Source organism: Rhodococcus sp. IEGM 1381, from assembly GCF_030056795.1.
Classification (GTDB): Bacteria; Actinomycetota; Actinomycetes; order Mycobacteriales; family Mycobacteriaceae; genus Rhodococcoides.
The window spans coordinates 57672-115342 of record NZ_JASHKQ010000011.1 but is presented as its reverse complement, the minus strand read 5'-3'; the positions used below and the strand labels follow the sequence as shown (position 1 = coordinate 115342).

Genomic DNA, 57671 nt, shown 5'->3' with positions numbered 1-57671 from the left:
CTCGACTCCGGCTCCGATGGGCGAGGTGACCGAGTTGTGCAACTGCTGCGCCAGGTCCACCGATCCGGAAGTATCGAATTCGTTCGAGCCCGTCAGCAGCTGCCCGTCCTCCAGCCGCGGGGTTGTGTTCGCGGCGAGACGTACCAACAGGTCACCGGTACGAACGTCCCGCTCGATGTTGGCCGACTGCGTGATCAGGTGGGTACGGACGCTGCGCTGCGGATCGGCGTTGCTCGACGTCAGCAACCCCGACGCCACCACCAGTTCGATCGACTCGGGCCGGGACGCGAGCTCTTGCATCATCAGCTGCAGGGCCTGGTAGATCGCAGCCTGGGGACGCCGCTCCCGGTCCTCCTGCGCCCATTCCTTCCACGACTGCGAGTACTCCTCGAAAGCCTTCTTGATCTCGTACGCCTTGCGGATATCGAAGTCGGCATCGGATTCCTGCGCCTCCGCACGACGGCGGGACGTCACCGAGGACGCGTCGGCCAGCTCCAGCTCGCGGTAGCGGCTGTCGGCGACGATCTGAGGATCGAGCCACCCCGACAGCAGCTCGGGAGGCGCGGGCGGCTCGTCGACCGCGATGCGCGGCGCACGGAGCACCACGCCACCCTGCTTGGCCAGCAGATCGAGCTGCATGGGCACGTCACCGGAATGCACCCACTCGACCTGTACGTGGTCGTCGAATCGAAGCACAGGGTTCGATCTCGCTTCGACGATCTCGCGAAGGAAGCGCAGCAGGCGTTGCACCCTGCTTTTGAGCTCGTCGTCGTGTTCACGACCGGTAGCCGCTGCAGCCGTCACAGTTTCCCCATAAATACTCGAATGGTCGTCCCATCGCGGGGACAGTGCTTGCGCACCTCGGCCACACTAGCCGCTCGAAAGCAGTTGTTCACCGCGTGCTGAGCACACAGAATGCGTTCTAGTGCCGGGTCACAAAGACCGCGTTTCGGTGGCCGTGTGCACCACAGCGGAGCGCCCCGATCCACTCCCTCGGTACCCGCTCGAACACGCGACTTCCTCAGCGGGGTGAGATTCGCAGGTTCATCCGCACGGAACCGTGCACACAATGACGTATAAAGACTGAATGCCTGCTGCGTCGGAGTCCGGTGGCGAGCTTCCTGGTCGGGAGCTGCCGATCACCCCACGCGGGCTACGAACTCGATCCTCGCTCGTCGCGGCCGCACGACGCGTCTTCGAGGAGAGCGGATACCTCGACTCCCGGCTGATCGACATCACCCGCGCTGCTCGGTGCTCCGCCGGAACCTTCTACACGTACTTCACCAGCAAAGAAGAAATCCTGGCCGCGGTGCTCGAACAGGCCAGGGACGACATGCTGCACCCCGGTACGGAACGTGTGGATCCCCACGAAAATCCGGTGGCCGTGATCGCCGCGAGTAACCGCGCCTACTTCGAGGCGTACCAGCGCAACGCGAAGCTGATGGCCCTGCTCGAGCAGGTCTCGAACATAGATCCCGAATTTCGACGGCTACGCCGCGAGCGCGCCGACGCCTTCGTCAGACGCAATGCCCGCAGTATCCAAAGTCTGCAGAACCGAGGCCTGGCCGACACCGAACTCGATCCCCTTCTCGCCTCCCGAGCCCTCTCGTCGATGATCAGCCGGCTCGCGTTCAATCACTTCGTCGTCGACGCCGCCGGCGGTCGGGCCGCAGCGGACTACGAGAGTCTGCTCGAGACTGCGACGAGGCTGTGGGTCAACGCGCTGCGGCTGCCCTGTACCGACGACGGGGACGCCCTGTGAGAGCTCGACGCGCGACGAATCGGAACGCGAAAGAGGGCTCGACGGAGCCGTACCCACCGGTAATGTACTCGCCGGTAGGTACGTGTGTGCCCGAACAGTGAATTAGCCCTTACGCCAACGCTACTCACGGGTACGAAATCGAAATTGCCCGGCAGGCTCGACCGGTCCGATACGAAATACGCTGTCATAGAATATGATTCAGCTTTTCGTGATCAATCACACTCACGCCGAACGTCGTTGGCGATGCATGGGGGCACATTGCCGTTAGAATAGGTCGATCGGAGTGCTGCATGGGCGCATGAGTAACGGACATGCCTGGCACCGATCCACGTTCCATCGAGAGTGCGCCGACGAAGTGCGCCCATACCGAGCGAAGAGAGATACGTTGTTCAAGCGGATTGCAGTAGTCAACCGAGGCGAGGCAGCAGTACGGCTGATCCGAGCCGTCCGAGAGCTCAACGCCGAACACGATTACGGCATCCGCACCGTAGCGCTGCACACCGAGGCGGAGAAGCGGGCCATGTTCGTCCGCCTGGCCGATGAGGCCGTCACGCTGCGTAAGCCCGCCAGCGGCTCGGCGTACCTCGACTACGGCGTCCTCGAGGCGGCGCTGGTGGAGTCCGGTGCCGACGCGGTGTGGGTCGGGTGGGGCTTCGTCGCCGAGGACCCGACGTTCGCGGACCTCGTCGCCCGGTTGAACATCACCTTCATCGGCCCGTCCGCCGACGCCATGCGTCTGCTCGGCGACAAAGTCCAGGCCAAGCTCCTCGCCGAGAAGGTCGGCGTCCCGGTCGCACCGTGGTCCGGTGGACCGGTCGAGACCCGCGCGGACGCCCGCCGTCATGCAGCAGCGATCGGCTACCCGCTGATCATCAAGGCCCGCTCGGGCGGCGGTGGCCGCGGTATCCGCAAGGTCTTCCACGAGGACGAACTGGAACTGTCCCTCGAGCGCACCCAGGGTGAGGCCGAGCGCTCGTTCGGTGACCCCGTGGTCTTCCTCGAACGGCTCGTCACCGACGCCCGCCACGTCGAGGTTCAGGTCATCGCCGACAGCCACGGCAACGTCTGGGCCCCGGGTGTGCGCGACTGCTCGATCCAGCGCCGCAACCAGAAGGTCATCGAAGAATCCTCCTCACCGCTGCTGACCAAGGAGCAGGCCGACCAGCTCCGCACCGCCTCGGCCGAGCTCGTCAAGGCTGCCGGCTACCAGGGCGCAGGCACCGTCGAGTACCTGTACCAGCCCGAGCAGAAGATCTTCACCTTCCTCGAGGTCAACACCCGCCTGCAGGTCGAGCACCCCATCACCGAGTACACCACCGGCATCGACCTGGTGAAGCTGCAGATCCTCGTCGCCGACGGTCAAGCACTGCCCGGCGAGTGCCCCACCGAGTTCGGCCACGCCGTCGAGGCCCGTCTCAACGCCGAGGACGCCGACAACGGCTTCGCGCCCGCACCCGGCACCGTCGAACTGCTCAAGTTTCCGCTCGGCACCGGCATCCGCGTCGACACCGGTATCGCTCAGGGCGACGTGATCCCGCCCGACTACGACTCGATGGTCGCCAAGGTCATCGCCTGGGGCCGCGACCGCAGCGAAGCTCTGGCGAGACTGCGTAACGCACTACGGGAAACCACCGTCGTCATCGACGGCGGCACCACCACCAAGTCGTTCCTGCTGAGCCTGCTCGACCGCGAGGAAGTCATCTCCGCCTCCGCCGACACCGGCTGGCTCGACCGCACCGAGGCCGGCTCGCAGGTGGGCCCGACGGCCGTCGCGGACATCGCCATCATCGCCGCGGCCATCGATGCCTACGACGCCGAGGAAGGCCGCGAGCGCACCGCGTTCCTCAACTCCGCTCGCGGCGGTCGTCCGCGCGCTACCCATGCCATCGGCCGCACCGTCGAACTGAACTACCAGGGCCAGGCCTACAAGCTCGAAGTAGGCCAGACCGGCACGCACCGCTACAGCATCGACGGAGATGCCATCGGGGAGTTGCAGGTCGACGTCGAACGCCTCGGCACCTACGAGAGTCGACTGGTCATCGGCGATCACCGCTACCAGGTGGTCACTGTCGCCGGAGCCGCCCACTTCCTCGTCGAGGTCGACGGCATCAGCCACCAGATCTCCCAGGACGAGGCCGGGCTGGTCCGCGCGCCTGCCCCCGCCGTCGTCGTCGCCGTCCCGGTCGCCGTCGGCGACGAGGTCGAAGCAGGACAGACCCTCGTCGTCCTCGAATCGATGAAGATGGAAACCGCCGTCCGGTCCCCGTACGCGGGCACCGTGCGTGAGGTGTTGGCCTCGGTCAACGGACAGGTCGACGCCGGAGCAGCACTGCTGCGCGTCGATCAGGCCGGTGAGCAGAAGGTCTCCGAGCAGGCACCGCGCGTGCAGTTCCGCGGTATCGACGACGCCGCGCAGCGATCGCCGCAGCGCCGCGCACTGGACCGACTCGACGAACTCGCCGCCCTCATCACCGGCTTCGACGTCAGCGGAGCCCGCGCGCGAAACCTGTTGTCCACCTACGAGACTCTGCGGGCCGATGTGCCGCGCAACGATTCGGGACTGGTATCCGCCGAGCTGGATCTGCTCAACACATTCGCCGACATCTGCGAGCTCTCCCGCAACAGGCCGACGATGGACGAGGAGAGCAACGACGAGCGCGTCCACTCCCCTCGCGAGCACTTCCACTCGTTCCTGCACTCGCTCGACGCAGACGTTCAAGGGCTCCCGGATTCGTTCCGCGCCAAGCTCACTCGCGCACTCGCACACTACGACGCCGCCATCGACGAGGGCCGTACACCCGAGCTCGAAGAAGCCGTCTACCGCGTCTTCCTCGCCCTCCAGCGCATGGAGAACCAGGTTCCGGTCATCGCCGCTCTGCTCGGACACTGGCTCAGCGATTGCTCGGAACAACCCGACGCCACCCCGGCCATGGCCGGGGTACTCGAACGGCTCATCGGTGCCACCCAGGCCCGCTACCCCGTCATCGGCGACGTCGCCCGCAACCTGCGCTTCCGACTGTTCGACGAGCCGCAGATCCGCACCGCACGGGAGAAGATCTACGACGGTGTCCGCGGCAGCCTGCAGTACCTCGCCGAGAACCCCGACGCCACCGACTACTCGGCACGCGTCGCCGCTCTCGTCGCCACCCCGGAGCCGTTGATCGAGCTGCTGGCACAACGGATCACCGATCCCGGAGCCCTGCTCGAGGTGATCACCCGCCAGTACTACGAGATCCGCACCCTCGAAGACGTCAAAGCCTTCGACCGCGACGGAAAGCACTTCGTCACCGGCACTTTCGAGCTCTCGGGCGAGCAGCTGCACCTGATCTCCACGGCAACCGACTTCGATTCTCTCGCAAACACTCTCGACACTGTCGACGATATCGCCGGCCCGTCGCCGGAGAACCTGGCCGTGGACCTCTACCTGTCCTGGCCGGAGGCTCCGACCGACGGCGATGCGCTCTCGGACCAGCTTCAGGCCGTTCTGGCCGCGCATCCCGGCACCGGCCGCTGGCGTCGCGTCACCGTGACCGCCTTCGGATCCGCCACCCGAAAGATGACTTACCGCCGCACCACGGTCGAGGGATCCGAGCCCCTCGCCGAGGACACGATCATTCGGGACATGCACCCGCTGACCGGTCAACGACTCGACCTGTGGCGACTGAAGAACTTCGACGGAGTTCGCCTGCCCGCCAGCGCAGGTACATACCTGTTCCACCTGACGTCGAAGGCCAACCCCTCCGACGAGCGACTGGTTGCTCTGGCCGAGATCCGCGGTGTCACAACACAGTTGGACGACGCCGGCAACATCGTCGCGGTTCCGGAGATCGAACGGACCGTCGCGGCCTGCCTCGACGGAATCCGCCGGGCCCAGGCCGGACGCGGCAAGAAGCGGCTCGACGCCAACCGCGTCGTGCTCTACGTCTGGCCGGTACTCAACGTGCCCGCCGACCGCATCGCCACCATCGCCCGGCACATCGCGCCGCTGACGATCGGTGCAGGCCTCGAAGAGATCACTCTCATCGCTCGCCTGGCCGAAACACCCGGTGCGACACCGCGCGAGGTCGCGTTGCGCCTGTCGTACCGATCCGGTGCAGGCATCGTCGCCAAGGTGACCCCGCCGCCGACCGAACCGATGCGTCCGCTCGACGAGTACACCCAGAAGGTTCAGCGATCGCAGGCGCGCGGCACCGTGTACCCGTACGAGCTGATTCCGTTGCTGAGCAGCAACGGTGGCACGTTCACCGAGTACGACTTCGACGCCGACGGCGTCCTCGCACCGGTCGATCGTCCGTACGGCCGCAACACCGCAGGCGTCATCGTCGGTGTCGCGACCACACCGACCGCCACGTACCCCGAGGGCATCACCCGCGTCGCACTGTTCGGCGATCCGACCAAGGCGCTCGGCACCGTCGCCGAGGCCGAGTGCTCGCGGATCGTCGCGGCCATCGACCTAGCCGAACAACTCGGTGCACCCGTCGAATGGTTCGCATTGTCCTCCGGCGCAACGATTTCCATGGAGTCGGGCACCGAGAACATGGACTGGGTTTCGCGCGGCCTGCGCCGCATCATCACATTCACCCAGGCCGGCGGCGAGATCAACATCGTCGTCGCAGGCATCAACGTCGGCGCGCAGCCGTACTGGAACGCCGAAGCCACCATGCTCACCCACACCAAGGGCATCCTGGTGATGACCCCCGACAGCGCGATGGTGCTCACCGGAAAGCAGTCGCTGGACTACTCCGGTGGCGTCTCGGCCGAGGACAACTTCGGTATCGGCGGCTACGACCGCGTCATGGGCCCCAACGGCCAGGCACAGTACTGGGCACCGAACCTGCGCGCAGCGTGCGACATCCTGTTCGCGCACTACGACCACGCGTATGCCGCACCGGGAGAACGCTTCCCACGCCGCGCAGGCACCGCAGACCCGACCGAGCGCGACGTGCGCACCTACCCGCACGTGCACCCATCGAGCGACTTCACCACCGTCGGCGACATCTTCTCCTCGGTCACCAACCCGGACCGCAAGAAGCCGTTCGACATTCGCACCGTGATGCGCGCCGTGGTGGACCAGGACCACTCGGTGCTCGAACGCTGGGCCGACATGGCCGACGCCGACACCTCCGTGGTGTTCGACGCCCACCTCGCCGGAATCCCGGTGTCCGTCATCGGTATCGAATCGCGAGCCATCCCGCGCAAGGGCTGGTTCCCGTCCGACGGCCCCGATCAGTGGACCTCGGGCACCCTGTTCCCGAACTCGTCGAAGAAGACAGCTCGCGCTATCAACGCCGCCAGCGGAAGCCGGCCGATCGTGGTGCTGGCCAACCTCTCCGGCTTCGACGGATCACCGGAATCGCTGCGCAACATTCAGCTCGAATACGGAGCCGAGATCGGCCGCGCCATCGTCAACTTCGACGGGCCGGTCGTGTTCTGTGTTGTCTCGCGCTACCACGGCGGCGCGTTCGTGGTGTTCTCCGGAGCGCTCAACGACAACATGGAAGTCCTCGCCGTCGAGGGATCCTTCGCCTCCGTACTCGGCGGTGCCCCGGCAGCAGCAGTGGTGTTCACCCGCGACGTCAACGCCCGCACCGCAGCGGATCCGACCGTCAAGGAACTCGAGACTGCGCTGAACACCGCCGAGGACGACGCCACCCGCTCGGCCCTGCGCGTAGAGCTCGCCACGGTGCGAGCCAACGCCCGCAACGCCAAACTGGGTGAAGTGGCAGCCGAATTCGAGGCAATCCACAACATCCAGCGTGCTCAGGACATGGGATCGGTGCACCACATCGTCCCCGCCGCCGAACTGCGCCCGCAGCTGGTTGCCGCCATCGAACGCGGAATGGCGCGGTCGCTGGCTACGTAGGGCTTGGGTTCTCGCAGACGCGCGCGCGTTTGCTGGGTGCCCGCGGAATGGTTATCTATTCCGCGAGCGTCTGGCGAACGCGCGCGCGTTTGTCGGTTCAGGGGGCGTCGGTCCGCAGATGCCGGGCGCTGACGAAGCACCTGGCCTCACCGGTCAGCGGGTCCGTGAACTCGAGTGCCCGTGCGAGGAGCTGCAAGGGTCTGGTGAAGTCATCGGCCGGAACCGAGGTGAACACCGGATAGTACGGATCGTTCTCGATCGGAATCCCCAACGAGGACAGGTGAATCCGCAGCTGGTGAGTCTTGCCCGTCTTGGGAAACAGTCGATAGCGGGCGGCTGTGCCGAACGTCTCGACCAGTTCGATCAGGGTCTCACTGTTCGGCTCCCCGGGCTCCTCGTATGCCGTCATCACCCCGTGCTCCTTGAGGATTCTGCTGCGCACGACGCGGGGAAAGTGCAGCGCCGCATCGAATCCCGCAACTGCTTCGTATTCCTTGGTGACGTTGCGGGAGGAGAAGAGTTCCTGATACGGCCGTCGGGCATGCTTGGTCTTGGTGAAGAGCAGCACCCCAGCGGTGGCGCGATCGAGTCGGTGCGCGGGCGTGAGGTCGGGGCAGTCGAACTGCCTGCGTAGTCGCACCGTCGCCGTTTCGGTCACATGCCGACCACGCGGGATGGTGGCGAGGAAGTGCGGCTTGTCGACCACCAGCAAATTTTCGTCCTCGTGCAGGATTCCGATCTCGAACGGCACCGGAACCTCCTGCGCTGGAACGCGATAGAAGTACACCTGAATGCCGGCACGGTACCGCGTCGCGTCGGAGATAGGCCTGCTCTTCTCGTCGACCACTTCGGCGTCGCGCATGGCCCGCTGCCAGTTGTCGTCGGGCATCTCACGTTCGAGGTATTCGACGATGGTGGTGGCCGGATCACCATGCGGTAGAAGCAGTCTCATAGGCGCGAGACCGTCTCGAAAAGGCAGCATCTCTCTACGCGCAATCGAGACAGATCAACCGCAAACCACGGCCGGCATCACCGTCGAAGTCCTGGTAGCGCGATGTCGGATTGCCACAGGCACTGCAGCGACCGATGACGGCGGTGTGGTCGGAGAAGTTCTGCGCCATCCGCTTGTCGAAGACGAACAGCGAGCCTTCCCAGAGCGCCTCGTCACCGAAAGTCTCTGCGTACCGGACGATTCCGCCGTCGAGCTGATAGACCTCCTCGAACCCACGGGCCACCATCAGCGACGAGAGCACCTCGCACCGAACTCCCCCGGTGCAGTACGTGACCACCGGGGACTTCTTCAGATGGTCGTAGGCACCGGAATCGAGTTGGGAGACAAAGTCCCTCGTTGTCTCGACGTCGGGGACCACCGCGTTCTTGAACTTGCCGATCTGTGCCTCGAACGCATTGCGGCCGTCGAAGAAGACGACGTCGTCGCCGCGGGAATCTACGAGCTGATGCACCTGCTCCGGGCTCAGATGAGTCCCGCCGCCGACCACCCCTTCGGTGTCGACTCTCAGCTCCCCGGGGGCTCCGAACGTGACGATCTCGTCGCGGACGCGCACGCTCAGGCGTGGGAAATCGTTGCCGAGCCCATCGGACCACTTGATGTCGGCCGTCTTGAAGGCCGGATAGCTGCGGGTGCCGCGGACGTACAGTTTGACGTCGTCGACGTCGCCACCCACCGTCGCGTTGATGCCGTGTTCCGAGATGAGGATGCGTCCGGTCAGATTGTTCGACGCGGCCAGCGTCTGTTGCCACAGCCGGATCGCCTCGGGATCGGGTAGCGGAGTGAACACATAGAACAGGACGATTTTCGGTACAGCCACGCCGACCAGTATGGCGCGCTATCCGGCAGGCGGTGCCGCCGCCCGGACGCGCTGGGTGCCGGAGTCGACGGTGAAGCCGGCTCCCCAGTACACACCGGTCCGCGGATCCTCCTTCGCAGTGAGGAACCAGTGGTCCATCCGAGCCGCCGTCTTGGTGACCTCGAAGACGCCGAACCCGTGGCTGTCGAGGTCGACGAACTTCACGTGGTGGTTGAGCGCCTTGAATGCTTCCTCGGCGACTCGGCCCAACGTATGCGGCGGAGTGTGCGTCAGGTCGTCGATGTTGGCCGAACTGACCGACGTGACGACCAACTCGGTAGCAGCGGGCTGCGTGGTTGCATAGCGCGCCGCGTCGAGGGGCACCTCGCAGGCCCACGCCGAGTGGATGTCGCCGGTGATGAACACCGTGTTGTCGACGCCCGCGTCCACGATGGCACCGAGGAGCTTCCTGCGGTCGGCGGTGTACCCGTCCCAAGGATCGGCGTTGTAAGGCAAGCCGCCCTCCGGGATGCCGAGCAGGGAGGTGACGGCCTTGGCCGCATCGCGGTCGAGCGGCGGGATCAGAGTGGGCGTGATCATCACCGGATTGCCGACGATCTTCCACTGCGTCGGCGACGAGACGATGCCGTCCGTGAGCCACTGCATCTGCTCGGCACCGGTGATGGTTCGGTTCGGCGAATCGACTTCGGGACCGTTGAACGGCAACACCTGCTGCGAACGGTAGGTACGCAGGTCCAGCATCGACAATTCCAGAAGGTTGCCGAACCGCAGCCTGCGGTAGAGGTGGCGGTTGGTCGCGGTGCCCGCCGCGCGGACCGGCATCCACTCGTAGTAGGCCTGCACCGAATTGGCCTTGCGCGTGTACCAATCGCCCTCGGTGGCCGGAGTGTGGTTCTCGGCACCACCGTCGTAGGCGTCGTTGGCCGATTCGTGGTCGTCCCACGTGCAGATCCACGGCACGTCGACGTGGGCGGCCTGCAGATCCGGGTCGGACTTGTACTGACCGTGCCGCTGACGGTAATCGGCGAGTGTGACGATCTCGTGCGTGGGCGAATGCTGCCGAACGACGCCGTCGCGCCCCGGGAAGCCGCCCGTCTCGTACTCGTAGATGTAGTCGCCGAGGTGCACGATGGCGTCCAAATCCGTCCTGGCCGCCAAATGCCGGTAGGCACCGAAGTACCCCGACTCCCAGTTGGAGCACGAGACAACACCGAAGCGCATTGCATCGATATCGGCATCGTTGGCCGGAGCGGTGTGTGTGGTCCCGACGGCCGAGGCCGCGTCGCTCGTCCGGAAGTCGTAGAAGTACGTGGTGTCTGCGCTGAGGCCGTTGACGTCGACCTTGACGGTGTGGTCGGTATCGGGGCCGGTGGAGACCGTTCCGGAGGAGACGACGTCACCCATATCCGCGCTGCGGGAAATCCGCCACGTCACCGACACCTGCGGGCCGACTCCGGAGCCCGGGGTGGCGTCGGGCGTGGGGGTGATGCGGGTCCAGAGAACGATCGCGTCGGGTAACGGATCTCCCGACGCAACCCCGTGTAGAAAGCCTCGATCGCTGGCCTGCGCGTGTGCGGTCGCGGGCAGTGTTGTGGCCACTCCCGCCACAGCGACGGCCACCGACGACGAGCGAAGAAATGTCCTTCTGGAAAGCGCAGACTCAGCGTGCATCGGGTCAGTCCATGCGATGGACGGTCGGTGGTCAAGTAAGGCGCGCCTGGGTCGACCTCAGTGTTCACCGGCCGGCCATGTTTCGGACGCTGGTTTGCCTTCGTCGCTGCGGGAGAACACTCCGAGAATGGACGCACTGTGGTTGTTCGGTGATCAGCTCGGCCCGCACTTCCACTCAGCGGACGAGCACGCCGAGCGAGACGTGCTGATCATCGAGTCCCGGCGCGTGTTCCGGCGGCGGAGATACCACCGGCAGAAGCTTCATCTCGTGCTCTCGGGCATGCGTCATCTGGCCGACGAGTTGGGTGATCGCGTCACCTACGTTCAGACCGAAACGTATCGCGAAGGGTTGGCCCAGTACGGCAAACCCGTGGTGGTGTTCGAGCCCACCTCACACGCAGCGGAGAAGTTCGTTGCCGCGTTGCACGAAGAGGGCCTGGTCTCGGAGATTCTGCCGACACCGATGTTCGCGCTACCCCGGGCAGAGTTCGCCGACTGGGCGGCCGAGCGTGGGACCTTCCGGATGGAGACGTTCTACCGCGAGCAGCGCAAGAAGTTCGGTGTACTGATGGACGGGTCCGACCCGGTCTCTGGAAAGTGGAACCTCGACGCCGAGAACCAGTCGCCGCCCCCGAAGGGACGCCTGACCCTGGGTGTGGAGGAACCGTGGTGGCCGACCGAGGATGCCATCGACGACCAGGTGCGCGCCGACCTCGACGACTGGGCCCTCGACACCGTCGGAGTCGACGGGCCCCGAGTGTTCGCGGTGACCGCGGCCGAGGCGTCGGAGGCGTTGGCGCACTTCGTGAACTATCGCTTGGACGATTTCGGCAAGTACGAGGACGCGGTGATGGCCGACGACTGGACGATGTCGCACTCACTGCTCTCGGTCCCGTTGAACCTCGGACTGCTGCAACCGCTGGACGTGGCGCACGCCGCCGAGGACGCCCACCGAGACGGCACCTCGCTGGCGAGCGTCGAGGGCTTCATCCGGCAGATTCTCGGCTGGCGCGAATACGTGTGGCACCTGTATTGGCATCTGGGGCCGGAGTATCTCGAGCGCAACAAGCTCGATGCCCATGAGCCACTGCCGGATTGGCTGACCGAGCTGGACGGCGACGCGGTGGTGGCGAAGTGTCTGTCCAGCACCGTCGACGGTGTGCGAGATCGCGGTTGGGTGCACCATATCCCCCGGCTGATGATTCTGGGAAACTTTGCGCTGCAACATGCTTGGGATCCGCGCGCCTTGACCGACTGGTTCGCAACGGCTTTCGTCGACGGGTTCGCCTGGGTGATGCCGGTGAACGTGATCGGGATGAGTCAACACGCGGACGGCGGAGTGATCGCCACCAAGCCCTACGCCTCGGGCGGGGCGTACCTGAACCGCATGACCGACTACTGCAAGCAGTGCGAGTTCAACCCGAAAAAACGACTCGGCGACGACGCCTGCCCCTTCACCGCCGGCTACTGGGCCTTCGTGCACCGACACCGAGAGATGTTGGCACTCAATCACCGCACCGCTCGTCAGGTGTCGTCGATGAACCGATTGAGCGACCTCGAGCAGGTGTTGGAACAGGAGCGTCAGCGCGAGGCGTACTGACGCGCCGGATGCCTGAACCGAGGATTTCCGAACTTCGAGAGCGTCGCGCTCTGTGACGAATCGCCGCCGCGGTCGCCACCACTTTCGCTCTTCGCTATTGCGATGCAACTGGAACGACGCGCCAACTGGGGTGCGGCGAAACGCCGCATCGGTCCGATGGCCGTAAGTTGGGCGAATCTGCATGCGCGACGCTCCCCTCATGGTCGCGGACCGCCCGCGCGGCAGATAAACCGCCACGAAGACACCCAAATAACGCCAGCGGCGGATGGGAAAGAGTTGGTGCTGGTCGTATTAAGCGTAAGAAATCGAAATAGTCACCGCGCTGCTCGGACTGAAATCGCTGCAGCGATCACCATCTGGAAACGGGCTCCGCGCTTCTACCACAGACTACCGACAGGTTCTGATTCGCGAATCTTTATGCACACCAATAGTTTTCGATTACACTATCATTGCGCATCGAACACCAGTTCGATACACTTGGTCCATGACGACGGGGATCTGGCAACTGAGCGAAAGTGAACTCCTCGCCGACGCCACCGCGGTCTCCCATCAGATCCAATTGCTCGAAGCCCGGCGCATCGCTCTCGTCGCAGAGATCGACACCCGCATCTCCCGCGAGAAACTCGGCTTCCCCGGACCCGCCGGTTGGCTGACCTCCACCACCCTGCTCTCACCCAGCAAAGCGAACAAGATCGTCGCCCTCGCCCGCGGCATGGCTGCGTTTCCAGACATCGCCGACGCCGTGAACACCGGCGTCATGACCGTCGATCACGCCGCGCTGATTCTCACCTTCGCCGAAACACCCCCGAAAAACCTGCCGGATGAGGGGCGCGATGTCGCGCGTAAAGCTCTGATCGCCGCCGCCACCGGGCCCGAAGCGCGCACCGGCCGGATTCGTGCAGCGATCACCAGACTCGAAGACAGCTTCGGCAACAAGAAACCACCCGCCGACGACACCGACCGCAACGAACTCTTCGCCTCCAAGACCTTGAACGGGCGGCTGGTGTTGAAAGGTGATTTCGATGCGATCACCGCAGAGAAGCTGCTCACCGCCCTCTCGCCGTTGACCGAACCCCGACCCGCCGCCGACGGCACCCAAGACGACCGCAGCCCCGCCAAGCGCAGAGCCGACGCCTTCGGACACATCCTCGACCAATACCTCGCCTCCAGTAACCGCCCCATCGAAGGCGGTGAACGGCCGCACCTGAACCTGCACATCCGGTTGCAGGACCTCACCGACCTCCAGAGCCGCGGCGACAAAGACGACATCACCGACGACGAAAACTCACGCGCAGCAACAGAATCCGACACAGACACAGTCGATCCGGTGGATATCAACACCGGCAACCCCGTCGACACTGACTTAGCAACCGAACCGGACCACGAAAACGGCAGTGGCGGTCGCGGTGAAGGCGGTGCTGCCGCTGATCGTGGCGCGTATCGCGACTTGTTCGGCGACGGCACTTCGGTCGGGTGGCTGCCGTGGATGGGACCGCTCTCCCGCAACACCTCCCGCCAATTGGCGTGTGATTGTGTCCTCACCGCCATCGTCATGGACGAGAACGGTTCACCGATCAACCTCGCCCGCACCGCCCGCACCGTCACCGCGAAACAGAAACGCGCCCTCACCGCCCGCGATCACGGCTGCGCGTTCCCCGGCTGCGGCAAACCCGCCGCCTGGACCGAAGGACACCACATCTGGCACTGGGGTGACGGCGGCCCCACCGACATGAACAACCTCGTTCTACTCTGCGGATTCCACCACAAACTCATCCACCACTCCGACTGGGAAGTGTTCATCGGCACCGACAACCACCCCTGGTTCGTCCCACCGGCCACCGTCGACCCCTACCGCGAACCCCGACAATCCCACGCCCGAGCCGGCCCCCACATCGCATAACCCCTCAAACAACACCAGCCCCGCACCGAGAACACGGTGCGGGGCTGGAAGAGGTTGTTCGACAGAATGATTCGAGTTGACCACCGTGGGCCCCTGCGGCGTATGCGTCTCGCTGGGGTCGAGCCACCCTTCTCTCCGACGCTCCGCTCAATTAACCGACGACGTGCGCGCGTCGACCTTCGCGACAGCCTCGTCGATCATCGGCACATATCGCTCGAGTGCCCACGGCACAGTCAGCGGATTGATGATGGACGATCCGGTGACGAACGACTGATCCGTCGGCGCAACGACCGAACCGCGGGACACCGCCGGAATCTGCTTGTACGCAGGCTGATTCTCGGTGTCGGTACGGTTCTGGGGGTCCGAGTAGAACGTGAAGATCAAGTCGGAATCGTTCAGCAGATTGGCATTCTCCAACCCGATGACCGACGAGTCGGTGCCCTCGGTCTCGTCGAGCGAGTTCACCACCGGATCGACCTGCAATCCAAGTGCGCGGACCATAGCGACGCGCTGCTCGTCGGCGAGAAACACGCCGAGAGTGCCGGGACCGGTGTTGTAGATATACGAAAAGCTCACGTCCGCATACTCGGGGTGCTGGGCGGAGGCGTCCGCGAAGCGGCTCTCGATCTTGCCGATCTCCTCCGCAGCCTTCTCCTCCTCACCCATGGCCTTGCCGATCACGGTGATCTGATCTTCCCAGGTCGTCGTCCACGGCTGCTCCTCGTACGCGACCACCGGGGCGAAGGCGCTGAGCTTGTCGAACTGATCCTGCGTGACGCCCGACCACGGGGCCAGGATCAGATCCGGTTCGAGGGCAGCAACGGCTTCGATGTTGAGTTCGGTTCCACCGGTGAACTGTTGGGGAAGCTCGGCTCCCAATTCGGTGATTGCGTCATGAACCCACGGCAGGTAACCGGTGTCGTCGGCACCCCACGAATACTCCTCGACGCCGACAGGGACGGTACCCAGCGCGATCGCCGTCTCCGCCGAACCCTGCCCGAGCGTCACGATGCGCTCCGGCTTGTCGGTGATGACCGCCTGTCCCAGGGCCGAATCGATCGTCACGGCCGCAAAATCACCGCCGTCGGCGTTCTGCGTCTCGGCGGTGTCGCTGCTGCCACATGCGCCGACCACGAGGACCGACACGGCGAGCGCGGACAGCGCGGAGAACCGTCGAACAGACCGCCGACCGGCCGTTGGAGCAGAAAACATGGTTACCTCTCGACAAGCAAAGGGACGTTAAAGTTAGACTAGGCTAACCTCTCATTAAGATTCAAATGCGCTGCACAGCGCACATTGGCTACGGTGGGACACATGAGCCTTCCTCGTCCCGCACCTGATCGGACTGCCGTCGTGACTGGAGCGTCCTCGGGCATCGGAGCTGCCATCGCCCGCCAGCTCGCCTCCCGTGGCCACGGTGTCACCCTCGTCGCCCGGCGTGCCGACAAGCTCGAAGAGTTGGCGCAGGAGATCCGCGCACGAGGCGTCCGAGCCGAGGTGCTCGCTGCAGATCTGTCCGACCGCACTGCTCGTGCCGAATTGCTGGGCCGCATCACCGATCTCGGTCTGATCCCGGACATTCTGATCAACAACGCCGGACTCTCCACCCTCGGACCCGTCGCAGAATCGGATCCGGATGCGGAAATGCACATGATCGAGGTCGACGTGGTCGCCGTCGCAGACCTGTGCACCCGCTTCCTCCCCGGCATGATCGAACGACGCCGCGGCGCGCTGCTCAATGTGGCTTCGACGGCAGCGTTCCAGCCCTTACCCGGCCAAGCCGGCTACGGCGCATGCAAGGCGTTTGTGCTCTCCTACACCCAGTCTCTGACCGGCGAACTGCGCGGAACGGGAGTGACCGCCACCGCACTGTGCCCCGGACCGGTGCAGACCGGATTCGGTGAGGCCGCGGGCTTCGCGAAAGACGATGCAGAGAAGGCACTTCCCTCGATCATGTGGGTGTCGGCCGAAACGGTGGCCAAGACTGCCGTCGACGACATGACCAAGGGACGCATGGTCTCGATCCCCGGGCCCGCCAACCGCATCGGATCGATCTTCGCCCAGATCACTCCGCGAACATTGTTGGTGCCCATGCTCACTCGAATCCATCCCGGCCTGAAGAACGGTGCGTCGTCATGAAGCGCGAACTCGTGGTTTCCGACACCATCGTCGTGAACGCCGACGCCGACGCCCTTTACGCTGCGATCAGCGACCCCACCAAGATGGGTCAGTGGAGTCCCGAAAATACCGGTGCAACGGTCCACGAACCTCGCGAGAGTGCCTACGTGGGAATGGTGTTCGACGGAACCAACAAGCGCGGCCGAGCAAAATGGGTCACTCGCTGCACCGTCACCGCGGCCGACCCGGGCAAAACCTTCGAGTTCCGCGTCCACGCGATCGGCAAGAGCGCTCCCAAGATCAAGGGCGCGAACGCAACCTGGCGATACGACTTCGAGCCGGTCGCGGGCGGCACAAAAGTCACCGAAACCTGGACCGACGACCGAACAAAATGGCCCGACGCTCTGGCGCTCGTGTTCGACAAGATCGTCACCAGCGGAAAGACGTTCCCGCAGTTTCAGCGTCGAAACATCCGTAAGACGCTGGAGAACCTGCAGAATCGTTACGCCTGACGGCTAGGCCCGCCGGGTGTACAGGCCGAGAACGTACGAGGCCTGCCCGGCATGCTGCAGGTCGTCGGACACCACGGACACCAGCCGCGCACCCAATGTGACCGGCGGATCCCAGTTCTCGTCGACGATCCGGTCCAGATCGTCGGTCGAGACACCGCTTAGGTACGCAACGGTTTTCGAGTGCACGGCGTCGTGGTACTCACGCAGCAACTCGGCGCTCGAGGTGACCTGGGCGACGTCGGAAGACGATTGGCCGTAACCGATGTCGGACTTGTCGAACGGTAGTCCGAAGCGCTCGAACCACGAGTCCGACGTCCAGACCTGTTCACTCCCGGCCACACCCGCGATGTGGTCGTCCTGCACCCGCGTCAGGTGCCACAGCAACCACGCGATGCTGTTGGCGTCGGCGTCGGGTCGATACGTCAACGCGGCAGTGGGGATATCGTCCAGCACCGAGTGGACGAGTTCCTTGATCCGGCCGAACGCGTCGGTGAGCAGGTCGTTGTGGTTCATCGAATACACCTCTTTCGTCGAGCACTGGTAACCAGTCATGCATACCCCGATTGCCTCGTGGGGAACATCGGGGCCCTCCAGGCGCGTTGACTGGGATATGACTGCTCCAGCAATTGTGTACACCCGCACCGGCGATTCGTCCGTCCTCGAGCTGAAGGATCGCGAGGTGACCGAGCCGGCCGCAGGCGAAGTGCGCGTCCGCATCGTGGTCTCGGGCGTCAATCCGACGGACTGGAAGAACCGAACGGGCTCCGGGCCGGGTGAGAAGCTGGCATTCGACGAGGTGGTACCGAACCAGGACGGTGCCGGAGTGGTCGACGCGGTCGGCCCCGACGTCGATGGCGTCTCTGTCGGAGATCGCGTCTGGGTTTACCTGGCCCAGCATCAGCGTCCGACCGGAACAGCACAGTCTTTCGCAATCCTGCCCGCCTCCCGGGTGGTTCCTCTGCCCGACGGCGTCGGATTCGACGTGGGCGCAAGCCTCGGAGTGCCCGCGATGACGGCGCACCGCGCACTGACGGTGTCCGAGGACGGACCCACGCGGCTGCACCCGGGCGCACTGAACGGCAAGTCGGTACTCGTCGCCGGTGGCGCAGGCGCTGTCGGCCATGCCGCGATCCAGTTGGCCCGATGGGCAGGCGCGACCGTGGTCACGACGGTCAGCGGTCCGGAGAAGGGCGCACTGGCCACCGCTGCGGGCGCGCACCACATTGTGAATTACAAGGCCGGAGACGCCGCCGCTGAAATCCGCGAATTGGTTCCCGCCGGAATCGATCTCATTGTCGAGGTTGCTCCCGCACAGAACGCCACACTCAACGCTGCCGTGGGAGCGAACCGAGCATCGATCGCGGTGTACGCCAACAATGGTGGCGACACCGTGACCCTGGACGTCCGACCGAACATGGTGCTCAACACTCGCTACCAGTTCGTACTCCTCTACACCGTCGGTGACGAGGCTCTGCGGAACGCCGAGGCGGACGTCAGCGCGGCGGCAGCAGCAGGTGTGTTGGAGGTGGGCGAAGCCACCGGCCTACCGCTGCACCGCTACTCGTTGAGTGAGACCGCAGCAGCACACGACGCTGTCGAAAACGGAACTGTCGGCAAGGTGCTGATCGACGTCAGCGATCAGTAAGGCAAGTCGACTCAGGTGACGACCGGCAACGTGGACCGTGGAAACTTGATCCCCTTGTCGGTCTCACGCGACAGATAATCCGGCTGCACAATGGTTCTCGGCTCGGTAGGCCACACACAGGGACAATCGTGAAAATGTTGGGTAGACCAGCGGACGACACACGCCCGAATTACCCCGACCCCACAATCCGGTCATTGACCACAGTGCATCACCTCAGTCGGTGGATCGAGGCCGAGGACGTACGGCTGACGGAGGTTTCGCGTGATGGTCACTGCAGGTGAGCGCGCATAGTCGGTGCACGGTAGATGGAGCATCGCGCAGTTCCTCGTCCACGGTGTCAGCCATCTGCGGAGTGTTGCCCGAAACTATCACGATGATCTAATATCTCGATTGTCGAGATATTAGGAGGTTCAGTGAGCCGGTTCAGTGATAGCACCGCAGCTGAGAAATTCTTTTCTGCCTATGACAGCGTGCTGGCGAAGTGGCCGCTGCCCATCGACACCATCGACGTCGAATCCGACTACGGCACAACCCGAGTCAACGCCTCCGGACCCGTCGACGGACCTCCGGTGGTGCTGCTGCCCGGTGGCGGAGCAACCTCGACCGTGTGGTTCGCCAACGTCGCGGCCCTGGCCCGCGACAACCGGGTCTTCGCAATCGACCCGATGGGTGAGCCCGGACGAAGCGTGGTCGGTCAGAAGGCGATCCGCACAGTCGATGACCTGATGTCCTGGCTCGATGACGTTCTCGGCACCCTCGAGGTCACGCGGACTTCGGTGGTCGGACATGGGTACGGGGCACTGGTCGCGCTCGCCTACGCGCTGCACCGGCCGAAGCGCGTCGGCACACTCGTCCTGCTGGATCCACCTTCGTGTTTCGCTGGCATGCGCCTGGCGTATCTTCTGCACGCGGTGCCACATCTGGTGCGACCGACTCGCGAACGTATGCGTTCTCTGATCCGGTGGGAAACGCAGAAAGCGCCGCTCGACGCCGACTGGCTCGATCTCACCGAGCGAGGTGCCGACTTCCCGTCGGCGAAACCAGTGGTTCCGCGCCGCCCCAAGGGAGATCGATGGGCGACGCTGTCCGCGGATGTCACCGTCGTCTTTGCCGGTGAGAGTAAGGTGCACAACAGTTCTCGTGCTGCCAACGCTGTCGGGAAGGTTCTCCCGAACGCACATACCGTCGTCCTGACCGGCTGCAGCCACCACATGTTGCCGATGCTGCCTGCCGGGGAACTCGATGCCGTGCTGCTGAGTGCCCTGGGCTGACACCTCTCGTCTGACCACCGCGAGCTATATCTGGAGCAGCACATCCGAGTCAATGATTCCCCAGCCTTCTACGACCGCGTATCGACGCACTCGCCCCCTAACTAGCTCGAGGACCCCCGTGATGGGAAATTCGGGTGTAGCCGGCACCGGCCCGACTGCAGAATCGTCCACAGCGAACGACTCAAATGATGACCGGCAACGTGGACCATGGAAAGTTGAACCACTTGTCGGTCTCTCGCCACGAATAGTCGGGTTGCACAATGGTTCTGGGTTTGGTGTAGATCACGGCCGATCGCACGTCGGGCGTATGCGCCTTCAGCAGGTCGATCACCAGAGCCAGTGTGCGTCCAGAATCGGCGACGTCGTCGACCACGAGTAACTTCTTGCCGACGATCGAGTCGGTGTCCAGAAGCGGTTCGAGGACAACGGGATCGGGCAGAGTCTCTTCGATGTCGGAGTAGAACTCGACATTGAGGGTGCCGGCAGCCTTGACGCCAATCGCGTAGGCGATCGCACCCGCGGGAATGAGTCCGCCCCGGGCGATCGCGATGACGATGTCCGGAGCGAACCCGTCGTCGACGATCTTCTTGGTCAGGTCGCGAGAGGCGTCTCCGAACGTCGCCCACGTCAGTACTTCACGTTCCGGTTCTGTCATGACGCACCACTCTACCCAGAGTCTGTTTTGCCGATTTAGCAAATATGTTTGCGTTAACTGTCACCAACGGGCAGTCTCGAACCATGGTTGACCACACGCACGCACATACTCATCCTGCCGAGCCGGATTTCGAAAACGGTGCCTTCGACGAAGCATTCTGGGACGACCTCTACAACCAGCGCACCACGATCTGGAGCGGAAATCCCAACGCCGTGTTGGTACAGGAAGCCTCCGCGCTGACTCCGGGCCGCGCCCTGGACATCGGCTGCGGGGAAGGCGCCGACTCCCTGTGGCTGGCCGCTGAAGGCTGGCACGTGACCGGCGTCGACATCTCCGATGTCGCCCTGGGCCGCGCTCGCGCAGCACAACAGGCCCTCGAGCCGCGGACACTCGCGGTGAACTGGCAACAGGAAGACGTTCTGGACTGGACTCCCCCGGCCGCGGCGTTCGATCTGGTGTCGGTGCACTTCCTGCAGGTGCCACCGGACGAACTGGAACTGACCACCCGCAGGTTCTCCGCCGCGGTCGCACCGAAGGGACGACTGCTGATCGTCGGGCACAGTCCCGGCGACAGCCACGCCTCGCAGCATCCGGCCAAGCACCGCCTGTTCTCGCCGGAACCGGTCGTCGCTGCGGCAGGCGACGGGTTCGAGGTGATCCACGCCGAACACCGCACCCGTACGACGCCCGACGGCGACGAGCGAATCGACACGGTGGTGGTGCTGCAGCGCCGGTAAACTCGGGCCGGTGTTCTCGCCGTCGACGTATCGAATTCCCCTGGCCGTCACGTTCGTCGTCGCGCTGATCGTTCTCTTCACCCCCGCGTCGGGGGTGCCTTCCGGATTTCAGCACAGCGACAAGATCATTCACTTCACGCTGTTCGCGGCTCTCGCCTACACCTCGCGTGTGGCCGACATCGGCTGGGTCCGGACGGCTTTGTGGGTGCTGGCGTTCGCGGCGCTCTCGGAGTTCCTGCAGGCGATCCTGCCCCTGGGACGCTCGGGATCGGTCACCGACGCTCTAGCCGACTCTGCCGGAGTTGTGGTGGGCCTGGTCGCGGCGAACTGGGTTCTACCGCAGCGCGTCAAGAAAGCCCCGGACCTGCACTAGACTGAGTCCGCACCGGGTTTCCTCGGCCAGCGCGCACACTCAGGAAGGAACGCCATCACCTCGTCTTCTGCCCCGCACGATATCTACCTCGTTCCACCGGAGCACGAGACAAATGATGCCGTCACCCGAGAATCTGCAGCGTCCGCAGCACGCCTGAGCGAACGATCCGACGTGGTCAGCCACGACGGCCGCTACGCACTGACGATCACCTCAACCACCCCACATCAGGCGATGGTCGAGGATCTGCTGTTCGTCCGCGCCGTACTCGATGCCGCACGAATCAAATACCTGCTCGTTCGCGGCAACGACGAACGACCCGTCATCGCCATCGAACTGGCTGCTCGGGACGCGCTCACCACAGCGCTGGTGCACGCCTGCCGCGCAGAGCCGTTCTACTCCAAGACCGTCGACGCCCGCGGGAAAGCCGTGCTGGTTGCCGACGGCACGCTCTCGCCGTCCGCGAACGCGCGGATCGTGCGCCTCTACCGACCGCGCGTCGAGCCATTCAGTGGGTTGTACTACGGCGCGTCGACGGCCGTGCAGATCGAGCTGTGGTCTTTCTCGCCGTCCGAGATCGTGCTGCCGATCGAGAACTCCTTGACCCGCCGCAACATTCGACCCGACGAGGCCGTCCGCGGCACCGTCGAACGCTTCGGTAGAACGTGGCCGACCATCGAGAACATGTTTGCCGACCACGCGTCGGACATCAATTTCGACATCGATATCGTGTTCTCCTGGGTCGACGGCTCGTCAGCAGAGTTCCAGGCTCAGCGAGCGCGGCGGATGGCCAACTACGTCGTCGGTGAGGGTGACGATTCAGCGGCCCGCTACCGGCAGATCGACGAACTGAAGTACGCGCTGCGGTCGATTCACCTCTACGCACCGTGGATCAGGCGCATCTTTGTCGCCACCGACTCCCCGAGGCCGGCGTGGCTCGCCGACCATCCCAAGGTGACATTCGTGCCGAGCGAGGCGTTCTTCGTGGACACCTCCGTTCTGCCGACCCACAATTCGCAGGCCGTCGAAAGCCAGCTGCACCACATCCCCGGCTTGTCCGAGCACTTCCTGTACTCCAACGACGACATGTTCTTCGGTCGTCCGGTCAGCCCGTCGATGTTCTTCTCCCCCGGCGGAGTCAGCATGTTCATCGAGGCGACGACGCGAATCGGGTTGGGCTACAGCGACGCCGATCGCAGCGGCTTCGAGAATGCGGCACGGGTCAACCGTCGAATCCTGCAAGACAGATTCGGAATGACCACCACCCGGCATCTCGAACATGCAGCAACTCCGTTGCGCCGCAGCGTGATGCAGGAAATGGAGAACGAGTTTCCGGACGAGTTCGCCTCCACAGCGGCGAGTGCTTTTCGCGCGAGTACCAACATCTCGGTGACGAACTCGCTGTACCACTACTACGCGCTGATGAGTGGCCGCGCGGTGGTCCAGAAAGACGCGAAAGTTCGGTACATCGACACCACGTCGGTAGCGGGCCTCGACTTGATGGAGAAGCTGCTCCCCAAGCGATCTGTCGACTTCTTCTGCCTCAACGACGGCAGCTTCCCGGAAGTCGACCTGGATCTGCGCACCCGCACCGTGACGCAGTTCCTGGACAAGTACTTCCCCATCGTCGCGCCGTGGGAGCGCGAACAGCGCTAGGCGTCGCTGAACGTCTTCCGTCGGGCGCTGTCTGCGATGGTGACTCCCGCCGCATCGAGCCTGCGTGCTGTCTCCTCCGCCGAGACTGCTTCTCCCACTGTGTCGTACGACCCCGTCGGCACCACCGAATGGACGACGGTGTCGTCGTAGACGTGGACCAGGTTGTATCCCTGAGCCCCGTCGCGGCCGCGCAGTCCGCCTGCGTGCACGTTGAGATCCTGGGTGTAACAGGTGGCCGACGCCACCGAGACGGGTATGCCCGCAAAAGTGGCGGTGGTCGAATAGTGCAGGTGCCCGGCAAGAATGGACCGCACATCGGTTCCGCGAATCACGCTCGCGAGCCGCGGCTGATCGATCAGCTCGACCAGCACCGCGAGATCGAGCACGGTCGGCACCGGCGGATGGTGCATCGCCAGGATCGTGCCGAACTCGGCCGGGGTTGCGAGAGTGTCGGCCAGCCAGGCCAATTGCTCGTCACCGAGCTCGCCGTGGTGCTTGCCCGGAACCGTGGTGTCCAGGGTGACCACGCGAAGGCCGTCGACATCGTGCACGCGATCGATGGACTGCCCGGTCGGTTCGGCGTCGAGCAGCGTCCGACGGAACGTCGCGCGGTCGTCGTGATTGCCCATCGCCCACACGATCTGTGCGCCGAGCTCCTCGGCAACCGGCTCGACCAGCGCGCGGAGCTTTTCGTACGCACCCGCCTCACCCTTGTCGGTCAGATCCCCGGTGAACACCAACGCATCGGGCCGCACACCGGAGTTGCGTACATCGGTCATCACTTGTTCGAGCCGCAACTCGCTGTCCACGCCGCCGTACAACCGGCCGTCGCCGTCGACGAGATGCGTGTCACTGATATGTAGTAAGCAGTGATGGGGACGTGGGTACTCGGCCATCCGAGACTTCATCGAACTCTCGCTCACGATCGGACCTACCGTTTCACGTTTGCCCGGCCGGGCGAACGCCACTACTGCAAGCCAAGCATACGAGCGTTCACTGAGAAAAAGCTGGTCGAATCTTCGTGGTGAACACCGCGGAAACTTTGAGCGTGTGACAGGTTGAGAGCATGACGAAACCGAAGTGGACTTCACTGCTCGCGGCCGCGGCATTGACCGTGGGCACGATGGTCGGTATCGGCGCGGCCCCGGCCGCTGCGCAGGGCCTGCCGACCGTGGTCCTCGTGCACGGGGCCTTCGCCGACAGCACCAGCTGGGACGGCGTCGCAGCGAACCTACGCGGACGTGGCTACTCGGTGGTGACCGCAGAGAACTCGCTGCGGGGGCCCGCGATCGACGCAGCGTCGGTGACCGACGTGGTCGAGAGCATCGACGGCCCGGTGATACTGGTGGGCCATTCGTACGGCGGCACGGTGATCAGCAACGTGCACGCCGACAATGTGGAGGCGCTGGTCTACGTCGCGGCTTTCATGCCCGTCGAAGGTGAACCCGTCGCGCTCGAACTCGATCCGTTCCGATTCCCCGTGACGGCCCTGGTCCCACCGGTGATCGGTCTGTCGATCGTCGACGACTCGTCCAACCTGATCGGCAAGAACGTCGACTCGTACATCACACCCGCTCTGTTTCGCCCGTTCTTCGCGCCCGACGTGAGCGAGGAGCAGGCTGCGCGCATGGTCGCTCACCAGAAGACCATCGCCGCCGGGGCACTGCTCGAGCCGAGCGGCCCGCCGTCGTGGGCGGATACTCCGTCGTGGGCACTGATCCCCCAGCAGGATCAGATCATCCCCACATCGGCCGAACGATTCATGGCCCAGCGCGCCGGAGCTCAGGTGACCGAGGTGCCGGGCTCGCACGCGATCTTGGTCTCGAACCCCGCGGCCGTGGCCGACCTTGTGGTCCAGGCAGATTCGGGTAGCTGACACCTCGCACGACGACCTCGGGCCCGGTCACCTGTGGAAGGTGGCCGGGCCCGAGTCGTTTCGCCGTATGTACCGAGAGTCAGATCCCGATGAGGTCGTGATCGGAGACCTTCGACGCCAGGATGCGCAGGTGCTCGTCGGCACCACCGAGCGTGTGCTCGATGGCCACGAGCCGACTGGTGTAGTGCCCGACCGGATATTCGGCGGTGACGCCGATTCCGCCGTGCAACTGAATCGCCTCCTGGCCGAGCTTGCGACCGGACCGCGAGATCTGCAGCTTCGCGCGCGACGCAATGGTCGGGTCGACGTTGCCGTCCGCCAACGACATCGTGGCGTACAGACTCATGCTGCGGGCGAGTTCGAGCAGCACGTACATGTCCGCAGCGCGGAAGGTGAGCGCCTGGAACTTGGCCAGCGGAACCCCGAACTGCTTGCGCGCCTTGAGGTAATCGGTGGTCAGCCGCAGCGCCTCTTCCATGGCGCCGATAGCCTCGGCGCACAACGCGGCCTGCGCCCGAACCTCGGCACCGGTGATCGCCGCAACCGCGTTCTCGGCGGTGCCGAGCGGCTCGGCCGCGACGTCCACGAATTCGATCTGTGCGGCGCGCTGACCGTCGTGGGTGGCGTAGGACTTGCGCGTGAGACCGGTCGCGTCGGCGTCGACGACGAACAGTCCGGTTCCTCCGGCGGGCAGCACCGCACTGACGACGATCACGTCCGCGCTACCGCCGTGCGGTACCGGATTCTTGACACCGTTGATCGACCACGACCCACCGTCCTCGGTGGCAGTGGTGGCGACCTCGATGTTGGGCCAACGGCTGCCGGATTCGTTGTGCGCGAACGCCAACATCGATGATCCCTCGGCCACCGGCGGCAGGAGCCGCGAGCGCTGTTCGGCGCTGCCCAGCTCGGAGATCAATCCGCCCGGGACGAGCACGGCATCGAGGATCGGCTCAGGTGCGAGGCGTCGTCCGACCTCGGTCATCACCGCCATGATCTCCACGGGTCCGGCGTCCATGCCGCCGTCTTCCTCGCTGAACGTCAGACCCAGCAAGCCGACCTCGGCCAGCTGCTTCCAGACGTCGGTGCTCCAGCCCAGGTCACCGGCAACGATTTTGTTGCGCTTCTCGGTGTCGTAGGCCCGCGTGAGCACCTCACGAGTGGTGTCGCGCAGCAACTTCTGCTCTTCGTTGAGTTCGAAATCCATGTCTTCAGATGCTCCCTTACAGTCCGAGAATCGCAGAGGCGATGATGGTGCGCTGAACCTCGTTCGAGCCGCCGTAGATCGACACCTTGCGGTAGTTGAGATACCCCGGAACCGAACGCTGCGCCCAGCCCTCGCTCTCGATGTCCTCGCCCGCCTCGTAGGGCAGTGAGTCCGGGCCTGCGACGTCCATCAGCAATTCGGTTGTGGCCTGCTGCAATTCCGATCCCCGCAGCTTGAGAATGGACGAGGCCGGATTCGGCTTGCCGTCGTCCGAGCTGGACACCAGTCGCAACTGAGTGAGCTCCAGGGCGAGCAGTTCGTTCTCGACCTCGGCCATCTTGGCGGCGAACAGAGGGTCCTCGAGCAGCGTGCCGCTTCCGACCTTGGTCTGTGCGGCGTGCTTCTTCGCCTGTCCAAGATGCACTTTCGTGTGTCCGGCCCGGGCGACGCCGGTGCGCTCGTTACCGAGCAGGAACTTGGCGTAACTCCAACCCTGGTTCTCCTCGCCGACGAGGTTCTCGGCCGGAACGCGGACGTTGTCGAAGAAGACCTCGTTGACCTCGACGCTGCCGTCGATCAGCTTGATGGGCCGCATCTCGATGCCGGGGGTGTTCAGATCGATGAGCAGGAAGGAGATTCCGGCCTGCTTCTTCGGCGCGTCCGGGTTGGTCCGCACGAGCGCGAAGATCCAGTCGGCGTACTGGCCGAGCGTGGTCCACGTCTTCTGTCCGTTGACGATGTAGTCGTCACCGTCGCGGATGGCGGTAGTGCGCAACGACGCCAGGTCCGAGCCGGCCTCGGGCTCGGAGAAGCCCTGACACCACCAGATGTCGAGGTTCGCCGTCTTGGGCAGAAACTTTTCCTTGAGCTCCTGAGACCCGAACGTCGCGATGACCGGGCCGACCATCGAGGCGTTGAAGGCCAGGGGCTCGGGTACCGACGCCAGCTGCATTTCGTCGAGCCAGATGTGACGCTGCACGGCGGTCCAGTCGCGGCCGCCGAACTCGGCGGGCCAATGTGGCACCGCCAAGCCGTTCTCGTTGAGGATTCGCATGGTCGTAACCACCTCGTCCTTGCTCAACTCCTGACCCGTCGCGCTCTTCTCGCGAATCTCGGCAGGGACCTTCGTAGTGAAGAACGTCCGCATCTCGTCACGGAACGCGGCCTCTTCTTCTGTCAGGGCAAGATTCATCGACAATCCTCCAAGCTCGTTCATGTATCTTCGTATCGACCGTACTCCCTGGTAACTCTGGGATATTCTCCGCTCACTATGACTTTTCTGGCACTGGTTCGACACGGTGAAACGAACTGGAATCTGCACGGGCGTCTGCAGGGCTCGTCGGACATTCCGCTCAACGACACCGGCCGTGCTCAGGCCCGCGAGGCCGGATACGAACTCGAGTACCGCCAGTGGGACCACCTGGTCAGTTCACCGTTGGTCCGAGCAGCCGAAACCGCCGACATCATCGGTGCACACCTCGGCCTGGCACGCACCGCCGAGTTCCCCGATCTGGCCGAACGACACTTCGGCGAGGCCGAAGGATTCACCGACTGGGATGCGTATTCGCACTGGCCGAACGGCATGTACCCCGGCTTGGAGCCGCGCTCGAATCTGATCGTGCGTGGCGTGCGCGGCGTGGACGAGATCGCCGGGCAATTTCCGGACTCCGCGGTGATCGCCGTGGCGCACGGCGGCGTGATCCGAGCGATCTTCGACGCGATCCGGCGGCGGCACTCCCCGCGCATCCTCAACGCCGGAGTCTCCACCCTCGAACACGATGGTTCGCGCTGGACCGTTCGCACCATCAACGGTGTCGCGGTCTGACAGGATTTTCGTTCATGGAGATCGAACGCCGCATCACCGAACTCGGTTTCACGTTGCCCGGGGAACCGACCGCGCCGCCTGGTTTCGAGTTCTCGTTCGAGTGGGTGCGGGTACGTGGCAACCGAGTGTTCGCCTCGGGGCATTCTCCGTTGGCCCCGGACGGGACCCTGGCGGGCCCGTTCGGCGCAGTCCCGTCGCACGTGAGTCTCGACGCAGCCACCGATGCCGCGCGCGACACCGCATTGGCTCTCCTCGGTAGCGTCGCCCGCGCCGTCGGCGATCTCGATCGAATCAGCGCGTGGCTCACCGTCACCGGGTCGGTCAATGCCGATCACGGCTTCACCCAGACCACGACGGTGGTCAACGGCTTCTCCGATCTGGTACTGGCGATCTTCGGTCCCGAAATCGGTGCGCATGCACGCACTGCACTCGGGGTGGCCGCACTACCGATGAACAACACCGTGGTGGTGTCAGCGGAATTGGAGATCGACGGGTAGGTTTCGGTGCACTCGTAGTTACGGTGAAAGCAGGCGCGGATGGTGCGCAGATCTACCCTTGCTCTGGTCGCGATTCTGATCGCCATACTGGGGTTGTCCGGATGCAGCTCGTCCTCGCAGTCGTTGCTGGACCGTGTCCGCGACGACGGGGTGCTGGTGGTCGGCACCGAAGGCACCTACAGCCCGTTCAGCTATCAGGGCGCGGACGGGCAGCTCACCGGGTACGACATCGACGTCATCAACGCCGTCGGTGCGGAACTGGGAGTGCGTGTCGACTTCGTGCAGACGCCGTTCGATTCGATATTCGCCGGCCTGCAATCGCAGCGATTCGACCTCATCGCCAACCAGGTCTCGATCACCCCGGCCCGGCAATCGGCATACGACGTGTCCACGCCGTACACGGTGTCGGAAGGTCAGATCCTCACTGCTGCAGACGACTCCACTATTTCCACTCTGGCCGACCTGGCCGGCAAGACCACCGCCCAATCCTCGACGAGCAACTGGGCCGAGGTCGCTGCGAACGCAGGTGCCAACGTCGAAGCCGTCGAAGGCTTCGTCCAGGCGGTCACCCTTGTCAAGGACGGCCGCGTCGACGCCACCGTCAACGACTCCCTCGCGATCGCCGAATACCTACAGCAGACCGGCGACACCGGTGTGAAGATTGCCGGCGAGACCGGAGACACAACACTCCAATCCTTCGTGGCCCGCAAGAACAGCGGCCTGATGGACGAGGTCGATACGGCCGTCGACACGCTGCGTGAGAACGGCACCATTGCCGAGATCTCGAAGAAGTACTTCGGTAGCGACGTCGCCGCACCGACGGCGGACACCGTGGTTCCGGTGAGCGACGACGCCGCATCGACGGCACCGTCCAAAACTCAGTTGGTCCTCGACAACCTGTGGCCGATGCTCAAAGCCACTGTCACGATGACCATTCCGCTGACCGCCATCAGTTTTGTCGTTGGACTCGTCATTGCCCTCGCGGTCGCGTTGGCCCGCATCTCGTCGATGAAGCCGCTCGCTGCGGTCGCCCGGTTCTACGTCTCGATCATTCGCGGCACTCCCCTGCTGCTGCAGCTGTTCATCATTTTCTACGGGCTACCGCAGTTCGGCATCGTCATCTCGCCGTTCCCGGCCGCAGTGGTCGCGTTCTCGTTGAACGTCGGCGGTTATGCCGCTGAGGTCATCCGTGCGGCGATACTGAGCGTGCCCAAGGGCCAATGGGAGGCCGCGCAGACCATCGGCATGGGATACCGAACCACGCTGCAGCGCATCGTTCTTCCGCAAGCACTGCGCACCGCGGTACCGCCGCTGTCGAACACGCTGATCTCGTTGGTCAAGGACACCTCGCTCGCGTCGACCATCCTGGTGACCGAGCTCCTGCGCGTCGCGCAACTCGCGGCGGCACCGACCTTCGACTTCTTCACCCTCTACTCCGTTGCAGCGCTCTACTACTGGCTGATCTGCATCGTTCTCTCGTTCTTCCAAGGCAAGCTCGAAGTCCGACTCGACAGGTACGTGGCGAAATGACAGACCTGCTGGAAGTATCCGCTCTGAAGAAGTCGTTCGGGCCACTCGAGGTGCTGAAGGACATCTCGTTCACCGTGCCCTCCGGCACCGTCACCGTCATCATCGGGCCGTCCGGATCCGGCAAGACCACGGTGCTCCGCACATTGAACGCACTCGACCGAGCCGACGCAGGGATCATCCGAATCGGCGAGGTGTCGGTGGATTTCGCCGAACCCGTCGGCGCGGCGCAACTCCGGCATTTCCGGGCTCAGAGCGGCATGGTGTTCCAGAGCCACAATCTGTTTCCGCACAAGACGGTGCTGCAGAACATCATCGAGGGACCGGTGATCGTGCAGAAGCGGGCCAAGGAGGACGCCGTCCGCGACGCTCATGCAATCCTCGACCAGATCGGCCTCGACGCCAAGTCCGATCGCTACCCGTTCCAGCTCTCCGGCGGCCAGCAGCAGCGCGTCGGAATTGCTCGCGCCCTCGCTCTGCACCCCAAACTGATGCTGTTCGACGAGCCCACCTCGGCCCTCGATCCCGAACTCGTGGGCGAAGTACTGGCCGTCATCAAAAGCCTTGCCGCCGAGGGCTGGACGATGGTGATCGTCACCCACGAAATTCGCTTCGCCCAGCAAGTCGCCGATCAGGTGTTGTTCATCGAGAACGGCGTCGTCCTCGAACGGGGCACACCTGAACAGGTACTCGTGAACCCGACCGAGCCCCGCACCCGACAGTTCCTGCAGCGGATATTGGCGTAGAGGGGCTGCGCCCCATGTGAGTGGAACTTCGTAGCAGGGGTCGAATTACCACTCACATGCGGCGAAGCCGCTCTAGAGGTGCGGGAGCACCTTGTCCAGGGTGATCGGCAGGTCGCGGACTCGGACGCCGGTGGCGTTGTAGACCGCGTTCCCGATGGCCGCCGATGAACCGACCGCACCGATTTCGCCGATTCCCTTGCCGCCCATCGGAGCGAGTTCCGTATCGACCTCGTCGATCCACACGGCCTCGAGATCCGTGACGTCCGCACACGCCGGAATGTGGTACTCGGCGAGGTCGTGGTTGGCGAACCCGCCGAACTCGTGATCGATGATGCCATTTTCCATCAGCGCCATCCCGAGCCCGAACGTCATACCGCCGATGAGCTGAGACCGAGCCAGCCGCGGATTCATCACCGCGCCGATGCCGAAGACCCCGAGCATCCGACGCACCCGCACTTCACCGGTGTCGATGTCGACGGCCACCTCGGCGAACTGCGCGCCGAACGCCATGCGCGCCAGCTCCTTCTGCCCTTCGACGTCGTCGGTGGTGTCGGCCTCGGCGGAGTTGCCCGGCTGAAACGGACCCTGATCCTTCAGCGCATGACAGACCTTGGTGACGGCCCAGCCCCACGACGAGGTGCCCGAGGAGCCTCCGGCTCCAGGAGCTTTCGGCAGAGCGCTGTCGCCGAGTTCGAGTGTGACGGCATCTGCATCGACCTCGAGAGCATCGGCAGCAATCTGACGCAGCACGGTCCGCGCACCGGTACCGATGTCCGACGCGGCGACGGATACCGTGATCGAGCCGTCCTGCTCCACTCGCGCCGCCGCGGTACTCGGCGAAATCAGCACCGGGTAACTCGCCGTCGCGACCCCCATGCCCACGAGAACGTTGCCTTCTGTGCGCCTACCCGGCGTCGAGTCGCGGTGATCCCAGCCGAACTTCTCGGCTCCCTCGCGAAGGCACTGGACCACGCTGCGTGAGCTGAACGGGTTGCCACTGGCGGGATCGACGTCCGGCTCGTTCCGGATGCGCAGGTCGATCGGATCGATACCGGTGGCCACGGCCAATTCGTCGATGGCCGTCTCGACGGCGAACATGCCGGGTGCCTCTCCGGGTGCCCGCATCCACCGCGGGGTACCGACGTCCAGCTGTGCGAGTCGGTGGTTGGTTCGACGGTTCGGGGCCGCGTAGATGTGCCGAGTCGATTCCGAGGTCTGCTCACAGAACTCGAAGATCGTACTGGTCTGCTGAAACGAATCATGCGCGATCGCTGCCAACGTGCCGCTCGAATCAGCACCGAGCCGAGCGTGATTGAGCGTCGGGGTGCGGTAACCCACGACATCGAACAGAGCCTGCCTCGGCAGGACCAGCTTGACGGTCTTGCCGGTGGCCCGTGCAGCCATCGCGGCGAGGACCGCATTGGGCCGAGTGCTTCCCTTCGCGCCGAATCCGCCGCCGACGTTCTCCGCGATCACGCGAACGTTCTCGGTTTCGAGGCCGAACACCGTGGCCAGATCACCTTGAACGCCCGACGGTGCCTGCGTCGAGTCCCAGACCGTCAGCACACCCTCGGACCACTGCGCCGTGGTGGCATGCGGCTCCATCGGACTGTTGTGCATCGGAGCGGTCGAGTACCAGTTGTCGACGACGTGCTCGGCCGAGGCCAGCGCCGCGTCCGGATCGCCGATGGTCACGTCGGTGGGGAACCCCGCATTGACGGACTCGGGCGCGTAGAGCGACCTGTGCTCGGCGGTCAACGTGTTGTCGGGTGTGCGAACATCGGTGTACCGCACCTGCACCTGAGCAGCGGCGGCCCGCGCGGCTTGGAGGGTCTCGGCCACTACGACGGCCACGATCTGGCCGCGATACGCGACGGTGTGCGACTGCAGCACATGCAGTTCGACGTCTTCGACCTCGCCCAGCTTCTCGGCGTTGCCGTGCCACAGGACGGCGTGCACCGCGGGGTCGGTAGCGAGTTCGACGTGCTCGACCGTCCCAACGGGAACTGTTGCGGGCACGTACCAGGCGTACAACTGCCCGACGGCCGGCGGCTGTTCCGCGGCGTAGCGCGCCCTGCCGGTGACTTTGGCGATCGATTCGGTGCGCTGAATCGACTGTCCGATCGAGGCCGTCATGATCGGTCTCCCATTTCTTTCGTAGCGCTCGATTCCACGAGTTCGACCAAAGTGCGGGTAACGAGATTGATCACCAACGGAATCTTGAACGCGTTGTCGCGCAACGGCTCTGCAGCATCGAGTTCGAGTGCCATAGCCCGCCGGAACGACGCCTCCTCGGCGGCCGTGCCCAACAATGCGTGCTCGGCGGTATGTGCTCGCCACGGCTTGTGCGCGACGCCGCCCAGAGCGATAGACACTCCGCGCACGATCCCGTCCTCGACGTCGACAACAGCGGCAACCGAGGCGATCGCGAATGCGTAGGACTGTCGATCCCGCACCTTGCGGTAGGTGGAGACGGCGGTGTCGGCCGGCTGCGGAATCTCGATGGCCGTGACGATCTCGTCCCGAGCCACCGTATTGTCGCGCTCGGGCTCGTCCCCCGGGAGCCGGAAGAAGTCGTCGATCGCGAGAACACGTTCGCCGCCGACTCCGCGAACGACGATGCGCGCATCGAGCGCCGACAGCGCAACCGCCATGTCCGACGGGTGCGTCGCCACGCAGGCCTGCGATGCCCCGAGAACGGCCAGGTTTCGGTGTTCACCCGTGCGCGCAGGGCAGCCCGAGCCTGGTTCGCGCTTGTTGCACGGCTTCGAAGAGTCCATGAAGTACACACATCGAGTGCGCTGGAACAGGTTTCCGCCGGTGGTCGCCATATTGCGTAATTGGCCCGACGCACCGGAGAGCACCGCCCGCGAGAGCACCGGGTAGCGCTGACGCACCACCGGATGCACGGCGAGGTCGCTGTTGGTCACGGCCGCACCGATGCGCAGGGAACCGTCGGCGATTATCTCGATGTCGTGCAACGGCAATCGCGTCACATCGATCAGAGTCGACGGGCTCGAAACCCCGAGCTTCATCAGATCGACGAGGTTGGTTCCTCCGCCGAGCACCATCGCGTGCTCGTCCTGGGCGAGGCGGGCCACTGCGTCGTCTACCGCGGTGGCGGCGTCGTACTGGAAGGTCTTCACGATGCGTCCTGCACGGCCGGAACGATGTTGGCGTAGGCACCGCAGCGACAGAGGTTGCCGCTCATACGTTCTCGCACTTCATCGGAATCGAGTTCGACGTCGGTGGCCTCGAGGTCCTCGGTGACCGCGCTCGGCCATCCCTGCTTGGCCTCTTCGATCACCGCGACGGCCGAGCAGATCTGCCCGGACGTGCAGTACCCGCACTGGAACGCGTCACGATCGACGAAGGCCTGCTGCACCGGGTGCAGCGTGTCGCCGTCGGACAGCCCCTCGACCGTGGTGATCTCGCGATCGTGCTGCGCGACAGCGAACGTCAGGCAACTATTGATCCGGCGACCGTCCACCAGAACGGTGCAGGCACCGCACTGCCCGTGATCGCACCCCTTCTTGGCCCCGATGAGGTCGAGGTTCTCTCGTAAGGCGTCGAGCAGGGTGGTTCGGGTGTCGCAGTCCAGCTCGCGATCGATCCCGTTGACACGCAGAGTGACATTGGTCATGCATGGGCGGATACCCGTGGCCTCTGCCACCAAACGCCGCGCGTGGTGCACGGAAATTCGTAGTGGGCTACGAGATCGGAAAGGAGCCTGCGGAACGACCGCAGGCTCCGCCGTGCACGTGCGGCGAAGCCGATCTAGCGCTTGCCCCTGAACTTTCCGCCGCCGCTGCGCCCGGGAGGGCCGGAGTCGGGTTGCAGCTGAATCAGCACGCCGCTGATGCGGGTACGGCGCAACGCCTCGACCGTCTCGTCGGCGAGATCGGCCGGTAGCTCGACCAGCGAGTGATCGGGCCGAATGCTGATGTGCCCGAAGTCGCTTCGGCGAAGTCCGCCTTCGTTGGCGATGGCACCGACGATGGCACCGGGAGCAACGTGATGACGCTTTCCGACGCTGATGCGGTACGTCGCCATCTCCTGGCCCGTCTTACGGTGATGCGAGCTGGCCGCATCCTCGTCGAACGTACGAGGCGGACGCGGCTCACGCGGCTCACGGGGTGCGCGAGCCGGGGCAGGCGGCTCGGGCTTGAGCAGGAATGCCTCCCCGTCGCGCGACTGGATGGCCAGCGCTGCCGCGATGTCGACCAGGGGAACGTCGTGCTCGCGCTCGTAGTCCTCGATGAGACGACGGAACAACGCCAGATTCTCGTTACCGAGACTCTCGGTGATGGAATCACCGAACTTGGTGACCCGCTGTGCGTTGACGTCGTCGACACTGGGCAGCTGCATCTCGGTGATGGGCTGACGCGTCGCGCGCTCGATGGCCTTCAGAAGGTGGCGCTCGCGCGGCGCGACGAACAGCAGCGCCTCGCCGGCTCGACCGGCGCGGCCGGTGCGGCCGATGCGGTGCACGTAGGACTCGGTGTCGTGCGGGATGTCGTAGTTGATGACGTGCGAGATGCGGTCGACATCGAGACCACGGGCCGCAACGTCGGTGGCCACCAGAATGTCGATCTGGCCGTTCTTGAGCTGGCCGATGGTGCGCTCACGCTGAGCCTGCACGATGTCGCCGTTGATCGCGGCGGCAGAGAAGCCCCGTGCACGCAACTTTTCGGCGAGCTCCTCGGTGGCCTGCTTGGTTCGCACGAACATGATCATGGCCTCGAACTCTTCGACCTCGAAGATTCGAGTGAGGGCCTCGAGCTTGCGCTGATGCGCAACCTGCACGTACCGCTGGGTGATGTTCGGTGCCGTCGACGTCTTGGTCTTGACGGTGATCTCCACCGGGTCGTGCAGATACTGCTTCGAGATCTTGCGAATCGCGGCCGGCATCGTGGCCGAGAACAAAGCGACCTGCTTGTATTCGGGAGTGTCGGACAGGATGCGCTCGACGTCCTCTTGGAACCCCATCTTGAGCATCTCGTCGGCCTCGTCGAGCACGAGATATTCGAGCCCGGACAGGTCGAGCGTGCCCTTCTCGAGGTGGTCGATCACACGGCCCGGCGTTCCGACGATGATCTGGGCACCCTTGCGCAGGCCGGAGAGCTGAATGCCGTACGCCTGGCCGCCGTAGATCGGCAGGATGTGCAGACCCGGAATGTGGGTGGCGTACTTGCCGAACGCCTCGGCGACCTGGAGCGCCAGCTCGCGCGTCGGCGCGAGCACCAGAGCCTGCGGCACCCGACGCGAGACGTCGAGACGGGACAGGATCGGCACCGCGAACGCAGCGGTCTTGCCGGTTCCGGTCTGCGCGAGGCCGACGACGTCGTTACCTGCCATCAACGGCGGGATGGTGGCCGCCTGAATAGGCGACGGGCTCTCGTAACCAACGTCGCGCAGGGCCTTCAAGACCCGCTCGTCGATTCCGAGATCGGCAAAGGTGATGTCGTCAGCCGTCGTCGAAGGCGACTCACCTGCGTGGCCCTGGACGGGAGGGGTCGAACTCGTCTCGTCAGACGTCACGGCGGCATCCTGATCAGATTCTGAAGTGCTCATATATCGCCGAGTTTAGTACCTGCTCGACCCCTGCGACCCCTTCTACGCTGATCAGGTGACGAAAACGGTGACACCGGCACCTCGTGCGAGCAGCCTCACAGACCCGACCCGGCGGCAAGGGGCGGCTGAGGACGGATAAGTTGTACTCCGAGTCACACTCAACTCCCCCCTGAGCCGACCAAAAATTCACAAACCGGACACCCTCGGTGGTGCGTTACGGACTGGGGTGTGATGAAATGCACAACTACCACGCTTTCTTTCCGTAAGGGGTCCAGCAGTGCGCGAATATTCTGTGCCGGCGTCGTTCACCATTCCCGACGACGCTTCCATGGCCGACACCGTCTTCCGGTACGAGAAGGAATCGCCGAACCTCGTACCGTTCCAGCGACTCGTGAACGGCACCTGGACCGACGTCACAGCGGGCCAGTTCGCCAAAGAGGTCACGGCCGTAGCCAAGGGCCTGATCGCGTCGGGCATCGAGCTCGGTGACCGCGTCGCGATTCTCAGCGCGACGCGCTACGAATGGGTCGTTCTCGACTACGCCATCTGGACCGCGGGCGGATGCACCGTCGCGATCTACGAGACCTCCTCGGCCGACCAGGCCCAGTGGATCCTCGAGGACTCGGCGACCAAGTTGCTCGTCGTCGAGACCGCGAAACATGCCTCGTCCCTCAAAGAGGTCACCGAAGGGGCCAAGGATCTGCGCGAGGTGCTGCAGATCGACGCCGGTGCCGTCGACGAGCTGACCACCCGCGGTGCCGGAGTCAGCGACGAGGACGTGCATACCCGTCGGCACCAGGTCACCGCGGCCTCGCCTGCCACCCTGATCTACACCTCGGGCACCACCGGTCGCCCCAAGGGCGTTCAGCTGACACACGCCAACTTCTACGCCGAGGTTCAGGCCACCCAGATCGCCCTGCACGACTCCATGCGCGAGGGCAACCGCACATTGATGTTCCTCCCGATGGCGCACGTGTTCGCCCGCGCGGTGTCGTTCGGCTCGTTCGAGTCGAAGGTGACCGTGGGCCACACCTCGGACGTATCGACACTGGTGGATCAGTTCGCCGTCTTCAAGCCGAACTTCATTCTCTCGGTGCCGCGCGTGTTCGAGAAGGTCTACAACTCGGCCAAGCAGAAGGCACACGACGGCGGCAAGGGCAGCATCTTCGACAAGGCCGCCGCGACGGCCATCGAGTGGAGTGAGGCCCAGGAGAAGGGCGGCGCGGGCCTGGTGCTGAATCTCAAGCACACGGTCTTCGACAAGCTCGTCTACTCCAAGTTGCGGGCAGCCCTCGGCGGCAACTGCGATCGTGCGGTCTCGGGCGGCGGCCCCCTCGGCGCTCGCCTCGGCCACTTCTTCCGCGGCGCGGGCGTCCCGGTCTACGAGGGCTACGGACTGACCGAGACCAGCGCGGCCGTCACCGTCAACACCACCAAGGAACAGCGCGTCGGCACCGTCGGCAAGCCCATCGACGGCCACGCGGTCAAGGTCGCCGAGGACGGCGAACTGCTGCTCAAGGGCCCGGTGGTGTTCAGCGGCTACTGGCACAACGAGAAGGCCACCGCCGAAGCGATCGTCGACGGCTGGTTCCACACCGGCGACCTCGGGTCGATCGACCAGGAAGGCTTTGTCTCGATCACCGGCCGCAAGAAGGAAATCATCGTCACCGCAGGCGGCAAGAACGTTGCCCCCGCGGTGCTCGAGGACGCCCTGCGCGCCAACGCGATTATCAGCCAGTGCCTCGTCGTGGGCGATGCCAAGCCGTTCATAGGTGCCCTGATCACCCTCGATCCCGAGGCACTGCCGGGCTGGCTCGAACGCCACAGCCTTTCTGCCGACATCCCGTTCTCGGAGCTGTCGAAGAACGCCGACCTCGTCGCCGAGATCGACAAGGCCGTGGCCGAGGCCAACAAGAAGGTCTCCAACCCCGAGCAGATCAAGAAGTACACGATCCTCGAGAACGACTTCACCGTCGAAACCGGTGAGCTCACCCCGACGATGAAGCTCAAGCGCAACATCATCCACTCCGAACGTGGCAGCGACATCGAGGCCATCTACTCCTAGATCGACCGCGAGTGAAAGGGCCCGACGTGCTGTGCACGCCGGGCCCTTTCTCGGTTCTCGGGTCAGGACATGTGCGCGTCGAGAAACTCCGCGACCGCCAACGTCACCTGCAGGTGAATCTTCTCGTGCAGCAGGTCGTGGCCGCCGTCGTCGAACTCGTGCAGGGACGCGTCGGGCACACCGGCGATCCACTCGCGAACCGCATCGACCGGAGCCAAGCGGTCGTCGACACCGTGCACGGCGAGGATCGGAATCACATTGTCCGCGAGGTCGTCGGAAGCGCCGGTCACCGACTTCGGAGTGCCGCACAGCACAGCGCATCGAACCGCCTCCGGATGCGCGCCGAGCGCTGCGATGGCCGTCGCGGCACCCAACGAGTGCCCCATCAGCGCAAACGACAATTCGGGATGTTCGGCCTCGGCGATGTCGAGCAGCTGCAGCGCATTCTGAGCCAGGCCAGCTATCTGAGCCGCGTCGGTCAACTCCCCTTCGGTGAGACCGTGGCCGACATGGTCGACCGCCCACACGTCCACTCCGCGACCGTTCAGCACCCGGGCGAACCGGTGATAGTGGCCGCTGTTCTGACCGAGACCATGGAGGAACACAAGACCGAAACGAGCATCGGGAACGGTCCAATTTCGGTAATGGACAGCACCGGTGGCTCCGTCGAAAAATGGCATTCGATCATTTTGCCTCCTCTCGTCGGCATCCGCGCGCAACGTGACCGGAGCCGCTGTCGTCGATGGCTAGGGTGGGCACTTGTGTTCCTCCTCGGCGATCGGGTCGTCTACAGCGCCAGCGACCTCGCAGCGGCGGCGTCCTGCGAATTTGCACTGCTTCGCCGACTCGACGGGTTGACCGGACTGATCCCGCGCGCTGCCACCGAACCGGACCCCATGCTCGACCGCACGTCCGCACTCGGATTCGAGCACGAACGGCGCCAACTCGAGGCGTTCGAGCTGCGCTATCCCGGCGGCGTCCTGACGATGGACAGACCGGGGCGCACCGCCCAGGAACTGGCCGACGCCGCGTGGGCAACCTTCACCGCGCTGACCGCGCGCACCCCTGTGGTGTACGAGGCGACATTTTTCGACGGCCGGTTCCTCGGCTTCTGCGACTTTCTGGTGGCAGAGGGTTCTGGCTACGGCGTGTACGACACCAAGCTGTCGCGACACGCAAAGGTGCCGGCGCTGCTGCAGTTGGCGGCGTACGCAGATGCGCTGCGGGCCGGCGGAGTCACCCCGAGCGACGACGTACACCTCGTGCTCGGTGACGGCAGCGACTCCGTTCACGCTCTCGCCGAGATACTTCCGGTCTACCGGCAGTCCCGGGATCATCTGCAACACATCCTCGACGAGCACCACGCCGAAGGCACCGTCGTCGATTGGTTCGATACGCGTTACTCCGGGTGCGGGCAGTGCGAGGCCTGCTCGGTCGAAGTGGAACAGCACCGAGACCTGGTTCTCGTCGCCGGCATGCGCGCGAGTACCCGGGAGAAGCTGCTCGACGCAGGAATCACCACGGTGGACGAGCTGGCCTCGTCGACGGGGATCCTCGACGGGATGTCCACTCGTACGACAGCGAACTTGCGCGCCCAGGCGGCACTACAGGTTCGCCAGGAGCACAGCGGAGAACCGCAATTCGAGATCTTCGACGCCGACGCTCTCAGGGTGATCCCCGAACCCGATCCGGGCGACATCTTCTTCGACTTCGAGGGCGACCCACTGTGGGCCGAAGCCGGTAGTAGCGAGTGGGGGCTCGAGTACCTGTTCGGCGTCTACACCGCCGACGGTGAATTCCTTCCGTTCTGGGCGCACGATCGCGCACAGGAACGCCGTGCCCTGATCGACTTCCTCGACTACGTCTCCGCACGCCGCGCCGCACACCCGAACATGCACGTCTACCACTACGCGCCGTACGAGAAGACCGCGCTGCTGCGATTGGCCGGGCGCTACGGAGTGGGCGAGGACGCCGTCGACAACATGCTGCGGGACAACGTATTGGTAGACCTGTATCCCGTCGTGCGGTCTGCGGTACGCATCGGAGCTCGGTCCTACAGCATCAAGAAACTCGAACCGCTGTACATGCCCGCCGCCCGCGACGGGGACGTCACCGACGCCGCCGCATCGATCGTCGAATACGCGAACTGGTGCGATCTGCGGGATCAGGGCAAGGATGTCGAGGCCGCCGCTCTCCTGGCGGATATTGCCGAGTACAACCGTACCGACTGCGAATCGACTCTGCGACTGCGTGATTGGTTGCTCGAACGCGCATCGGACGCCGGTGTTCCGCCGCGGGTGAACCAGGAGCTCGACCTCGACAAGAGCGCCTCCGACACCGCGAGCCCGCTGGAGCTCGAACTTGCCGAGTACGCGGGACTGCCCTGGGACCGCACCCCGACGCAGCAGGCCGTGGCCCTGTTCGCCGGTGCCATCGGCTACCACCGCCGCGAGCGAAAGCCGTTCTGGTGGGCCCACTTCGATCGACTGACTCATCCGATGGACGAGTGGCCCGACGCGGCGGACGTATTGAAAGTCGAACGCGCGGAACTGGTGCACGACTGGATGAAAACGGCACCCACACAGCGGGTCTTACGGCGACAGATCAAACTGCTGGGACATCTGAGCAACGGCGTGCTGTCGAGCTCGAAGGTCAAACTCCTCTACGCAGAACCGGCTCCGGAAGGGCTGCCGAAACAGCAACCGCCCCATCGCGCGACCACGTCGGTCGAGATCGTCCAGGCCGGCTACGAGGGCACCCTCGACATGGTCGTCGTGCAGGAGAACCTGCGCAAGGGCGTAACCGAATACACCGACTTTCCCATCGCGACGGCGCCCGAGCCGCCGCCGGCGACAAAATACCTCGAAGAGGCGATCGTCGCCGTTGCCGCCGAGGTCAGCGCCGCCCTGCCCCACCTTCCGCGTACGGCCATCGCCGATCTGTTGACGCTGTCCGCGCCCCGAACCCGTTCCGGCAAAGGCCTTCCCGCGGTCCAGGGCCACGACTACGCAGCTGCGGTCACCGCAGCGCTGCTCGATCTGGCGAACTCCTACGTGGCCGTTCAAGGCCCACCAGGGACCGGGAAGACCTACACCGCCGCGCGGGTGATCGCCGAACTGGTCGATGTCCATCACTGGCGCATCGGCGTGGTGGGCCAGTCTCATCACGTGGTGAACAATTTGCTGGACACCATCGTGGCGGCCGGGGTGGACCCGGCCAAGGTGGGCAAGAAGGCCCCGACCGCCCACACCGTCGTCGAACCCACCGACTACGCCCGTTTCGTCACCGACGCCGAGGAGGGCTGCGTCATCGGCGGTACCGCCTGGGACTTCTCCAACCCCGGCCGGATACCGCGCGGGGCCCTGGATTTGCTGGTCGTCGACGAGGCCGGGCAGTTCTCGCTGGCCAACACCATCGCCGTCTCGGTGTCTGCACGCAACCTGCTGCTGCTCGGCGACCCGGCACAGCTGCCGCAGGTCAGCCAGGGGACCCACCCCGAACTCGTCGACGAATCCGCCCTGGGCTGGATCACCGACGGTCACCCCACGCTGCCCGCCGATCGCGGGTACTTCCTGGCGACGACGTGGCGGATGCATCCGGATCTGTGCGCGCCCGTCTCGGCGCTGTCGTACGAGGGCAAACTCCAGTCCAACAAGGCTGTCACACAGGCTCGTTCACTGTCCGGGCTGGAGCCCGGCCTGCACGTCGTCTATCTGGACCATCACGGTAACTCCACGGACTCGATGGAAGAGGCCGAGGAGATCGTCGCACGAGTGCAGGGTCTACTGGGTCGATCGTGGAGCAACCCCGAGTCGTTCGACGGCGCTCGGCCGATGGAACAGTCCGACTTCCTCGTCGTCGCGGCCTACAACGCTCAGGTCGCCGTCATCCTCGAGCGTTTCGGGGCCGCCGGACTGGGTGACGTCTCGGTCGGAACCGTCGACAAGTTCCAGGGCCGACAGGCACCGGTGGTGTTGATCTCGATGGCGGCATCGGCGATCGAGGACGTTCCGCGTGGCATGTCATTTCTGCTCTCGCGCAACCGACTCAACGTCGCCGTCTCTCGCGGTCAGTGGGCCGCGATACTGATCCGATCGCGAGCACTGACCCAGTACTTACCGTCGACCCCGGCCGGACTGCGCACCCTGGGCACCTTCATGAGCCTGTGCGAGAACGGAATTCAGCCGAACGCCATGCCCTCGCCGCGGTAGGTGGGGACCGGCTCGACGGATCCATCGGCGTGCACCAGGTGCAGGGTATCGAATCGCTCGCACAGCTCGCCCGCCTTGGCGTGCCGGAACCAGACGCGATCACCGATATGCACCTCGTCGGCACCGCTCACCGGAGTCTGCACCTCACCGGCACCCTCGTTGCGCAGCAGCTTCAGCCCGGACGTCACTACTCCGGCGGCCTTTCTCGACCACGCCACCGGCCTCGGGGATCGCGACCCCGATGCCGGACCCGACGCAATGTAGCCACCGCCGAACAACGTGGCGATCTGCGGGGTCGGCTTGCGCACCGCGGACAGAGCAAAGAACAACGACGGCTCGGCCGAGAAGGCGCGATACCGGTCGAACAGCGTCGGCGCGAACAGACCCGATCCGGCGGTGACCTCGGTGACGACCGGATCGGCCGCCGAGAAGTCGATCGACCCGGTGCCACCGCTGTTGACGATCTCGATGTGACCCACCGCTGCCGACACCGCTTCGACCACTGCCCTTCTGCGCGTAGAGATCTCACGAGCAGAGAGCGACTTCATCCATTCCACCGCAACATTCGAGTCAGGCACTCCCGCGATCTGCGCCTCGTAGAACATCAGACCGACGACCCGGAACCCCCGCGAGTGCGCCACCCGCGCGAAGGCGGCAACCTGCTCGGGATCACGCAGCGGAGAACGCCTGACCCCGATGTGCATCGGCCCGATCCTCAGCGACGCATCGACATCGATACAGATACGGGGCTTGAGAAGGTTGCTGCGGGTGGCGTCGCGCACGATGTCCAATTGCGCGACGTCGTCGACCATCAGTGTGATGCGACCCGACAGAACCCGATCGTTGACGACCTCGGCGAGAGCCGTGCGGTCGACACTCGGATAGCCCATCAGGATGTCCTCGACCCCCTGGCGCGCGAGCCACACCGCCTCACGCAGCGAGTACGCCATGACCCCGCGCACGCCTTCTGCTGCGAGCACCCGATCGAGGACGGCTCGGCAGCGCACCGACTTGCTGGCGATCCGAATCGGCACACCCTTCGCTCGCGCCCGCAACGCTGCCGCATTGGCATCGAGAGCGACCGAATCGACTGCAGCCAAGGGAGATTCGAGACTCTCGGTAGCGGTGGCTATACGAGAGAGTGGTGTCGTATCGGTGGTGTCGACACCGGCGATCGAACTCATACTTGACCATTCCTTCGTCGTCGTTGCCGGGCCTACACAGTCAAACACTCCGCAGCCGAGAAGTCCCGGCGAGCACTCAACGATCCAGAGCTTTGCCCGCGATCAGCCCGGACAGGTCGTCGATCTGCGCAAGCACCTCGAGGTCGTCGCCGTCGACCAGCCACCGCAGCACCAGCCCGTCAAGAGTCGCCATCCCGAAGCGCGCGATCGACTCCACCGGCTCGAGCCATCTCGTGCCGGTGTGATCGGAGCACTTCTCGAAGAACAACCGGGCCTCGGAGTCCCTGATCCGATATTGACCATTGGCAATCTCGGCGGCGGTGGCGGACCCGAGCGCGCGATGCCGCAGCAGGTAGGTCTTGATCTCGTACGCGAGCAATTGTCGATCCGACGACTTCTCGATCAACAACCACACCGCGCTCAGTCCGCCGTGCACCAGCTCGCGCAGACCCCGAACTCCTGGCAATTCTCGGGTACCGACAGCGCTGTCCAGTGCCGCGTGGAGAATCTCGGTGACGTCGACGATGAGGTGCTCCCCCATCGCGATCACCAGATCCTGCTTGGTCTCGAAGTGGTACTGCACGATGCCCTTGGTGACGTCGGCGTACTCCGAGAGCGCGCGCACCGTCAGGGACTCGATACCCACCCGCTCGGCGACGTCGATCGCCGACTGCACCAGTTGTGCGCGTCGCACATCCGCGGGCAGCCTCGATTGCATGACCCGATACTAGGGCGCTGCCGAAGTCTGTGCCTCGTATTGACCCACGGGAGTGGAGCCTGCGGAACGACCCTGCGGTTTCGGGAGTGGAGCCTGCGGAACGACCCTGCGGTTTCAGGAGTGGAGCCTGCGGAACGACCCTGCGGTTTCAGGGACGACCCCGCGGTTTCGGGAGTGAGATAGTGATTCGATGATCGAGCGGTCGTGGCAGAACTGGGCGGAAAATCAGCATGCATATCCGGCGCATCGTGCCGAGCCCGCATCGGTGGACGAAGTGCGCAGCGTTCTGCAGCGCGCCGTCGAGGGGTCTCGGCCGGTGCGATGCGTGGGTGCCGGACATTCCTTCACCCCGATCGCCGTCACCGACGGCGTTCAGATCAGCCTGGATTCGTTGCGCGGGATCGAATCGGTCGTCCGCGAAGACGACGGTTCCGCCCAGGTGACGGTCCTCGCCGGCACCCGGCTGCGTGAGCTGACCGCGCAGCTGTGGGACCTCGGCCTGGCCATGACCAACCTCGGCGACATCGACGAACAATCCGTCGCCGGAGCCATCTCCACGGGCACCCACGGAACCGGGGCCCGCTTCGGCGGCATTGCCACCCAGGTGCATGCGCTGGAGCTGATGACCGCGGACGGCCGGCTGGTTCGGTGCTCACGCGACGAGAACGCGGAGCTGTTCGACGCGGCCCGCATCGGTCTCGGTGCGCTCGGCGTCATCACCCGAGTCACACTCGACTGCGTTCCGGCTTTCGCCCTGCGGGCCGTCGAGGAACCGTCGACGCTGACGGCAACGCTCGCCGAGCTCGATGCCACCGTCGCTGCCGTCGACCACTTCGAGTTCTACTGGTTTCCACACACCGACCGTGTGCTGACCAAACGCAACACCCGCCTGCCCGGAAACGCCGTGCTGCGGCCGCTGGGCAAGGTGCGCTCGTACCTCGACGACGAGTTACTGTCCAACACGGTCTTCGAAGGGCTCAACCGCGTGGTGACGCGGGTGCCGGCCCTGATTCCTCGCTTGAACGCGGTCTCGGCGCGGGCACTGTCGGCCCGCGAGTACACCGATCGCTCGTACCGAGTGTTCGCATCCTCGCGGACGGTCAAATTCGTCGAGATGGAATATGCGGTGCCGGCATCCGAGATCGGCTGGGTGCTGCGCGAGGTGGATCGCTGGCTCGAGCAGTCTTCGATGTCCATCGCGTTCCCTGTCGAAGTGCGATTCGCCGCCGCCGACGACATCTGGCTCTCCACGGCCTATGGACGCCCGACGACCTACATCGCTGTGCACCAATACCACCGCCGCGATCACCGCGAATACTTCGACGCCGTCGAGGCCATCTGCCGCAGCGTCGGCGGCAGGCCGCACTGGGGCAAACTGCACTCCCTCGGCGACGCCGAACTGCGTGATACCTACGAACACTTCGAGAATTTTTTGCGCGTCCGCGATTCGATGGACCCGACGAAGGTATTCGGCAGCGACTACCTCGAGCGGCTGCTGCACTGATGCGCTTACATTGGAGCGAGTGAGCACAGTAAAACGCGCGCTGTCCGGCATCATCGCCGCAGGAGTCGTCCTCGGTGTCGGTGAATTGATTGCCGTCCCCATCGGACCGAACTCGTCACCATTGACCGCCGTCGGGTCCTCGGCCGTCGACAACAGTCCGGCCCCGGTCCGTGAATGGGCCATCGACACGTTCGGCACTTCCGACAAGCTCGCCCTGTTCATCGGTATGGCCGTGGTGATCGCCGCTATTGCTGCCGCGGCAGGCGTCGTCCGCAAGCCGATCGGCGCTGTGGTATTCGCAGCACTGGGCGTGCTCGGCGTACTCGCAGCCATGACTCGACCCGACACAACGGCCTTCTACGCAGTCCCGACCATCGGCGGCGTCATCGTCGGCATCGTCGTGCTGCACGCCCTCATCGGAGCCGCCACCCCGGCGACCGAAGGGATGAACCGTCGCAGCTTCCTGACCCTCGCCGCCGGTGCCGCAGTACTCGGTGTGGTCGCCGGAACGGCTGGACGGATGCTCACCTCGGCGCGCGCCGTCACCGCCGATCGACTCGGCTTCATGCTTCCCACCCCGACACCGCAACCGCCGATACCGTCCGGGGCAGACCTGCAGATCGACGGCCTCGCCTCGTACATCACCCCGAACGACGACTTCTACCGCATCGACACCGCGTTGGTCGTGCCGCGGGTGGCGTCGGATACGTGGTCGTTGCGGATCCACGGCATGGTCGACCGCGAGATCGAGCTGACGTTCGCCGATCTGGCGCAGCGCCAGGCCGTCGAGAAGACGGTCACCCTGACCTGCGTGTCGAACATCGTCGGCGGCGACCTCGTCGGCAATGCAACGTGGATCGGCTACCCGCTGAAGGACATTCTCGAAGAAGCAGGCATTTCGCCGGATGCCGACATGGCTCTGTCGTCGAGCAGCGATGCCTTCACCGCGGGCACTCCCCTGGAGGTTCTGCTCGACGGTCGCGACGCCTTATTGGCTGTGGGGATGAACGGTGCGCCGCTGCCCGTCGAGCACGGCTATCCGGCGCGTCTCGTCGTCCCCGGGCTCTACGGGTATGTTTCGGCGACCAAGTGGGTCACCGACATCGAGATCACCCGATTCGACAAGGTGACGGCATATTGGACCGATCGAGGTTGGGGCGCTCTCGGACCGATCAAGACGGCCTCGCGCATCGACACCCCTCGATCGGGCAGCTCCGTACCGGCAGGAAAGTCGGTGATCGCGGGCGTCGCCTGGGATCAACACACCGGTATCGACGGCGTCGAAGTACAAGTGGACGAGGGCAATTGGGTGCCGGCCACACTCTCGGAGGAGTACTCCAAGGACACCTGGCGGCAATGGACGGTCGAGCTCGACCTGCCTGCAGGCCAGCATTCGATTCGAGCCCGGGCCACCAACTCCGCCGGAGAGCTGCAGACCAACAAGACCGCCGACACCGTTCCCGACGGGGCCACCGGCTACCCGAAAATCTCGGTGACGGCGAGCTGATCTAGACGGTCACGAAGCTCGCGCGAATCGAGTTCTCGGCCAACTGCTTTCGCTCCGCCACGGTGAGGCCCATTCCCACTTCGAGAGCAGAGAAGTTGTCATCGACGTAGCCGCCGAAGTAGGCGGGATCGTCGGAATTGATCGACACCGACAGGCCGCGCTCGAGCATCTGCCGCAACGGCAGCTGCTCGACGTTGTCGATCACCTTGAGCCGAACATTGGACAGCGGGCAGACGGTGAGTGGGATCTGTTCCTCGACAAGCCGATTCACCAGTGCCTCGTCTTCCAAGCACCGTACCCCGTGATCGATGCGCTCGACCTTCAGCAGATCCAGTGCCTGCCAGATGTAATCGGGCGGGCCTTCCTCACCGGCGTGGGCGACCACGTGCAAACCCTCGGCGCGCGCCTTGGCGAACACATCGACGAACAACGACGGCGGGTAGCCCACCTCGGCGGAATCGAGACCGAGCCCGATGATCGGAGCCTGCATCGCCAACAGGTCGTCGAGCAGTTGATTCGCGTGCAGCACCGGCTTGTCGCGCAGGATCGACGCGATCAGCCCACTGGTGACGCCGAATTCGCGCTCACTGGACGCGCAGGCGTCGGCCAATCCCTCGACGACGGCCTGGAGCGGTACGCCGCGCTCGGTGTGCGCCTGCGGGTCGAAGAAGATCTCGGCGTGCGTCACCCCGGCCTGCGCGGTCCGGCGGAAGTAGGCCCGGGCCAGATCGGCGAAATCCTCGGCGGTCTGCAACACGGCCATGTTCGCGTAGTACAGATCGAGGAAGGACTGCAGGTCGGTGAACTCGTACTTCGCGCGCAGTTCGTCTATGTCGTTGTACGGCAGCGCGATTGCGTTGCGCTCGGCAAGATCGAAGATCAGCGGAGGTTCGAGTGACCCTTCGATGTGCAGGTGCAGTTCGGCCAGCTGATCGTTACTCACTCATACGATTCTACTTGCCTGTGTACGTCGCCTTACCCGGGCCGACCTCGAGGAAGCTCGCGACCGCGCCGCGCAGATCCTCGGTTTCGAACAAAGCGCCCGAGACCTCCGAGGTGATCTCGTCCGCGTGGGCCACGCCGCCGGAACGCCACGCTGCGACAATCTGTTTGGTTGCCGCGTGCGCGACGGTGGGGCCGTCGGCCAGTCGATGCGTCAGCGCGAGCGCCGCGGCGTTTACGTCGTCGTGAATCTGATTGACCACACCCCACTCTTTCAGCGTCTGGGCGTCGTACAGATCACCGGTCATGACGAGCTCGCGAGCCCGACCCGAACCGGCTCGCTCGGCCAGACGCTGCGGCCCGCCCATTGATGGCGTCAGACCGACGACGGTCTCGACCAGACCGAACTTCGCCTTCGGTCCGGCCAGAATGATGTCGCAGGCCAACGAAATCTCGAACGCCGCGGTGAGCGTCAACCCGTGCGCGGCGTAGATCACCGGGCACGGCAGCCCCTCGAGCGGATGAATGATATCGGCGAACAGGCCACGCCACAGATCGGCACCCTGCGCGGCGGACAGGCCCTCAAAGACGTGCACGTCGACGCCGGCCGAGTTGACCTTGCCCTCCGCGCGGAGCAGCACCGCACGCGGCGGTCGGGCTACGAGATCGGCGACGTTCGCGGCCACCGCGTCGAACATCGCCTGATCGAAGAGGTTGAGCGGACCGTGATCGACGGTGAGCACGGCGACCTCTGCGCCGGCATCTGTGGTGGATCGAACGAGCGAAGTGGGTGCGTCAGCCATGGTTCGCATAGTGCCACACGTCTTCCAAGGCGTTGTTACCAACGAGTACTGTTCGCTTCACTAGCCGTTACCGAGAGGAACAAGTAAGTGAAGCGCAGCCTGTTCGAGTCCGACCACGACGACTTCCGCGCATCGGTACGGGAGTTCGTCACCCGAACCATCACCCCTGTCGAGGAGAAGCTCGTCGAACAGCGGTACATCGATCGCGAGATCTGGCTCGAAGCGGGACGCAACGGCTTCCTGGGCCTCGAAGTACCGGAGGAATACGGCGGCAGCGGAGCCGAGGACTACCGGTTCAACGCCGTCCTCGCCGAGGAACTCGCCCGCTCGAGTGCCGCGGTGGCGTCGTGCTTCGGTATTCACGTGGACATCGTCGCGCCCTACCTCGTCAAGCTCACCACCGAGGAGCAGAAGAAGCGCTGGCTGCCCGGCTTCTGCAGCGGCGAGATCCTCACCGCGATCGCGATGACCGAGCCGTCCGGTGGGTCGGACCTGGCTGCGCTGAAGACCACCGCCGTCAAGGACGGCGACGACTTCATCATCAACGGATCCAAGACCTTCATCACCAACGGCAACTCCGCCGATCTCGTCATCGTCGCGACTCGCACGACGCCGGAGAAGAAGGCCAAGGGCATCACGCTCTTCGCCGTCGAGAACGGCACCGAAGGGTTCTCTCGCGGCCGCAAACTCGACAAGGTCGGCCAGCCCGAATCCGACACCGCCGAATTGTTCTTCGAGAACGTTCGGGTGCCGAGCTCGAACATGATCGGCGAATTCGACGGCGGATTCATCCACATGATGCAGCTGCTCCCCCAGGAACGCATCAGCTGCTCGGTGGCCAACCTCGGACACGTCCGCCCCATTCTCGAGGAGACGCTGCAGTACGCCAAGGACCGCAAGGCATTCGGCCAGCAGATCGGCTCGCTGCAGTGGAACAAATTCCTGCTCGCCGAGCTCGTCACGAAACTCGATGTCGCACAGGCATACATCGACAACTGCATCGCCGCCCACGGGGTCGGTGAACTCACCGCCATCGACGCAGCCAAGGCCAAGTGGTGGAGCTCGCAGGTGCAGAACGAAATCCTCGACCACTGCGTCCAGCTACACGGCGGCTACGGGTTCATGAACGAATACCGCGCCGCCCGCGCCTGGAAAGACGCTCGCGTGACCAAGATCTGGGCCGGATCGAACGAAATCATGAAGGAACTGATCGGCCGCGATCTGGGGCTGTAGAGCGGCTTCGCCGCATGTGCACGCGGAGCCTGCGGTCGTTCCGCAGGCTCCACTCCGGCCTCGTAGTGGGCTACGAAGTTCCGTGCACATGGTTACTTGAACGCAGGCCGGACGTAGAAGCAGACCGCAATCATGCCGACCATCAGCACGGCGGCGGGCAGAATCAGCGACTGCGCCATGGCGGTGGTGAAGCCGTCGCGCAGCATTTCTGGCACCCGACCGGCGAATTCGTTTGCGCCCGAGGCAGATCCATCGGTGGGCAGCTCGGCGGCCAGCCGAGACTGGATGAGCGCGCCGATGCCGGCACTACCGAGCACCGAGCCGATCATTCGAGTGGTGTTGTAGATGCCCGAGCCCGCGCCCGCCTGACTCATCGGTAGATTGCGAGTTGCCGTGGCCGCCAAGGGCGACCAGATCAACGCATTCGCCACGCCCATCGCCGCGACCGGAAGCAGCAGCTTCCAGATTGCGGTGGTGGGCGTCATTTCGTACGCGAACCACAGCAGCGCTGCCGCGAGAATGAACAGCCCTGAACCGGCGATGTACCGCGGATGCGTCTTGTCGACGAGTTTGCCGACATTGGGCGCAAGGATTCCGGTGAGCAGCGCCATCGGTACGAACAGCAGGGCCGAGCGGGTCGGGGTGAGGCCGGTGACGCTCTGCGCGTAGAACATGATCGGCAGCATCATGCCGGACATCGCGAAGCCCATGGCTGCGATACCGATGTTGGACAACGAGAAGTTACGGTCGCGGAACAGTGCCAACGGCACCAGCGGCTCGCTGGTGTTCACGGACTGCCAATAGACGAACCCGGCAAAGACGAGCAACCCCACCCCGATGAGGATCCAGACGCCGGTACCCCAGTCGTACTTCTGACCTTCCTGAATGCCGAAGACGATGCAGAAAAGTCCGACGGCACTGAGCGCAACGCCCAGTAGATCGAACTTGTGATCGTGAGTCGGCAAGACCGGAACGAACTTCAGCGCCAACGCAATTGCGACAATTCCGACCGGCACGTTGATGAAGAAGATCCACTCCCAGCCGAGCGAGTCGACCAGCACACCGCCGAGAATCGGCCCGACGAGCGTCGCGACGCCTGCGACTGCGCCCCAGGCTCCCATCGCAGTTCCGCGCTTCTCCGCCGGAAACACACGAGTGATCACGGCCATCGTTTGCGGGGTGATCATCGCCGCGCCGATACCCTGAACCGCGCGCGCCGCGATGAGCATCTCGATCGATCCCGACAGTCCACACCACACGGACGCGAGGGTGAAAAGTACGAGGCCGGCGATGTACAAATTCTTCGGGCCGAACTTGTCACCCATCCGACCCGTGACCAGCAGTGGAACGGCATAGGCCAGGAGGTACGCGCTGGTGACCCAGATGACGTTGTTGATGTCCGTGTCCAGACCGGCGAGAATCGCGGGCTGAGCGACGGCGACGATGGTGGTGTCCACCAGAATCATGAAGAACCCGAGGCACAGCGCCCACAGGGCGGGCCACGGTCTGATGTCGTTGTGCAGTGGGGCGGTCTCGACGGCGTTCATTGCGTTCTCCTGGTCCCCCGAGGCGTCGGGGTCGTGTGGTCAGTGCCGATCGGTCAGGGTGGTGTGCTGTGCGGAAATGGCATGCGGCCACTCGAGCTCGCCGCTGTCGACGCGATCGATGTAGCTCGTCAACCACTTCATTTCGGCGGCCAGCATGTGGTAGTTGTAATCGATTCCGGCCCAGTAGATTTCGGACACCGTGCGTTCTCCCGCCAGGCGCTGGAATCCGGAAAGCTCCTCGATTTCTCGAGCCAGGTTTTCGGTACGCGCACGAAGCAACGCGATCGCCTCGGATGCCGGTAGGTTGTGCATCTCGGACAGGCCGAGGGTGAACTGTGGATATTCGCGCACCGGGGAACGAAGAATCTCGGCCAGCCGGTCGACGAGGACCCGCCTGCCGGCGGGCGTGATCTCGTAGGTCGTGCGCTCGGGACGGTTGCCCCCGCGGTCGGTTCCGACCTCGGCGATCAGCTCCTGCCCGTGAAGTCGAGCAACCACGTGATACAGCGATCCGGGGCGGATCTTGACGATCCGGTCCTCTTTGCGCTCGAGAAGGAGCTGATACATCTCGTAGGGATGCATCGGCCCTTCCGAGAGCAGGGCGAGGACCGAGACCCCCAGCGGATTCGTTGCGTCCCCTCGCATCGAACCTCACCCCCCACCGGATATACCAACCGAATTATTCCAGTTGGAATATACGACTATGGTTCCATGACGAGCAACCCGGACAATGCTCTGACCTGGGCATCAAACGGACATATAGCGCACAATGCCCTGTCGCACACGAACGGGACACCGACCGTAGTCGATGTCCCGTTCGAACAGACGAAGGCCGGATACTCGGAATTGCTTCCGTGTATCCGGCCTTGTCACCGAGTTTCTGGTGTCGATTACTTCGAGTAGGTCACTCCACCAGGGGAAATCGGGTTACGAAGCTTGAATCAGATGGCGCGGACGCCGGTAGCCTGGGGGCCCTTCTGACCCTGGCCCACCTCGAACTCCACGCGCTGGCCCTCGTCGAGCGACTTGAAGCCGCTACCCTGAATCTCCGAGTAATGAACGAAAACGTCCGGTCCGCCACCATCCTGCTCGATGAAGCCGAAGCCCTTTTCGCCGTTGAACCACTTCACACTGCCCTGCGTCATTCTGTAAACCTTCTGTAAGCGAGCTAGATCTTCACGTCGAAGCTCTAATCTCAAATGCGAGTCTGCCATCTATCGGCGCTGAGCGAAACACCGGGGGCAAAAAAGTTCGAAAGATTGCTTTCGGACGGTGAAACCAGAACGTTGCCCACGTTCGTGATGGCTAGTCTCGATACGTGGATCTTCCCCTCTTCGACGCCGGCCGATTCGACTCCCACAAGCTCGACATCGTTCGCCTGGCCTGGTGTCGGCAACTGGGCCTGGACGACACGGCCCTCGACACCGACGCCGACCGCGTAGAACATCTCGTGACAACGGACAACATCACCGTGCTGCAACTGGCCGAGACCACCGTGATCGCAGGGCCGTCCTGGGCGGTGGATGCCTCACGATCGATCACCGGCAGGCCGGGTGCGGACCGAACCTGGATGTCCTCGATACTCGGCGACCGCTCGGAGCACTACGAGATCGGCACGCACTCGCTGGCGTACGGCTCGGACATCGGCCACTCCATCGATGTGCACGATCCGCTGATCTCCCACGATGCTGTGCACGTCCGCAACCTGGCGGCGCAGTGCAGTGATGCCGACGTTGCCGAGGCATTCGGAGAGTCGGTCTCACGGAACTGGTTCACGCTGCTCGGTGACGACAGACCGGCGGACTCGGCGCGGTCACTCTCCTCCGCCGGCTATTCGGAAGAGCAGCTGATTCTGGCCGACATGCGCGTTCTGACCGACCCGGATCAGCGCCGACGGGGTCACGCGCAGGTGGTCGGGCGACTGGCTACCAACGACGCCATCGACGAGGGCTTGATCCCGCAGTGGCGCTCGCGACCCGAGAACTCCATTGCCCGACGCCTCGCCGCGCGGTTGGGATACACCGAAATCGGCGTCTGCCACACAGCTGTGGTTCGACCCTGACCCGGTTGAGGTGGCTCCGAACTGGGTAGCGTCGAGAAGACCGCCAATGCGCCAGAACATGATGATGTGAGGAGTTCGAGAGCATGGCCGACGATGCCGCATACGTGGAACCGGGCAAGGAATTCAAGCGCGACACCAACTACATACCGACTCGGATCACCGCCGACGGCCGGGACGGTTATCCGGTGGAGCCGGGACGGTATCGATTGATCGCTGCGCGCGCCTGCCCATGGGCTCATCGGTCCATCATCGTGCGTCGACTCCTGGGACTCGAAGATGTTCTCTCCCTGGGCATTCCGGGTCCGACCCACGACCCGCGCAGCTGGGACTTCCAGGAAGAGCCCGGCGGAATCGATTCGGTTCTGAAAATCGAGAGGCTGCAGGACGCCTACTTCGCCCGGTTCCCGGACTACGAGCGCGGCATCACCGTCCCTGCCATCGTCGACGTCCCCACCGGTGAGGTCGTGACCAACGACTACCCGCAGATCACGCTGGATCTGTCTACCGAGTGGACGCAGTACCACCGGGACGGTGCCCCTGATCTGTACCCCGAAGCACTGCGCGGCGAGATCGACGAGGTTGCCGATCTGGTCTTCAAAGACGTCAACAACGGTGTCTACCGCTGCGGATTCGCCGGGTCGCAAGAGGCGTACGACAAGGCCTACGACAGACTCTTCGCCCGCCTCGACTGGCTCGTCGAACGCCTGTCCACACAGCGCTACCTCGTCGGAGACCACATCACCGAAACAGACATACGCCTGTTCACCACCCTGGTCCGGTTCGATCCCGTCTACCACGGCCACTTCAAGTGCAACCGCAGCAAGCTCACCGAGATGCCGGTGCTGTGGAACTACGCCCGCGATCTCTTCCAGACCCCCGGGTTCGGCGACACCGTGGACTTCGACCACATCAAGCGGCACTACTACGAAGTGCACCGCGACATCAATCCGTCGGGCATCGTGCCGAAGGGCCCGGATCTGCAGGGCTGGCTCGAGCCGCACGGGCGGGAGTCGCTGGGCGGATCACCCTTCGGCGACGGCACCGCTCCCCCACCGCCGAAGCCGGACGAGCTCGTTCCAGCAGCTCACTGGGTGCACTGACTCACACTCTCGACAAGAAAGATTATCCATGGCCGGCAAGAACGACGACGCGCAGGTCGAGGTCTCGAACGGAGGCAGGCTCGAACGCGCGTTGGTCAACATCCTCGACAACGCCAGCCGCCTGCAGGGGCCTGCCGTCGACAAGTACGTGGCACATGTGCGTCGGGCACACCCGTACGACACCCCCGCCCAGATCATCGAACGCCTGGAGAAGCGATTCCTGCTCGCGGTCACCGGCAGCGGTTCCGCAGTGGGCGGTGCTGCGGCTGTTCCCGGCATAGGAACTGCTGCCTCACTCGCCGCAGTGGGTGCCGAAACCGCCTTCTTCATCGAGTCCTCGGCACTACTGACGTTGTCGGTCGCGTCCGTGCACGGCATCCCCGTCGAGAACCACCAGCAGCGACGCGCGTTGGTGCTGTCGGTTGCCCTGGGCGAATCGGGCATGCAGATCGTGCAGCGCACGGTCGGCAAGACCGCCAAGAACTGGGGACCGCTGATCACTTCCCGAATCCCGGGCGGCTCGATGACCAGCATGAACAAATCCCTCGTGAAGAAGTTCATCACCAAATACCTCGCCAAACGCAGCGCGCTGTTGGTCGGCAAGATGCTGCCCGCCGGAATCGGTGCGGCGATCGGTGGAGCAGGAAACCGCGTCGTCGGTAAAGGCGTCATCAAGAATGCCCGGGAGGCATTCGGTCCGCCGCCCGCACGGTTCCCGGAAAATCTGATCATCGAGCCGGACGAGTGAGAATGCGCGGAATCTTCGCGAGCCCGAGGCGTTGACACCGAACATGACTTCCACACCTGAACTCGGCAAGTACGGCGTCTGGCGACTTCATTCGGCATTCACCCCCGAACTGTCGCGAGCGATCGAATCCTTCGGTTACGGGACGATCTGGCTCGGCGGTTCACCGCCTGCCGATCTGACCACCACCGAGGAAATACTCGACGCCACCGAGACGGTCGTCGTGGCAACCGGCATCGTCAACATCTGGTCGGACGCAGCCGCCGACGTCGCGCAGTCGTATCACCGGTTGGAGAAGAAGCATCCGGGACGGTTCCTCCTCGGAATCGGTGCCGGCCATCCGGAGGCGACGCAGGAATACACCAAGCCGTACGACGCTCTGGTGGCATATCTGGACGAGCTCGACACCGCAGGAGTGCCGGTGGAACGACGCGTCCTCGCCGCGCTCGGGCCCAAGGTTCTCGCGCTTGCCGCCGACCGCACCGCCGGTGCGCATCCGTACTTGACCACCCCCGAGCACACCCGTGAGGCGCGAGAAGCATTGGGGCCGAACAAGATTTTGGCACCCGAGCACAAGGTGGTTCTCGAATCCGACCCACAGAAGGCCCGAGAGATCGGCCGACCACCGGTGAACAACCCCTATCTTCACCTTCGCAACTACACCAACAATCTGAACCGGCTCGGCTACTCGGACGAAGAGATCGGGGACGGTGGCAGCGACCGACTGATCGACGCTCTGGTGGCGCACGGCACGGCCGACGCGATCGCCGGGCGATTGCAGGAACACCTCGCCGCAGGCGCGTCCCACGTGACACTGCATTCTCTTCCCGACGACGCCGATCCGCTCGAGACCTACCGCGAAATCGCCGCCGCCTTGCTTCGCTGACACAGGGGCCGCACCCGCGACGAAGTCGGTCTCACCCCGTAGCCTCGTGTACCGGTTGCCGTGTGCGACCGGTACACGTGCAGTTCGACGGCCAGGGGGATTCCGCAGCGATGACCAGCTACTCGGGAGCAGCGCTGGAAGCGCAGGCACTGACCAAGCAATTCGGCACCGTTCGGGCGGTGTCGGACCTGAGCTTCGTCGTTCCGCGCGGCACGGTCACCGGATTCCTCGGTCCCAACGGATCGGGTAAGACCACCACGCTGCGCATGCTGCTCGGGCTCGTGGCACCCACCTCGGGGATCGGTCTCGTGAACGGCGCACCG

General features: G+C 64.4%; 48 protein-coding genes (2 of these 48 cut by a window edge). 26 read left to right on the top strand and 22 right to left on the bottom strand.

The features are described 5' to 3' along the window. Positions 1 to 804, bottom strand: the 5' end (the start) of a protein-coding gene (locus QM797_RS20355) for a PDDEXK-like endonuclease domain-containing protein (RefSeq protein ID WP_283277470.1). The gene continues 4284 nt to the left of window position 1, outside the view; 804 of the gene's 5088 nt are visible here — the first part of the coding sequence; the start codon lies at positions 802 to 804; its stop codon lies off the left edge, out of view. 283 nt (positions 805 to 1087) lie between these two features. Here QM797_RS20355 and QM797_RS20350 point away from each other — a divergent pair, with 283 nt between their 5' ends. Both QM797_RS20350 and QM797_RS20345 read left to right on the top strand, forming a co-directional pair. Next, a complete protein-coding gene (locus QM797_RS20350; RefSeq protein ID WP_283277469.1) occupies positions 1088 to 1762 on the top strand; it encodes a TetR/AcrR family transcriptional regulator in 675 nt (224 codons plus the stop codon). Between the two features lie 385 nt (positions 1763 to 2147). Continuing rightward, the gene (locus QM797_RS20345) at positions 2148 to 7625 is read left to right on the top strand and encodes an ATP-binding protein (RefSeq protein ID WP_283277486.1); all 5478 of its coding nucleotides are present in this window, start codon (positions 2148 to 2150) and stop codon (positions 7623 to 7625) included. 97 nt (positions 7626 to 7722) lie between these two features. On the opposite strand, the gene QM797_RS20340 is transcribed toward QM797_RS20345, so the two are convergent. The 3 genes from QM797_RS20340 to QM797_RS20330 are packed head-to-tail and all read right to left on the bottom strand — an operon-like array spanning position 7723 to position 11125. Continuing rightward, complete coding sequence (locus QM797_RS20340) at positions 7723 to 8607, bottom strand: pseudouridine synthase (RefSeq protein ID WP_283277468.1); 885 nt, start codon at positions 8605 to 8607, stop codon at positions 7723 to 7725. Positions 8608 to 8611: 4 nt separating this feature from the next. After that, positions 8612 to 9454 carry an oxygen-dependent tRNA uridine(34) hydroxylase TrhO gene (gene trhO, locus QM797_RS20335; RefSeq protein WP_283277467.1) on the bottom strand — a complete coding sequence of 281 codons (843 nt, stop codon included), beginning with the start codon at positions 9452 to 9454 and terminating at the stop codon, positions 8612 to 8614. Positions 9455 to 9472: 18 nt separating this feature from the next. Beyond that, positions 9473 to 11125 carry an alkaline phosphatase D family protein gene (locus QM797_RS20330; RefSeq protein ID WP_283277466.1) on the bottom strand — a complete coding sequence of 551 codons (1653 nt, stop codon included), beginning with the start codon at positions 11123 to 11125 and terminating at the stop codon, positions 9473 to 9475. A 127-nt stretch (positions 11126 to 11252) separates the two neighbouring features. Between QM797_RS20330 and QM797_RS20325 the strand changes: the two genes are divergently transcribed. Next, on the top strand, positions 11253 to 12725 hold the full coding sequence (locus tag QM797_RS20325; protein WP_283277465.1) for a cryptochrome/photolyase family protein: 1473 nt from the start codon (positions 11253 to 11255) through the stop codon (positions 12723 to 12725). Positions 12726 to 13209: 484 nt separating this feature from the next. Next, entirely contained in the window at positions 13210 to 14625 is a 1416-nt protein-coding gene (locus tag QM797_RS20320; protein WP_283277464.1) for an HNH endonuclease signature motif containing protein, read from the top strand. 147 nt (positions 14626 to 14772) lie between these two features. On the opposite strand, the gene QM797_RS20315 is transcribed toward QM797_RS20320, so the two are convergent. Next, entirely contained in the window at positions 14773 to 15837 is a 1065-nt protein-coding gene (locus QM797_RS20315; protein ID WP_283277463.1) for an iron-siderophore ABC transporter substrate-binding protein, read from the bottom strand. 102 nt (positions 15838 to 15939) lie between these two features. Here QM797_RS20315 and QM797_RS20310 point away from each other — a divergent pair, with 102 nt between their 5' ends. Together QM797_RS20310 and QM797_RS20305 are read left to right on the top strand one after the other, a co-directional pair. Further along, positions 15940 to 16764, top strand: a complete 825-nt coding sequence (locus QM797_RS20310) for an SDR family NAD(P)-dependent oxidoreductase (protein ID WP_283277462.1) — start codon at positions 15940 to 15942, stop codon at positions 16762 to 16764. Further along, a complete protein-coding gene (locus tag QM797_RS20305; RefSeq protein WP_283277461.1) occupies positions 16761 to 17255 on the top strand; it encodes an SRPBCC family protein in 495 nt (164 codons plus the stop codon). Before QM797_RS20310 ends, QM797_RS20305 begins: the two co-directional genes overlap by 4 nt. A gap of 3 nt (positions 17256 to 17258) precedes the next feature. Here the strand turns inward: QM797_RS20305 and QM797_RS20300 are convergent, their stop codons facing one another. After that, complete coding sequence (locus QM797_RS20300) at positions 17259 to 17768, bottom strand: mycothiol transferase (RefSeq protein WP_283277460.1); 510 nt, start codon at positions 17766 to 17768, stop codon at positions 17259 to 17261. A gap of 97 nt (positions 17769 to 17865) precedes the next feature. Here QM797_RS20300 and QM797_RS20295 point away from each other — a divergent pair, with 97 nt between their 5' ends. Continuing rightward, complete coding sequence (locus tag QM797_RS20295; protein ID WP_283277459.1) at positions 17866 to 18900, top strand: NADPH:quinone reductase; 1035 nt, start codon at positions 17866 to 17868, stop codon at positions 18898 to 18900. 413 nt (positions 18901 to 19313) lie between these two features. Next, positions 19314 to 20171, top strand: coding sequence for an alpha/beta fold hydrolase (locus QM797_RS20290; RefSeq protein ID WP_283277458.1), 858 nt, complete (start codon positions 19314 to 19316; stop codon positions 20169 to 20171). A gap of 181 nt (positions 20172 to 20352) precedes the next feature. Here the strand turns inward: QM797_RS20290 and QM797_RS20285 are convergent, their stop codons facing one another. Then, positions 20353 to 20826, bottom strand: a complete 474-nt coding sequence (locus QM797_RS20285) for a phosphoribosyltransferase (protein ID WP_283277457.1) — start codon at positions 20824 to 20826, stop codon at positions 20353 to 20355. A gap of 83 nt (positions 20827 to 20909) precedes the next feature. Between QM797_RS20285 and QM797_RS20280 the strand changes: the two genes are divergently transcribed. From QM797_RS20280 to QM797_RS20270, 3 genes are all read left to right on the top strand, one after another. After that, the gene (locus tag QM797_RS20280) at positions 20910 to 21563 is read left to right on the top strand and encodes a class I SAM-dependent methyltransferase (RefSeq protein ID WP_283277456.1); all 654 of its coding nucleotides are present in this window, start codon (positions 20910 to 20912) and stop codon (positions 21561 to 21563) included. A gap of 10 nt (positions 21564 to 21573) precedes the next feature. Continuing rightward, on the top strand, positions 21574 to 21936 hold the full coding sequence (locus tag QM797_RS20275; RefSeq protein ID WP_283277455.1) for a VanZ family protein: 363 nt from the start codon (positions 21574 to 21576) through the stop codon (positions 21934 to 21936). A gap of 153 nt (positions 21937 to 22089) precedes the next feature. Continuing rightward, the gene (locus QM797_RS20270) at positions 22090 to 23589 is read left to right on the top strand and encodes a stealth family protein (protein ID WP_283277485.1); all 1500 of its coding nucleotides are present in this window, start codon (positions 22090 to 22092) and stop codon (positions 23587 to 23589) included. Here QM797_RS20270 and QM797_RS20265 read toward each other — a convergent pair. Beyond that, positions 23586 to 24497, bottom strand: coding sequence for a phosphodiesterase (locus tag QM797_RS20265; RefSeq protein WP_283277484.1), 912 nt, complete (start codon positions 24495 to 24497; stop codon positions 23586 to 23588). The genes QM797_RS20270 and QM797_RS20265 overlap by 4 nt on opposite strands. 158 nt (positions 24498 to 24655) lie before the next feature. On the opposite strand from QM797_RS20265, the gene QM797_RS20260 reads away from it, so the two are divergent. After that, complete coding sequence (locus QM797_RS20260; protein WP_283277454.1) at positions 24656 to 25465, top strand: alpha/beta fold hydrolase; 810 nt, start codon at positions 24656 to 24658, stop codon at positions 25463 to 25465. Between the two features lie 79 nt (positions 25466 to 25544). Here the strand turns inward: QM797_RS20260 and QM797_RS20255 are convergent, their stop codons facing one another. Both QM797_RS20255 and QM797_RS20250 read right to left on the bottom strand, forming a co-directional pair. Continuing rightward, positions 25545 to 26672: an acyl-CoA dehydrogenase family protein gene (locus QM797_RS20255; protein WP_283277453.1), complete on the bottom strand. Its 1128-nt coding sequence runs from the start codon at positions 26670 to 26672 to the stop codon at positions 25545 to 25547. Positions 26673 to 26688: 16 nt separating this feature from the next. Continuing rightward, positions 26689 to 27864 (bottom strand): acyl-CoA dehydrogenase family protein, encoded by a 1176-nt coding sequence (locus QM797_RS20250; RefSeq protein WP_094609740.1) that lies wholly within the window; start codon positions 27862 to 27864, stop codon positions 26689 to 26691. A 78-nt stretch (positions 27865 to 27942) separates the two neighbouring features. Here QM797_RS20250 and QM797_RS20245 point away from each other — a divergent pair, with 78 nt between their 5' ends. From QM797_RS20245 to QM797_RS20230, 4 genes are read left to right on the top strand one after another with little or no spacing between them, the layout of a single operon-like run. Then, positions 27943 to 28497 (top strand): histidine phosphatase family protein, encoded by a 555-nt coding sequence (locus QM797_RS20245; RefSeq protein WP_283277452.1) that lies wholly within the window; start codon positions 27943 to 27945, stop codon positions 28495 to 28497. 14 nt (positions 28498 to 28511) lie between these two features. Next, positions 28512 to 28994: a RidA family protein gene (locus QM797_RS20240; protein WP_032403841.1), complete on the top strand. Its 483-nt coding sequence runs from the start codon at positions 28512 to 28514 to the stop codon at positions 28992 to 28994. Between the two features lie 39 nt (positions 28995 to 29033). Then, a complete protein-coding gene (locus QM797_RS20235) occupies positions 29034 to 30524 on the top strand; it encodes an ABC transporter permease subunit (protein ID WP_283277451.1) in 1491 nt (496 codons plus the stop codon). After that, positions 30521 to 31267 carry an amino acid ABC transporter ATP-binding protein gene (locus QM797_RS20230; protein WP_283277450.1) on the top strand — a complete coding sequence of 249 codons (747 nt, stop codon included), beginning with the start codon at positions 30521 to 30523 and terminating at the stop codon, positions 31265 to 31267. The genes QM797_RS20235 and QM797_RS20230 overlap by 4 nt, the downstream gene beginning before the upstream one ends. Positions 31268 to 31339: 72 nt before the next feature. Here QM797_RS20230 and QM797_RS20225 read toward each other — a convergent pair whose 3' ends face one another. The 4 genes from QM797_RS20225 to QM797_RS20210 all read right to left on the bottom strand — a co-directional run bounded on the left by QM797_RS20225 (position 31340) and on the right by QM797_RS20210 (position 36841). Then, positions 31340 to 33403, bottom strand: coding sequence for a xanthine dehydrogenase family protein molybdopterin-binding subunit (locus QM797_RS20225; RefSeq protein ID WP_283277449.1), 2064 nt, complete (start codon positions 33401 to 33403; stop codon positions 31340 to 31342). Then, positions 33400 to 34413, bottom strand: a complete 1014-nt coding sequence (locus QM797_RS20220) for an FAD binding domain-containing protein (protein WP_283277448.1) — start codon at positions 34411 to 34413, stop codon at positions 33400 to 33402. Before QM797_RS20220 ends, QM797_RS20225 begins: the two co-directional genes overlap by 4 nt. Further along, complete coding sequence (locus QM797_RS20215) at positions 34410 to 34910, bottom strand: 2Fe-2S iron-sulfur cluster-binding protein (RefSeq protein ID WP_283277447.1); 501 nt, start codon at positions 34908 to 34910, stop codon at positions 34410 to 34412. Before QM797_RS20215 ends, QM797_RS20220 begins: the two co-directional genes overlap by 4 nt. A 134-nt stretch (positions 34911 to 35044) precedes the next feature. Then, entirely contained in the window at positions 35045 to 36841 is a 1797-nt protein-coding gene (locus QM797_RS20210; protein ID WP_502942368.1) for a DEAD/DEAH box helicase, read from the bottom strand. Positions 36842 to 37118: 277 nt separating this feature from the next. Here QM797_RS20210 and QM797_RS20205 point away from each other — a divergent pair, with 277 nt between their 5' ends. Beyond that, the gene (locus QM797_RS20205; RefSeq protein ID WP_283277445.1) at positions 37119 to 38906 is read left to right on the top strand and encodes an AMP-dependent synthetase/ligase; all 1788 of its coding nucleotides are present in this window, start codon (positions 37119 to 37121) and stop codon (positions 38904 to 38906) included. A 62-nt stretch (positions 38907 to 38968) separates the two neighbouring features. Here the strand turns inward: QM797_RS20205 and QM797_RS20200 are convergent, their stop codons facing one another. After that, positions 38969 to 39586 (bottom strand): alpha/beta hydrolase, encoded by a 618-nt coding sequence (locus QM797_RS20200; protein WP_283277444.1) that lies wholly within the window; start codon positions 39584 to 39586, stop codon positions 38969 to 38971. An 81-nt stretch (positions 39587 to 39667) separates the two neighbouring features. Between QM797_RS20200 and QM797_RS20195 the strand changes: the two genes are divergently transcribed. Then, entirely contained in the window at positions 39668 to 43117 is a 3450-nt protein-coding gene (locus QM797_RS20195) for a TM0106 family RecB-like putative nuclease (RefSeq protein WP_283277443.1), read from the top strand. On the opposite strand, the gene QM797_RS20190 is transcribed toward QM797_RS20195, so the two are convergent. Both QM797_RS20190 and QM797_RS20185 read right to left on the bottom strand, forming a co-directional pair. After that, positions 43087 to 44301, bottom strand: a complete 1215-nt coding sequence (locus QM797_RS20190) for an alanine racemase (RefSeq protein WP_283277442.1) — start codon at positions 44299 to 44301, stop codon at positions 43087 to 43089. The two genes, QM797_RS20195 and QM797_RS20190, sit on opposite strands and share 31 nt — an antisense overlap. A 76-nt stretch (positions 44302 to 44377) precedes the next feature. Further along, positions 44378 to 45019 carry a TetR/AcrR family transcriptional regulator gene (locus tag QM797_RS20185; RefSeq protein WP_283277441.1) on the bottom strand — a complete coding sequence of 214 codons (642 nt, stop codon included), beginning with the start codon at positions 45017 to 45019 and terminating at the stop codon, positions 44378 to 44380. 190 nt (positions 45020 to 45209) lie between these two features. On the opposite strand from QM797_RS20185, the gene QM797_RS20180 reads away from it, so the two are divergent. Both QM797_RS20180 and QM797_RS20175 read left to right on the top strand, forming a co-directional pair. Continuing rightward, positions 45210 to 46523: a D-arabinono-1,4-lactone oxidase gene (locus QM797_RS20180; protein WP_283277439.1), complete on the top strand. Its 1314-nt coding sequence runs from the start codon at positions 45210 to 45212 to the stop codon at positions 46521 to 46523. Between the two features lie 19 nt (positions 46524 to 46542). After that, a complete protein-coding gene (locus QM797_RS20175; RefSeq protein ID WP_283277438.1) occupies positions 46543 to 48030 on the top strand; it encodes a molybdopterin-dependent oxidoreductase in 1488 nt (495 codons plus the stop codon). A gap of 1 nt (position 48031) precedes the next feature. Here QM797_RS20175 and QM797_RS20170 read toward each other — a convergent pair whose 3' ends face one another. Together QM797_RS20170 and QM797_RS20165 are read right to left on the bottom strand one after the other, a co-directional pair. Next, positions 48032 to 48973, bottom strand: coding sequence for an adenosine deaminase (locus QM797_RS20170; protein ID WP_283277437.1), 942 nt, complete (start codon positions 48971 to 48973; stop codon positions 48032 to 48034). A 10-nt stretch (positions 48974 to 48983) separates the two neighbouring features. Beyond that, positions 48984 to 49775: an enoyl-CoA hydratase/isomerase family protein gene (locus QM797_RS20165; RefSeq protein WP_283277436.1), complete on the bottom strand. Its 792-nt coding sequence runs from the start codon at positions 49773 to 49775 to the stop codon at positions 48984 to 48986. An 87-nt stretch (positions 49776 to 49862) separates the two neighbouring features. Between QM797_RS20165 and QM797_RS20160 the strand changes: the two genes are divergently transcribed. Beyond that, positions 49863 to 51008 carry an acyl-CoA dehydrogenase family protein gene (locus tag QM797_RS20160; RefSeq protein ID WP_283277435.1) on the top strand — a complete coding sequence of 382 codons (1146 nt, stop codon included), beginning with the start codon at positions 49863 to 49865 and terminating at the stop codon, positions 51006 to 51008. 92 nt (positions 51009 to 51100) lie between these two features. Here the strand turns inward: QM797_RS20160 and QM797_RS20155 are convergent, their stop codons facing one another. From QM797_RS20155 to QM797_RS20145, 3 genes are all read right to left on the bottom strand, one after another. Beyond that, the gene (locus tag QM797_RS20155) at positions 51101 to 52555 is read right to left on the bottom strand and encodes a DHA2 family efflux MFS transporter permease subunit (RefSeq protein ID WP_283277434.1); all 1455 of its coding nucleotides are present in this window, start codon (positions 52553 to 52555) and stop codon (positions 51101 to 51103) included. A 39-nt stretch (positions 52556 to 52594) separates the two neighbouring features. Next, positions 52595 to 53200, bottom strand: coding sequence for a PadR family transcriptional regulator (locus QM797_RS20150; protein ID WP_283277433.1), 606 nt, complete (start codon positions 53198 to 53200; stop codon positions 52595 to 52597). 296 nt (positions 53201 to 53496) lie between these two features. Next, positions 53497 to 53700, bottom strand: coding sequence for a cold-shock protein (locus QM797_RS20145; RefSeq protein WP_008714360.1), 204 nt, complete (start codon positions 53698 to 53700; stop codon positions 53497 to 53499). 173 nt (positions 53701 to 53873) lie between these two features. Between QM797_RS20145 and QM797_RS20140 the strand changes: the two genes are divergently transcribed. The 5 genes from QM797_RS20140 to QM797_RS20120 all read left to right on the top strand — a co-directional run. Further along, positions 53874 to 54617 (top strand): GNAT family N-acetyltransferase, encoded by a 744-nt coding sequence (locus tag QM797_RS20140; protein WP_283277432.1) that lies wholly within the window; start codon positions 53874 to 53876, stop codon positions 54615 to 54617. Between the two features lie 83 nt (positions 54618 to 54700). Beyond that, complete coding sequence (locus QM797_RS20135) at positions 54701 to 55717, top strand: glutathione S-transferase family protein (RefSeq protein WP_283277431.1); 1017 nt, start codon at positions 54701 to 54703, stop codon at positions 55715 to 55717. 28 nt (positions 55718 to 55745) lie between these two features. Further along, positions 55746 to 56465 (top strand): hypothetical protein, encoded by a 720-nt coding sequence (locus QM797_RS20130; protein ID WP_283277430.1) that lies wholly within the window; start codon positions 55746 to 55748, stop codon positions 56463 to 56465. 43 nt (positions 56466 to 56508) lie between these two features. After that, positions 56509 to 57348 carry an LLM class F420-dependent oxidoreductase gene (locus tag QM797_RS20125; RefSeq protein WP_283277429.1) on the top strand — a complete coding sequence of 280 codons (840 nt, stop codon included), beginning with the start codon at positions 56509 to 56511 and terminating at the stop codon, positions 57346 to 57348. Between the two features lie 110 nt (positions 57349 to 57458). Continuing rightward, positions 57459 to 57671 carry the 5' portion of an ABC transporter ATP-binding protein gene (locus QM797_RS20120; protein WP_283277428.1) on the top strand. Its footprint extends 864 nt past the window's final position, so only the first 213 of its 1077 coding nucleotides appear in the window; it begins with the start codon at positions 57459 to 57461; the stop codon falls past the right edge of the window.

Bases quoted from the DNA above. Each gene is read 5' to 3' on its own strand.
- QM797_RS20310 (WP_283277462.1), top strand. From the start codon at position 15,940: ATGAGCCTTCCTCGTCCCGCACCTGATCGGACTGCCGTCGTGACTGGA.
- QM797_RS20330 (WP_283277466.1), bottom strand. From the start codon at position 11,125: ATGCACGCTGAGTCTGCGCTTTCCAGAAGGACATTTCTTCGCTCGTCG.
- QM797_RS20305 (WP_283277461.1), top strand. From the start codon at position 16,761: ATGAAGCGCGAACTCGTGGTTTCCGACACCATCGTCGTGAACGCCGAC.
- QM797_RS20210 (WP_502942368.1), bottom strand. From the start codon at position 36,841: ATGAGCACTTCAGAATCTGATCAGGATGCCGCCGTGACGTCTGACGAG.
- QM797_RS20130 (WP_283277430.1), top strand. From the start codon at position 55,746: ATGGCCGGCAAGAACGACGACGCGCAGGTCGAGGTCTCGAACGGAGGC.
- QM797_RS20320 (WP_283277464.1), top strand. From the start codon at position 13,210: ATGACGACGGGGATCTGGCAACTGAGCGAAAGTGAACTCCTCGCCGAC.
- QM797_RS20255 (WP_283277453.1), bottom strand. From the start codon at position 26,672: ATGGATTTCGAACTCAACGAAGAGCAGAAGTTGCTGCGCGACACCACT.
- QM797_RS20245 (WP_283277452.1), top strand. From the start codon at position 27,943: ATGACTTTTCTGGCACTGGTTCGACACGGTGAAACGAACTGGAATCTG.
- QM797_RS20340 (WP_283277468.1), bottom strand. From the start codon at position 8,607: ATGCTGCCTTTTCGAGACGGTCTCGCGCCTATGAGACTGCTTCTACCG.
- QM797_RS20295 (WP_283277459.1), top strand. From the start codon at position 17,866: ATGACTGCTCCAGCAATTGTGTACACCCGCACCGGCGATTCGTCCGTC.
- QM797_RS20180 (WP_283277439.1), top strand. From the start codon at position 45,210: ATGATCGAGCGGTCGTGGCAGAACTGGGCGGAAAATCAGCATGCATAT.
- QM797_RS20280 (WP_283277456.1), top strand. From the start codon at position 20,910: ATGGTTGACCACACGCACGCACATACTCATCCTGCCGAGCCGGATTTC.
- QM797_RS20185 (WP_283277441.1), bottom strand. From the start codon at position 45,019: ATGCAATCGAGGCTGCCCGCGGATGTGCGACGCGCACAACTGGTGCAG.
- QM797_RS20230 (WP_283277450.1), top strand. From the start codon at position 30,521: ATGACAGACCTGCTGGAAGTATCCGCTCTGAAGAAGTCGTTCGGGCCA.
- QM797_RS20250 (WP_094609740.1), bottom strand. From the start codon at position 27,864: ATGAATCTTGCCCTGACAGAAGAAGAGGCCGCGTTCCGTGACGAGATG.
- QM797_RS20145 (WP_008714360.1), bottom strand. From the start codon at position 53,700: ATGACGCAGGGCAGTGTGAAGTGGTTCAACGGCGAAAAGGGCTTCGGC.
- QM797_RS20125 (WP_283277429.1), top strand. From the start codon at position 56,509: ATGACTTCCACACCTGAACTCGGCAAGTACGGCGTCTGGCGACTTCAT.
- QM797_RS20165 (WP_283277436.1), bottom strand. From the start codon at position 49,775: ATGGCTGACGCACCCACTTCGCTCGTTCGATCCACCACAGATGCCGGC.
- QM797_RS20285 (WP_283277457.1), bottom strand. From the start codon at position 20,826: ATGACAGAACCGGAACGTGAAGTACTGACGTGGGCGACGTTCGGAGAC.
- QM797_RS20300 (WP_283277460.1), bottom strand. From the start codon at position 17,768: ATGAACCACAACGACCTGCTCACCGACGCGTTCGGCCGGATCAAGGAA.
- QM797_RS20150 (WP_283277433.1), bottom strand. From the start codon at position 53,200: ATGCGAGGGGACGCAACGAATCCGCTGGGGGTCTCGGTCCTCGCCCTG.
- QM797_RS20260 (WP_283277454.1), top strand. From the start codon at position 24,656: ATGACGAAACCGAAGTGGACTTCACTGCTCGCGGCCGCGGCATTGACC.
- QM797_RS20325 (WP_283277465.1), top strand. From the start codon at position 11,253: ATGGACGCACTGTGGTTGTTCGGTGATCAGCTCGGCCCGCACTTCCAC.
- QM797_RS20225 (WP_283277449.1), bottom strand. From the start codon at position 33,403: ATGACGGCCTCGATCGGACAGTCGATTCAGCGCACCGAATCGATCGCC.
- QM797_RS20265 (WP_283277484.1), bottom strand. From the start codon at position 24,497: ATGAAGTCTCGGATGGCCGAGTACCCACGTCCCCATCACTGCTTACTA.
- QM797_RS20135 (WP_283277431.1), top strand. From the start codon at position 54,701: ATGGCCGACGATGCCGCATACGTGGAACCGGGCAAGGAATTCAAGCGC.
- QM797_RS20350 (WP_283277469.1), top strand. From the start codon at position 1,088: ATGCCTGCTGCGTCGGAGTCCGGTGGCGAGCTTCCTGGTCGGGAGCTG.
- QM797_RS20190 (WP_283277442.1), bottom strand. From the start codon at position 44,301: ATGAGTTCGATCGCCGGTGTCGACACCACCGATACGACACCACTCTCT.
- QM797_RS20315 (WP_283277463.1), bottom strand. From the start codon at position 15,837: ATGTTTTCTGCTCCAACGGCCGGTCGGCGGTCTGTTCGACGGTTCTCC.
- QM797_RS20200 (WP_283277444.1), bottom strand. From the start codon at position 39,586: ATGCCATTTTTCGACGGAGCCACCGGTGCTGTCCATTACCGAAATTGG.
- QM797_RS20155 (WP_283277434.1), bottom strand. From the start codon at position 52,555: ATGAACGCCGTCGAGACCGCCCCACTGCACAACGACATCAGACCGTGG.
- QM797_RS20215 (WP_283277447.1), bottom strand. From the start codon at position 34,910: ATGACCAATGTCACTCTGCGTGTCAACGGGATCGATCGCGAGCTGGAC.
- QM797_RS20235 (WP_283277451.1), top strand. From the start codon at position 29,034: ATGGTGCGCAGATCTACCCTTGCTCTGGTCGCGATTCTGATCGCCATA.
- QM797_RS20240 (WP_032403841.1), top strand. From the start codon at position 28,512: ATGGAGATCGAACGCCGCATCACCGAACTCGGTTTCACGTTGCCCGGG.